Origin of the sequence: Rhizobium fabae, assembly GCF_003985135.1 — a bacterium.
GTDB lineage: Bacteria > Pseudomonadota > Alphaproteobacteria > Rhizobiales > Rhizobiaceae > Rhizobium > Rhizobium pisi.
Window position 1 is genome coordinate 113,377 of sequence record NZ_ML133655.1, and the last position, 54,939, is coordinate 168,315.

Sequence of the window (54,939 nt, forward strand, 5' to 3'; positions counted from 1 at the left end):
CGGCAAGACGGCACAGATCCGCGTTCCGACGTCGATCACCTGCGACGTCTGTTCGGGCTCGGGCGCCAAGCCCGGCACGCAGCCGAAGAACTGCGGAACCTGCCAGGGAACGGGGCGCGTGCGCGCCGCACAGGGCTTCTTCTCGATCGAGCGGACCTGCCCGACCTGCCACGGCCGCGGCCAGATCATTCCCGATCCTTGTCCGAAGTGTCACGGCCAGGGCCGGGTGACGGAAGAGCGTTCGCTCTCGGTCAATATTCCCTCGGGCATCGAAGACGGCACGCGCATCCGCCTGCAGGGCGAAGGTGAAGCCGGCACCCGCGGCGGGCCGGCCGGCGACCTCTATATCTTCCTGTCGGTGAAGCCGCACGAATTCTACCAGCGCGACGGAGCCGACCTCTATTGCGCCGTTCCGATCTCGATGACGACGGCCGCTCTCGGCGGGACCTTCGACGTGGCGACGCTCGACGGCACGAAGTCGCGCGTGAGCGTGCCTGAGGGCACGCAGGCGGGCAAACAGTTCCGCCTCAAGAGCAAGGGCATGCCAGTGCTGCGTTCGGCGCAGACGGGCGATCTCTACATCCAGATCCAGATCGAGACGCCGCAGAAACTCACCAAGCGCCAGCGCGAGCTGCTGCAGGAGTTCGAGCAGCTTTCCTCCAAGGAGAACAATCCGGAATCGACGGGCTTCTTTGCCCGGATGAAGGAATTCTTCGAAGGCTGAGCCGCCGGTCGACATATCAATCCGGAAAGCCGGGGACGGAAACGTCTCCGGTTTTTTTGTCCCACGAATCCTGATTTGGGACACTTGCCGCCCGCGCTGGGCGATCTGTCTCAGATCGATACGGCGAAGAGACGGAAGACGACTTGCGTTAACGCAGCCACATGATGCCGCTTGCAAGTTTTCCAAATGAATTCAGTCTCTGCCGTCAGCGCAGAACCCCTCGATAACAGGGGTTCTGCGCCAATTCAAAGTGATAGAGCGCCCTTGGCGCGTCCCATAGGACGCGCGGCGCTCCGGCAGGGACAACCAAAACAAGGGTATCTACAAATGGCGCCAGCTTTCTCCTCTCAGTCCGAAGACGTCGACGTTCTTGCCGGCGCCATCTACACATGGTGTGCCGAGCGCAACATCAAGCTTCGCAGCCAGCAGGGCCTTTCCATCGCCAGTATCGCGATCGACCTCTATCATGCCGGCCACCAGACGCAGGACGATTTGCTGACGGCGCTGCACGAGAGCGAGATTCACTAAAACGACGCATCGAACCTGACGCGACATGCGTCGGCAGCTCCCCCATCCTCGATTCCGAGAATGCTTCCACCTTTGCGGATATGCAGACCTTCACGGTCCGGACATCGTCCATCCCTTGAAGACGCTGAGCTTTTGCGGAAATAAGCTTGTTCGCTCCGGTGGATTCAGGCGGCGCTTTCGACCGCTTCGCCACTCATGAGAGTAAGAATGGTCTTGACCGCTTCCTTGCCCGCGGTCGAGTTCAGCTTGTCGTAGCTCAGCGCAAGCGCATAGGCGTCGGGGCTGAGTTCGATACGGCTGCCGAATTGCGATATGCCGGTGCCCTCGAAGAGAGCCGAAATCTCAACATCGAGAAAAACCGCGATCTGATGCAGCTTGCTGGCGGAAACGCGGTTCGTTCCCTTTTCGTATTTCTGGATCTGCTGGAAAGTCAGTCCGAGTGCTTCACCGAGCTCAAGTTGGGAAACACGACGAAGGGCGCGAAGATGTCTTACATTGCGACCAACGATAATATCAACCGGATCTGGCACTTCACTACTCTCTCATACATAAACACTTGGTTTACCATATCGTTTTCAGCGAATAACTCAACCCTGAAGTTGCAAAATTCAACCGACTTTTTTTGGACTTTACGTTACGTCAGCAATCTCAACCGAATGCGCCAAAGCCCATGAAATCAGGGCTCGCGGCCGGTGAGCCCTGATGTTGGCAATATCGGCTTGGCAACGTCGAGCAATTGCCTCTGAGGTTGTATTTTTTGCAGGGATTGGGACCGCGGCGGCATTGCCCCACGACCGATTTCCGGCATCACCGGCGGTAGGCGATCCACCACCGTGCTGCAGCGCGCTTGCCATCAAGACTGCTTCGGCTTAGCTGTCACGCTTCACGATTCCGGACATCCGATGCCGCACAAGGTTTCCCTTTCCCGCCTGAAGCTGACCGACTTCCGCAACTATGCGGCGGCGGCGCTTGCCCTTGACGGCCGGCACGTCGTGCTGACGGGAGATAACGGCGCCGGCAAGACCAATCTCATGGAGGCGGTCTCGCTGCTTTCGCCCGGCCGCGGCCTGCGCCGCGCAGCCTATGGCGATATTACCCGCGTCGGCGCGCCAGGCGGCTTTTCAATCTTCGCGGTGCTCGACGGCATGGAGGGTGAAGTCGAGATCGGCACCGGCATCGAAACGGGCGAAGAGACAACCACCCGCAGGCTGCGTATCAACGGCACGCCGGCCAAAACAGCCGACGAACTGACGGATCACCTGCGTCTTCTCTGGCTGACGCCGGCGATGGACGGTCTGTTTACCGGCGCCTCTTCCGACCGGCGCCGCTTTCTCGACCGGCTGGTGCTGTCGCTCGACCCCGCCCATGGCCGCCGTGCCAGTGATTTCGAGCGCGCCATGCGCAGCCGTAACAAGCTGCTCGACGAAGGCCGCTTCGACCCCTCCTGGCTTGCGGGCATCGAGGAGCAGATGGCAAGCCTCGGCATCGCCATGGCGCTCGCCCGCCAGGAGATGCTCGGGCTCTTGACCCGGCTGATCGAGGAAACACGGGAGAGTTCGCCCTTCCCCTCGGCATCGCTGCAGCTCTCGGGCTTCATGGACGGCCAGTTCTCGCGCCCCTCGGTCGATCTCGAGGACGAGTACGCAGCAATGCTGGCGGAAAGCCGTTACCGCGATGCCGGCGCGGGACGTACGCTCGAGGGGCCGCACCGAGCCGATCTCATCGTGCATCACCGCGAAAAGGCGATGGAGGCGGAGCGTTGTTCGACGGGCGAGCAGAAAGCGCTGCTCGTCGGCCTGGTGCTTGCGCATGCGCGGCTCGTCGGCAATCTCACCGGCCATGCGCCGATCCTGCTGCTCGACGAAATCGCGGCACATCTCGACGAGAACAGACGCGCGGCGCTGTTCGACCTTATCGACGGGCTCGGCGGCCAGGCCTTCATGACGGGAACGGACCGCGCCATGTTTTCAGCACTCGGCGACAGGGCACAGGTCTTCACGGTGACTGACGGAAAGGTGTTCGAATGACCGGAGCAGCTTTTCCCAGCGCCGGGCGCCATGATAAGGTCGCCGCCATGGAACCGCTCAGCCCTGATGAAATCGCGCGCTATCAGCGCCACATCCTGCTCCCTGAGATCGGCGGCGCAGGCCAGCAGAAGCTGAAGGCTGCCCGCGTGCTGGTGATCGGTGCCGGCGGCCTCGGTGCGCCGATCCTGCAGTATCTGGCCGCAGCCGGCGTCGGCACGCTTGGCATTGTCGATGATGACCGGGTATCGCTCTCGAACCTGCAGCGCCAGGTCATCCACGACTCCGGCACGATCGGGGAGTTGAAGACGGAGAGCGCCGCCATCGCCATCGCGAGACTCAACCCACATGTCCGGCTCATCCGTTTCGAGGAACGCTTTTCTCAGGAGACCGCGCGACGGCAATTGTCCGGCTTCGATCTTCTGATCGACGGCTCCGACAATTTCGACGCGCGTTATGCCGCCGCCGATGCGGCAGAAGAGGCGCGCATCCCGCTCGTCACCGGCGCCGTCGGACGTTTCGACGGTTCGCTGACAGTTCTGAAACCCTATGAGACGGCCGAGGACGGGACGCCCAACCCCAGATATCGCGACCTGTTTCCGGAAGCGCCACCGGCGGGGCTGATCCCCTCCTGCGCCGAGGCCGGCATCATCGGCGCGCTTACCGGCGTCATCGGCACGATGATGGCGATGGAGGCGATCAAGCTCGTCACCGGCAGCGGCGAGCCGCTGATCGGACGGCTGCTGCTTTACGATGCGCTGTCGGCCCGGTTCGAAACGATCCGCTACAAACGCCGCCGCGCAAGGCAGGCGGGATGACGATCATCCGCCTCGACCGAAGCTTCACGCGCTGGGACGAGCTGCTTGCCCTGATCCTTGCCGCCTTCGCCTCGATGAACGGCAGGATCGATCCACCATCTTCGGCGCTCCGCCTGACGGCGCAAGCGCTGGCTGAAAAGGCCGAAGCCGAGATCGGTCACGTTGCGATCGAGCAGGGAAAGCTGACCGGCTGCCTGTTCCTGCGGCCGGAGACCGATTGCCTCTATGTCGGCAAGCTCGCCGTTCTCCCGTCTGTGCAGGGCAAGGGCCTCGGCAGACGGCTGCTGGCAATTGCCGAGGAAACGTCCGCAGCGCTTGGCCTTCCCGCCCTGCGGTTGGAAACGCGCATCGAACTCACGGACAATCACGCTGTCTTCGCCGCCTGGGGATTTTCCAGAACCGCTGAGAAGGCGCATCCCGGTTTTGCCAGGACGACTTTCATCGAGATGCGCAAGGACCTCAAGCGCTGACGCGCAAAGTCGCTTAACGACCCGGCAGCACCCGGTTCGGCGGCCTGTGGCCGTCGATGAAGGTGCGGATATTGATGATGACCTTGTCGCCCATGTCGATCCGGCCCTCGATCGTCGCCGAACTCATGTGCGGCAGCAGCACGACCTTGCCCTCATTGGCGAGCTTGACGAGCCTCGGGTTGACGGCCGGCTCATTTTCGAAGACGTCGAGGCCGGCGCCGGCGATCTTGCCCTCCCTCAGGCATTTGATCAGCGCGGTTTCGTCGACCACGTCGCCGCGCGCAGTGTTGACGATGTAGGCCGTGGGCTGCAGCAACGCCAGGCGGCGCGCCGAAATCAGGTGGAAGGTCGCAGGCGTCGACGGGCAATTGATCGAGACGATGTCGACGCGGGCGAGCATCTGGTCGAGGCTTTCCCAATAGGTCGCCTCCAGCTCGTCCTCGACGGCCGGGTTGACGCGCTTGCGGTTGTGGTAGTGGATCGAGAGACCGAAAGCCTTGGCGCGGCGCGCCACCGCCGTGCCGATGCGGCCCATGCCAACGATGCCGATGCGCTTGCCGTGAATGCGCCGGCCAAGCATCCAGGTGGGAGACCAACCGGCCCATTCGCCCGGCTTGTCGGTCAGCACGCGCGCACCTTCGCCGAGCCTTCTCGGCACGGCGAGAATCAGCGCCATCGTCATGTCGGCGGTATCCTCGGTCAGGACATTCGGCGTGTTGGTGACGGTGATCCCCTTGCGCGCTGCCGCCTCGACGTCGATATGGTCGGTGCCGTTGGAGAAGCTCGCAATCAGCTTCATCTGCGGCCCTGCCTCTTCGATCAACGCCGCGTCAATGCGATCGGTGACGGTCGGCACCAGCACGTCGGCGGTCCTCACGGCGGCGATCAATTCAGGAACGGAGCGCGGCGTATCGTCGATGTTGAGCTCGGCGTCGAAGAGCTCGCGCATGCGGGTTTCGACGGCATCCGGCAGTTTCCGGGTGATGTAGACCTTCGGCTTTTTCTTCGCTGTCATGGCTGCCTGTGGTGCCTTGTTCAGAGGTCTTTAACCAAGAGGGGTGATAATTTTCCCATTCCGGGCATTTTCTACCAGACCCGCACGCGAAGACAAACAAAACTCGTGGTGCAGCGGAAGGATGTCAATGCCCGGACAGCGAGCAGGCCGGGCCTGCCCGCCGATTCGAGCAAACGGAAGCTTCCATGCGCAGCAAAGTCCTGAAGTCCTGCCTCGCCGTCGCGATCGCTCTGGCCGCATCGCTCGGAGCCGTCGAATTTGCCCACGCGCAGGCTGCCAAGGGGCCGAGCGGACTGCCGTTGCCGCGTTTTGTCACCCTGAAGTCCAAGCGCGTCAACCTGCGCATCGGTCCCGGGACGGATTACGCCGTCTCATGGATGTACCTGAAATCCGGTCTGCCGGTGGAGATCATCCAGGAATACGACAACTGGCGCCGCATCCGCGATGCCGACGGCACCGAGGGCTGGGTCAACCAGTCGCTGCTGTCAGGCCAGCGCGCGGCGATCGCCGCCCCATGGATGAAGACCAAGGGCAAGGGTATCTACGTCAATCTGCGCCGCGAGGCGCAGCCCTCCGCCTCAATCGTCGCCAAGCTGGAACCTGGCGTGATGCTGACGATCGGCGAATGCAACGGCGACTGGTGCCGCGCCGGAGCCGACGGCGCCTCGGGATGGGTGGCGCAGTCGGAGATTTGGGGAGCCTATCCCGGCGAAGCCTTCAAATAAGCCCTGCTTCTCTGGCCGCCTCGGAAAGCGAGGTCATCGGGCGCGGACCGATCTGCTGGATGACGATGCCGGCAGCGAGGCAACCGAGCTTGCCGCAATCTTCCAGCGACCGCCCCTGCGTGTAGCCATAAAGGAAGCCGGAGGCGAAGAGGTCGCCGGCACCCGTCGTGTCCACAACTTCCCTGATCTTGATCGCATCGACGTAGTAGCGCTCCCGCCCCTTCAGGATGACGGCGCCGTTTTCGCTCATCGTCACGGCGGCGATCTTGCAATCTGCGGCGATTTTGTTCAGCGCCTCTTCGAAATCGTCGGTTTCGTACAGCGACAGCGCTTCCTGGCGATTGGCGAAGACGATATCGACCTTGCCGGACCGCATCAGATCGAGGAATTCACCGCGGTAGCGACCGACGCAGAAGCTGTCGGACAGCGTCATCGACATTTCGCGGCCGTTTTCATGGGCAATGCGGGCGCAATCGAGAATCGCTTCCTTGGCGCGCGGCGGATCCCAGAGATAGCCTTCGAAATAGGTAATCTTGGCATCGGCCACGACATCGGCCTCGACATCCTCGGGGCCGAGCTCAACGCAGGCGCCGAGATAGGTGTTCATCGAGCGTTCGCCGTCCTCGGTCACGAAGATCATCGAACGCGCCGTCGGCGGGAAAGTGCCCTTGGGCCGCGTCTGGTAGTGAACACCCTGGGCGCGGATATCGTGCGTGAAGATATCGCCAAGCTGATCTGCGGCGACATTGCCGAAATAGGCCGCCTTGCCGCCGAGGTTGGCAACGCCCGCTGCCGTATTGCCGGCGCTGCCGCCGGAGGCTTCGAGCGCCGGTCCCATGCGCGAATACAGGAGTTCGGCGCGTTCGGCATCGATGAGGTTCATCGCCGCCTTGGTGATCTGGTTGTCAATGAGGAACTGGTCGTCGCAACGGGCAATGATATCCACGATTGCGTTGCCGACAGTCAGAACGTCGAATCTTGTCATGAAATGGGGGGTCCCGGATTTGTGATAGCCGGGGTTTGGTCTTAGCGAAATTTCCGCGGTTTGGAAGGTTAAATGGTGAATGGCGCAGCTATTTCTTCGCAAAAGTGCCGCTTATTCGTCATGCCTCTGTCATCTTCAAAATCTAGATATGCTCGCAACAAGGCCGGTATGAGCAGCTTTCAGTTGCAGCCGGGTGCGCGAGGGATGATCCCTTCGATCTTGCCGGCGCGATGCTGACCACGGATGAACTGGCAGCGTCGTGATCCGGATATCCGGCGGAGCCGGAGCGGAAAAGCGGGCCGTGCCCGCTTTTTTTTGCTTTGCGGTTGCCAGCGCTGCCGGATCGGGTGCCGTTTGCCTTTTCAATCCAGGCGGTTTGCTGCTAGAGATCGGACACTCCCCCGAGCAAAGCAGCCTCCCCCATGTCAGCCATCATTCTCGACGTCCTTCCCATCTTCATCCTGATTCTTATCGGTTGGGTGATCGTCCGCAGCGGCTTGATGACGTCGGATGTCGGCGACGGGCTCAGCGAATTCGTCTTCAAGATCGCCGTGCCGCTTCTGCTTTTCCGCACCATAGCCGAGGCGGATTTCCACGGCGCGTCGCCTTTCCGGCTCTGGATCGTCTATTTCTCCGGCGTCGCCATCACCTGGGCGGCCGGTCATCTCGCCGCCACACGCCTCTTCGGCCGCGACGAACGGATCGGAGTGCTGGCCGGCGTTTCCTCCGCCTTCGCCAACAATGTCTTCATCGGACTGCCGCTCGTCCAGCGCACCGTCGGCGAGGAGGGGCTGGTGGCCTTGTCGATCCTGCTCGCCGTGCATCTGCCCGTGATGATGGTCGCCGGCACGGTGCTGATGGAGCATGCGGAGCGGAAGATCGCCGGCAAAAGTGACCGCAGCATGGTGTTCGTGCTTCGCCAGATCGCCATCAATCTCATACGCAATCCGCTGGTGATCGGCCTTGCGGCCGGCATGGCCATGCATCTTTCCGGCCTCACTATGCCGACGGCACTGGCAACGGTCGTCGGGCAGATCGCCGGTATTGCCGGCCCGGCGGCGCTGATCTCGCTCGGCATGGCGCTGGAGAGATACGGCGTCTCCGGCAATCTTGGCATCGCCAGCGTTACCTCGAGCCTCAAGCTGCTGCTGCTGCCCGGCTGCGTCTGGACGGCGAGCCACCTCTTCGGCCTCAACAGCGAATGGACGGCGGCGATCGTGCTGACCTCCTCGGTGCCGACGGGCGTCAACGCCTGGCTGATCGCCAATCGCTTCGGCGTCGGCCACAGCCTTGCCGCGTCGACGATCTCGGTGACGACGGCGCTCGGCGCCATCACCGTCTCGCTCTGGGCCTATTTCCTCGGCGCGTGAACCTTCGCCATCAACAACGAAAGCCCGGCTTGCGGCCGGGCTTCCATGTCATGCAGACTGAGTGGCGCTTTTACTGCGTCGCCGTCTTCGGATCCGGCAGCGGCACCGGCGAATCGGAGAGCGTGTGCAGGTAGAGGATGACGTTGGCGCGATCCTGATCCTTCGGCAGGCCTGCAAAGCCCATCGCCGTGCCGGGAACATCCTTCTTCGGCGCAGTCAGGAACTTGTTGAGGTTCTCGAAGGTCCACTTTTCAGAGCTGCCCTTGGAGAAATCCTTTATGGCAGCGGAATAGGCGAAGCCTTCATGCGAGGCGATCGGACGATCTACGACACCAAAGAGGTTGGGACCGACCTTGTTCGGTCCCCCTTTGGTGCCGTCATGACAGGCCTGACACTTCTTGAAAACCGTTTCACCGGCCTTGGCATCTGCAGAAGCGAGCAATTGCGCGATCGGAACGGCAGCAGCGGCAGGCGCAGCTTCACCGCCAGTGGCGGGCGCCTCTTCGGCAACGATCGCGAAACCTTCCTTCTCCGGCGCTTCGGAATGGAAGATCCCCTCGGACGCGATAGAGACCGACATCAGAACGAAAACCGTTCCGAGCAGTGCCCCCACGGCCGTATTGACGTATGAATTCATCTGCAATGCTCCCCTTGCAGCCGGCAGACCATAAACCGGACCATCTTGAAATCGCGCGGAACCTATGTCTTTTGGCTGATCGTTGCAACTGTCTAAATGGTCTTGTGCGTGAGACTTTTTGACACTTTTCAGCCCGGAATAGAAGGCCCGAACAATGAGTGATTCAAATTTAGATGGCGTGCTCGTATTGATCCCGGCGCGGATGGCCTCTACCCGGCTTCCGGGCAAGCCGCTCGCCGATATATGCGGTCTGCCGATGATCGTGCAGGTGGCGATGCGCGCCAGGGAGGCGGCCATCGGCCGCGTGGTCGTCGCCGTCGACGACGCCCGTGTGTTTGACACCGTCGCAGCCGCCGGCTTCGAAGTCGTCATGACCAGCAAGGATCACCAATCGGGATCCGACCGGATTTTCGAAGCCTTGACGAAGGTCGACCCCGATGGAAAGGCGAAGTTCATCGTCAACGTCCAGGGCGATCTGCCGACAATCGATCCGGAGACCGTGCGGGCAGCCCTGCGCCCCCTTGAAAACGAGGCCGTCGATATCGGCACGCTGACGACCGAGATCGACAATGACGAAGACAAGACCGCGCCGCACATCGTCAAGATTGTCGGCTCGCCCGTCTCCGACACCCGCCTGCACGCACTCTACTTCACGCGCGCGACAGCACCCTACGGCCAGGGGCCGCTCTATCATCATATCGGCCTTTATGCCTATCGGCGCGCAGCGCTGGAACGGTTCGTCTCGCTCGGCCCTTCGACGCTCGAACGGCGCGAATCGCTGGAGCAGCTGCGGGCGCTGGAAGCCGGCATGCGCATCGATGCCGAGATCGTTGACACGGTTCCGCTCGGTGTCGATACTCCCGCCGACCTCGAAAAGGCGCGGCGCATCCTCTCCGCAAAGTCGAACTGACGGAATCATTATGAACATCAAGACCAACAGGATCGCCTTCCAGGGCGAATTCGGCGCCAATTCCGACATGGCCTGCCGCGACATGTTCCCGACCATGGAGCCGCTGCCCTGCCAGACCTTCGAGGATGCATTCACGGCGGTCGACAATGGCGACGCCGACATCGGCATGATCCCCATCGAGAACACGATTGCCGGGCGCGTCGCCGATATCCACCATCTGCTGCCGGAATCACGGCTGCATATCATCGGCGAATATTTCATGCCGATCCGCTTCCAGCTGATGGTGCTGCCGGGTGTCACCAAGGACGAGATCCGCACGGTGCACAGCCATATCCACGCGCTCGGCCAATGCCGTAAGATCGTGCGCGCCAATGGCTGGAAGCCGGTGATCGCCGGTGATACGGCGGGAGCGGCAAAGCTCGTGAAGGAAACCGGCGACCGCTCGATGGCCGCCCTCGCCCCGCGCCTTGCCGCCGATCTCTACGGGCTTGAGATCGTTGCCGAAAATGTCGAGGATACGGAAAACAACGTCACCCGTTTCGTCATCCTGTCCCGCGACGAGGAATGGGCGCAACGGACTTCGGCGGAAGAAAAGGTCGTCACCACCTTCGTCTTCAACGTCCGCAACATTCCGGCCGCGCTCTACAAGGCGCTCGGCGGGTTCGCCACCAACAATATCAACATGACGAAGCTCGAAAGCTACCAGCTCGGCGGAAAATTCGTGGCGACGCAATTCTACGCCGATATCGAAGGCCATCCGAACGATCCGAACGTTCGCCGGGCCTTGGAGGAATTGCGATTCTTCTCCGAGAAAGTCCGCATCCTCGGCGTCTACAAGGGACATGCGATGCGAGGCCTGCTTTAAGCAGGCTTCGTCATTCAGCTATTATTTATCCGGCTCACAGACGCGCAGTCGATGCCCATCCGGGTCGAGCACGACGAAGGTCGGGCCGAAATCGAGCTCGGTCAGTTCCTGCGCGATCGGCAGGCCGCGCCGGCGCCAATCCTCGTAATGGTTGGCGACGGCATTTTCCCCCGCGACCATGAAGGCCACCTCGCCTCGATTGCCGATGGCGGAGGGCTGCGGCTCGACCTTGCTGCGCCGCCAGAGGCCGAGCGTGAAGCCGCCATCGAGCGGGAAGGCGACGAAATTCGGCGCCTCCACGACCGGTTCGCGATTCAGCAGGTTCCGGTAGAAGCCGGTGCTTTCGGCCGGATCCTTGACGTAGAGAATTATCATATTGGGGCTGGTCATTTCGGTTTTCCCGTTGGCTGGTGAATAAGCCACGACGAGGAATGGTCTGCTGCCAAGTTATGGCAGCAGACAGCAGGGGGACGCTGCCAAAGCAACGCCCTGTTCTCGCCGGGCAGAATACTGATGATGAGTTGCGGCTAAAGCGGGAGCCGATCCTCGTGATGAGGGTTGCGTCCATCCATGAAGCCGAGATCTCGCTTCAGGTAATCGGGTGTCGCTTCAACATCGAGTTTCGAGCGGCTTTCGCCGGAGATCCGGAAAAAGCTGATGGCCAGGCGCAGCAGGCCGGAGCGTGCCGACTGCCGGACGTCGGCGAAAGTTTCGGCCGAAATGATGTCGGCAAAGCTATCGGTGACAAAACGATCGCCGGCCTGCTGAATGACGGGGGGCGTTACCATGATCAGTACTCCTTCCCTAGCGCATCAGCACGATGCGCGGAACCTGGATGCTACAGCGTCCTTTGCGCGTCCGAAGACGCGCGGCGCTGTAGTGGATTGAGATTGATAATAACCCCGGCTGCTGACAGTTTATGGCAGCAGCATTCAGTTCTCGACCGGTACGTCCTGTGTCTTTCTCCACTCCTCTAGGAGCACCGCGCGGCGGCGCGGATAACGCACGTCATGCAGCGCCATGTCGATGATGCGGTCGGTGCGGAAATGGCGGAAATCCTGGCGCAGCTCGCACCAGGCCATGATGATGCGCACATGCTCGAAATAGCCGAGCGCGAAGGGCCAGACGCGGCGGCGGGAGATGCGGCCCTGCTCGTCGCCGTAATGCAGCTCGAGGATACGCTCCAAGCGGATCGCCTTGCGGATGGCCGAGACATCGGCCTTGTCCTCGTCCCTGCGTTTGGGGCCAACGAAGAGGGCTGCCGAATCGATCATTTCGCGCATGTCGGACGGCAGCACGGCGGCAATCTTGGCGAGCGCATCGGCGCCGGCGCCGGCAAGGCGCGGCTCGGCGGCGCGGGCCACCCAGCGGGAGCCCAGCACCAATGCCTCCAGCTCTTCTTCGGAAAACATCATCGGCGGCAGCATGAAACCCGGCTTCAGCACATAACCGATGCCCGCTTCGCCTTCGATCATCGCGCCCTGGGCCTGAAGGCTCGCAATATCGCGATAGAGCGTGCGCAGGCTGACGCCGGTCTCCTCAGCCAGCACCGTGCCGGTCACCGGCCGCCGATAACGCCGAAGCGTCTGGAGCAGCGTCAGCAGCCGTTCGGAGCGTGCGACGGGCATGGCACTAGCGCTTCCACTCCACCCAGTCGCGCATCAGGCGATGGGCGATCGCCCCTTTCGGCGGCGGGGCCTTGCCGGTCGCGCCGGGGCGCTCCAGCATCTCGAGCGTCTCCTCTCGGGTGAACCAGCGGCAATCTTCAAGCTCGGTTTCGTCGCGGCTGATTTCGGTGGATTTCGCCTCGGCATAACAGCCGATCATCAGCGAGTGCGGCATCGGCCAGGGCTGCGAGGCGTGATAGCGGATGCGACCGGTGCGGATGCCCGATTCCTCGAGCGTTTCGCGGCGCACGGCATTCTCGATGGTCTCGCCGGGTTCGAGGAAGCCGGCAAGACAGGAATACATGCCGGGCGCGAAATGCGGACTGCGGCCAAGCAGGCACAGGTCGCGCTCCTCATCGATCGTCAGCATGATGACGACGGGGTCGGTGCGGGGAAAGATCATATGTTCGCAGGCAGTGCAGACGCGCTTGTAGCCGCCGATATGGATCTCCATCGCCGAGCCGCAGCGGCCGCAGAAGCGGTTGTCGCCATTCCAGCGGATGAGGCTCGCGGCCTGGGCGAACTCGCCGAGCAACACCTCGTCGATCAGCATCTCGCGAAACAGGGTGCGGCCGTCGGCGGGCTTATATTGGCTGGCGAGGTCGTCGACATCGATGCCGACAGGAACGGCAAGGCGCGGCTCGCCTGATTTGCGGTAGCCGAGAAGCACCGTCTCGTCCCAGTCCGGCTGCAATTCCTTGAGCTCGTAGCGGGCAAAGAGCGGATCGAGCACCTGGCCGTCATGCTTCAGCACCAGCTTATCCCTGGCGAAGGCAAAAATATGCGTGCCTTCCTTGGCCAGCGCCTTTTCGACGGATTGCTCGTCGCGATGCTCGGAATCGCGATTGAGATCATTTGCTGCAAAGGCAGTGAGATTGCTGGGTTCCGGATGCGGCACATCCGAATCGAAAAGCGAATGACTCATGATGAAAGGGCTTCCCGCAGCTTCGCTATGAATTCGTCTCTCTTTCCGTCTTCGTAGGGTTCCGCGCGGCCGAAGCCCCAGACAGGACCCGGCCAGTTGGCGTCGCCTTCGAAGCGGGCAATGACATGAACATGAAGCTGGCGGACGATATTGCCAAGAGCTCCGATATTGATTTTTGTCGCGCCGGTGATCTTCTTGAGCGCGCTGGCGACTACCTCCGTCTCGAAGGCGAGCAGCACCTGGTCGAGCGGCGTCAGCTCGAAGATTTCGGTAATTCCTGCCCTGCGCGGCACGAGAATGAGCCAGGGCCAGCGGGCATCCTGCGACAATCTCAGATCACAGAGGCCTGTGACCATGATGCTGATGCTGTCATTTTCCAGCCTGGGGTCGAGCGCAAAGCCGTTCAAAGGGCAATCTCCTCATGTTTTCCAACGACTAGCAGTTTTTTGTCATGTTGGCTTGCTTTTGATGACGATATTGCCGATATGTGCATCCGGGAGGTTGGTGGTGGACGAGCCACTCGCCAACCGGGTCAGGTCCGGAAGGAAGCAGCCCTAACGAGCCCGGCACGGGTCATCGTGCCAGCCTCCCACCTTCTCTCCACGAAGTGCCCGACAGTCCGGGCGACAAGCAGGGCGATGAGCGACACCGAGCGACAATCAAAAGATGCCGCCTCGACAGGCACCGGATACCGGGTGCTGGCCCGCAAATACCGCCCCAAGGATTTCACGGACCTGATGGTCGGCCAGGAGCCGATGGTCCGCACGCTCACCAACGCCTTCGAGACCGGCCGTATCGCACAGGCCTATATGCTGACCGGCGTGCGCGGCGTCGGCAAGACGACGACGGCACGCATCCTGGCGCGGGCGCTGAACTACAAGACCGCAGAGATCGACAAGCCGACGATCGACCTCCGTGTGCCAGGCGAGCACTGCCAGGCGATCATGGAAGGCCGCCACGTCGACGTGATCGAGATGGATGCCGCCTCCCATACCGGCATCGACGATATTCGCGAGATCATCGAGCAGGTGCGCTACCGCCCGGTTTCGGCGCGCTACAAAGTCTACATTATCGACGAAGTGCACATGCTGTCGACGCAGGCCTTCAACGGCCTGTTGAAGACGCTCGAAGAGCCGCCGGAACATGTGAAATTCATCTTCGCCACCACCGAAATCCGCAAGGTGCCGATCACGGTTCTCTCGCGCTGCCAGCGCTTCGACCTGCGCCGCATCAGCGCCTCCGATCTCGTCGGGCTGTTTTCGACCATCGCAGCCAAGGAAGGCATCGAGGCGGAACCGGACGCGCTGGCGATGATCGCGCGTGCGGCCGAAGGCTCTGCCCGCGACGGCCTGTCGCTGCTCGACCAGGCGATCGCCCATGGCGCAGGCGCCGTACAGGCCGAGGCCGTGCGCGGCATGCTCGGCCTTGCCGATCGCGCCCGGATCGTCGATCTCTTCCAGCATATCGTCAAAGGCGATGTGGCCGCAGCACTCGGCGAATTCCAGAGCCAATACGAGGCCGGCGCCAATCCGGTGGTCGTGCTCACCGATCTTGCCGATTTCACCCATCTGGTGACGCGGCTGAAATATGTGCCGGACGCGGCAAACGATCCTTCGCTCAGCGAGGTCGAACGCACCAAGGCGGCGGAATTTGCTAAGGGTGTCGCGGTGACGACGCTGTCGCGCATCTGGCAGATGCTGCTGAAGGGCATTCCGGAAACGGAAGGCTCGTCAAGGACGGCGGGTGCTGCCGAGATGGTATTGATCCGGCTGGCGCATGCCGCGCATCTGCCGGCGCCCGAGGACGCGGCGCGGCGGCTTGCCGAATTTTCCGGCGACAATGCCGGCCAGCGGCCCTCCCCTTCGCCTTCCGGCAGCAGCAACGGCACGCGGGTTCCCTATCAGAGCAGTGTCGCCGCTCGCGCGCCCGAGCCGACACCACGACCGCTACCCTCAGGGCCGACTGCGATGCTGCGCGCCGTGCCCAATCCCGAGCCGCAGAATGTCGGCCGTATCGAGGCAAAGCCTGCAGAGGCTCCGAAGCCGCTCGTGCGCATCAACTCCATCGGCGATATCGTCGACCTCGCGGGCGAGAAGCGCGATGTCAAATTGAAGGCACTGGTGCGCAACTTCGTGCGTCCGGTCCGTCTTGAGCCCGGCCGGCTGGACGTGAACCTCACCGAAGGTGCGCCGAACACGCTGCTTAACGAACTCGCCGTCAAGCTCAAGGAATGGACTGGAATCCACTGGATCGTCAGCACCAGCCGCGAAGAGGGCGGGCCGACGCTTGTCGAGGCAGAGGCCAGAACCCGGGAACAGCAGGTCATCGATGCGCGGCAGGACCCTGACGTCGCGGCGATCCTGGCGCATTTCCCGGGCGCGAAAATCATCGATGTGCGCGTGCGGGCGCCCGAACCGGACGAGGAAGGCACAGTGACGCCGCCGGCCGCAGCCGAATCCGAGGAAGGCGACATCCTGCCGGGCGACGACATAGAATTCTAAGGTTTCAAGAAGGAGCAAGACGATGCGCGACATCATGGGCATGATGGGCAAAGTCAAGGAAATGCAGGCCAAGATGGAGCAGATGCAGGCGGAGATCGCCGAGCTCACGGCCGAAGGCAAGGCGGGCGGCGGCCTCGTCACCGTCGTCATCTCGGGCAAGGGCGAACTGAAGAGCCTGAAGATCGACCCGTCGCTGTTCAAGGAAGACGATGTCGAGATCCTCGAGGACCTGATCGTCGCCGCCCACAAGGACGCCAAGGACAAGGCCGAGGCGCTCGCCGCCGAAAAGACCAAGGCGCTGACCGCAGGCCTGCCGATCCCGCCCGGCTTCAAGCTGCCGTTCTGATAGCAGGCAATTCGGTCTCAAAGGCATTTCCGCTTTCTTCGAATTGCGGAGATATTCCAAAGCGTGTCGCATCAAATTTGATTCATGCGATGCGCTTTTTTTGTTTTGACCAGGTCGTTGTCGCGAAGCCTCTGCAAACTTCCAGGCGACATGCATTATCTCTTTGTTTTTAAGAAATTCCTGACGCAAAGCCCCGCCATAGTTTTGCTGGAATTGCTCTCATATTTTCAGCAAGTAATTTCATATATCTCATAAGGTTTTTCATGAAGATCTCTAGCGTTTTTCGCCTTTTCCTTGCAGCCGCCCTAGCCATGCCGACGGTTGTCAATGCGGGTCAGTGTGATCGCAACAAGCGCGTTTATGTCTTTGATCAGTCTAAGCCGGGAGACGACACTAAAATATTCTACAAGGTGCGCGCTGGAGAACATCCATTCTATGCGGAACCAGTAAGATTTGAAACTTGGCGAAAATCCAAACTGGTTTGGTCTGTCGATGGCGTTGTAATATGCAGCGATGTTATACCGCTGTGCAGCTTAGACTTGGATTCTGCCAAGGAAAATAGTGATAAATCCGTGGCTTACGAATGCTTTAAGGAAATAAACGATCCGGCGACACCCAATGAACCAGTAGTACCGTTCCCGATCCCCGTCACTGAAATTTTCGCTGGCGATCAAAAGCCGTACATCGCCTTCGGCAATTTGACCGCTTTGTCTATTGTCTGCAGCAAGCATATGGCCGTCCACATTAAACGGAAGGAATTGCTAACCGAGGACGAACAGAAAAATGGATTCATGTTGCCTCCTTTTGTTCGGCTAGATTCATGCCAGAAGTAAATCGCCGTCCGCCAGTGCCGATGCGGTCGTCATTGTCGCTGCCACCGCCCTTATATTTCGGCTTCCAGCATCGCCCGTAGCTTGTAGTGAATTGGAGCAGCGAGATATCGCGCCCGGTCCGTCTCCGAAAGCCGCCGGCCGAAAGTTGCCATCAGCTCCGGCATCATGACCTTCTCTCCGGAAAAGAGTTGATGCTCCACCGGCATTCCGGCCTTGACTACGCCGCCGTGGATAACGCGGCAATAGATGCCAGGGCGGGCGGCATTGGTGTAGCGCTTAACGAATTTCGGATCGGCCATTCTGGCGGCGAAGGTGGCGCAGGGAATGCGGCACGCGGTGACTTCGAGGACGAGGTTATCTGTGACGAAGCGGTCGCCGACGGCGACGTCGCGATTGTCGAGATCTGAGATCACCATGTTTTCGCCGAAGGTGCCGGGTTCGTATGGCCTGCCGAGTTCCCCGCTCCACCAGTCGAGCGCCAGCGATCCCTCGATATAGACCGCCTGATCGATACCGCCATGGTGTTTTCGGTTGCAGATCGCATCGCCGACCAGACCTTCGGCATCGATCATCACGGCGCCGTTGACGGGGTGCTTGAAGATGCCGGTCTTGTAGCTTTTGCCGGGCAGCCTTTCCGGATTTCCGGTGCAGAGGGCAAGGATTTTCATGGGATGGCCAATCCTTCCGCGATTCCGTTTTCGTTCCATATCAGCTAAGAACGGCGCATGGCAAAACGAGTCACCGGCCCCGAAATCGAAAAACTCATCCAGCTTCTGGCGAAGGTGCCGGGCCTCGGGCCGCGCTCGGCGCGCCGGGCGGCACTGCATCTGATCAAGAAGAAGGACCAACTGCTCGGCCCACTGTCGAATGCGATGGGCGAAGCCTATGACAAGGTGAAGATCTGCTCGCGTTGCGGCAATGTCGATACGGTCGATCCCTGCACCGTTTGCACTGATACGCAGCGCGATCAATCCGTCATCATCGTCGTCGAGGACGTTTCCGACCTCTGGGCGCTGGAGCGGGCCGGCGCGCTGAACGCCGCCTATCACGTGCTCGGCGGCACGCTGTCGCCGCTCGACGGGATCGGGCCGGACGATCTCAACATTCGCGGGTTGATCGACCGGATCGGCGAAGGCGGCATCCGGGAATTGATCATCGCGGTCAATGCGACGGTCGAGGGACAGACGACGGCGCATTACATCACCGACCAATTGCAGGGGCTCGAGGTGAAGATCACGCGGCTGGCGCATGGCGTGCCCGTCGGCGGTGAGCTCGACTATCTCGACGAGGGCACGCTTGCCGCGGCCCTTCGGGCGCGGACGGTTATATGAAAGGCTTGCGTATGCTGCAGCATACCCCCCTCTGCCCTGCCGGGCATCTCCCCCCCAGGGGGGGAGATCGGCTGGGAGCGCCTCCTTGCCCTATTCAAAGATTGCAACTGGCCGAAACCGCTTCGCTCACGACCAAGATTTTGGGAGACGGGCGCCTCTTGCTGATCTCCCCCCTTGTGGGGGAGACGTCCGGCAGGGCAGAGGGGGGTCTTCCACGGTGGCTGCGGATACTCGCATTCGCTGCAATGACTGCCCTATTCCCTCTCCCTTCCTACGCAGTCCCTTCCAAGGCCGATGTCGAGGCGCAGTTCGAAAAATGGGTGCAGAGCGACCTCTGGCCAGAGGCGAAGGCGGGCGGTATTTCGGAGAAGACCTTTCAGGCCGCTTTCTCAGGCGTCACGCTGAACTGGAACCTGCCGGATCTCGCGCCGCCCGGCTTCCCGCTGCCTAAGGAGCAAAAACAGACGCAGGCCGAATTTTCCTCGCCTGGTCCCTACTTCAACGAAGACCGGCTGAAGAAGCTTGCCGCGACCGGGCGTGGCTTTGCCGCGCAATACGCCTCTACGCTGAAGCGGATCGAGAAGACTTATGGCGTGCCGGGCTCGATCGTGCTTGCCATCTGGGGCCGGGAGACGGGCTTCGGCGTGGCGAAGATCCCGAATTCGGCGATCGAGGTGCTGGCGACGAAGGCCTTCATGTCGACGCGCAAGGACATGTTCCGTACCGAGCTGGTGGCGGCACTCCATATTCTCGACGGCGGCGACGTCACACCTGCCGATTTCAAGGGTTCGTGGGCGGGCGCGCTCGGCCAGCCGCAGTTCATGCCGACGAGCTACCTGAAATATGCCGTCGATTTCGACGGCGACGGACATCGCAACATCTGGACCTCAGTGCCGGATACGCTCGCCTCGATCGCCAATTTCCTGGTCAAGAAGGGCTGGCAGCGCGATCGCGACTGGGGTTTCGAGGTATCGATACCGGAGGCTGTCTCCTGCGCGCAGGAGGGGCCTGACCTGGCGAAGCCGCTTTCGCACTGGGCCTCACTCGGCATCGAGCGCATATCAGGCAAAGGTTTCCCTTCAGGCGAGATGAAGGCTGACGGGATGATGCTGGTGCCGGCCGGCCGCGACGGGCCGGAATTCATCGTCACGCCGAATTTCTACATCATCAAGGAATACAACAACTCCGATCTCTACGCCCTCTATATCGGCAACCTTGCCGACCGGATCGCCTCCAATGGCGGCGCCTTCGAGGGGCGATGGGGCGATGTCGGCAAGATGCTGCGCTCGGATGTCGCCGCCATGCAGAAGGCGCTGGAACGGCAGGGCTATGACGTCGGCGGCTCCGACGGTCTGCCGGGCTACAAGACGCGGCGTTCGATCGGCCAGTGGCAGGCGAAGAACGGCATGAAACCGACCTGTTTTCCCGAGGCCACGATGAAGGGCAAGCTAAAGTAACGGCTTCAGAGAGTGCGCTTCAGCCCTTCGTGGCTCGCGACGAAGCCGAGCTTTTCGTAGAAGCGGATCGAATCCGCCCGCGTCTTGTCTGACGTCAGCTGCACGAGGCCGCAGCCGCGCTCGACGCACCGGGCGATCGCCCATTCGATGAATTGCCCGCCGAGGCCCGAACCGCGAAGATCGCGGGCGATACGCACGCTTTCGATCTGACCGCGCCACATGCCGGTCCGGGAAAGACCGGGAAGAAAGCTCAGCTGCAGGCAGCCAGCGACCTCGTCGGCCGCATCGACGGCGACAGCCAGCAACTGATTGGCATCCGCCTCGATCGCGGCGAAGGCCGAGATATAACGCGGATCGACGGGATCGGAAACGATCTCCCTGGCAGCTCCGAGATCGTCGTCGGAGAGAAGCCGGACGATTGCGGCAAGGTCGGATTGGCGGGCGAGCCTGAAACTGTGCATGCCTATCCTCAATGATGGAGATCAATCGGCGCCTTATGGAAGACGTCATTATCCGGCGGAATGGCCTGGCGCTCGATCATGCGGTGAACATGGGGCAGACCTTCGCCGCGGTGGAGCGCGCGAAGCCTGTCGATGTTTTCGGCATCGGCCTGCGTGCGCCGCTGGTTATGTCTGATATATTCGACCCAGGTCGGCGTATGGTAGGTTTCCGTCCAGAGCCCGGGATTTTCAAGATCGCGCATCAGCGCCCAATGCCGGGCACCATCGCGGATGCGGATGCGGCGGCGCTCGCTCATGAGTTCCATGAATTCGGCAAGGTCGGCATCGGCAATCTCGTAGTCGACCTGAATGACGATCGGGCCGCTGCGCGGCGTGATGTCGAGGCTCAGAGCCGGCGCGGTGAAGCGGTTCAGCGGATCGAGATTGAGCGAGGCGAAAGCCGGCATGGAAAAACGCAGGCCGATCGCAATGCCAAGCAGCATCACGACAACAGACATCAGCAGCGCGTCGGAGACGCCATAACGGTCGGCGGCAACACCCCAGAGCCAGCTGCCACCGGCGATGCCGCCGAAAGTGACGGTCTGGTAGAGCGACAGGGCCCGACCCACCACCCAGCGCGGCGTCGAAAGCTGGACGATCGTATTGAAGAGCGAGAGCGCCGAGACCCAACAGGCGCCGGAGATGAGCAACCCAGCAGAGGTGAGGAGCGCGCTCGGGCTGAAGGCGGCGATGACGGCGCTCAGCGCGAAACCGGCAAAGGCCAGGCGAATGATCGTCTCGCTGGACAGCATCTGGCGAAGCCTTGCATTCAGCACCGCGCCACCGATCGCGCCGATGCCGAAGGCGCCGAGCATGAAGCCGTAGGTCAGCGGACCGCCCGCAACCAGATCGAGGGCGACGATCGGCAGCAGGGCCAGGATTGAGCTGGCGCCGATGCCGAAGATGAGGCCCCTGACGAGAACCTTCTCCAGATTGGGCGACATCGAGATATAGCGCAGGCCGGCGAAGATGGCGCTGCCGAGCGCCTCCCGCGGCAGGGTCGAGGCGGGCAGGCTCGGCCGCCAGCGCAGCAGGGCATAGATGAGGGCGAGATAACTCAGCGTGTTCACCGCAAAGGCAGCAGCCGCGCCGGCGGCGGCCACGATGACGCCGCCGATCGCCGGACCGACGCTGCGGGTGATGTTGAAGCCCATGCTGTTCAGCGTGACGGCGCCCGGCAGATCGGCGCGGGGCACCATATCGCCGACCGAGGCCTGCCAGGAGGGATTGTTGAGCGCGGTGCCGCAGCCGATCAGGAAGGTGAAGAAAAGCAGCAGCCAGGGCGTGATCCAGCCGAGAAAGGCGCAAGCCGTCAGCAGTGCTGACACCGTCAGCATCAGACACTGCGCCGTCAGCATGACGCGGCGGCGATCATAATTATCGGCAAGCGCGCCGGATATCAGGGAAAACAGCATGATCGGCAGCGCCGTCGAGGTCTGCACCAGCGCCACCATGTCCTCGGAGGCGGTGATCGTCGTCATCATCCAGGCAGCGCCGACCGCCTGGATCAAGCCGCCGAAGTTCGAGGAGAGGCTCGCAAACCAGATGGCACGATAGGTATCGTGCCGCAAAGGCGCCAATGTCGACGAAGTATACGCCACGATCCCTCCCGCTTTTGTTCTTGTGTCCTCGGCAATATATGCGCAAGACCCGCACAGGCCATAGGCACGTTCATCCCACAGGAAGCGAAATGGCGGAATCGGTCTCAGACCTTGCAATTTGGGAAAAAGCCGACTATATCGCACTCAAATTCTTGATCGCTTGATGAAGAGTGGGCCGCAAGGACCCGCTCTTTTTTATTAGCGCGATCGCCCGAACAGCATGAAATTGCGAGGAGCGCACCGCTTGTCGGACCTGACAAACGCAGACAATGAACATGAGCCGCGGCTGATTACGGAGACCGGCGTCGACCAGCGTCTTGCCGATATCATCGAACCCGTTCTCATCGGCTTGGGCTTCAAGCTTATCCGTGTCCGCATGCTGAACCAGAACGGCGCAACGATGCAGGTCATGGCCGAACGCAATGACGGCACGATGACGGTTCAGGACTGCGAAGAGGTCTCGATGGCGATTTCTCCGGTCCTCGATGTGGAAGATCCCATCGATAAAGAGTATCATCTCGAGGTGTCTTCGCCCGGCATCGACCGTCCGATGGTGCGGAAATCCGATTTCGTCCGCTGGCAGGGCCACCTTGTGAAATGCGAGACGTCGATCATGGTCGGCAATCGCAAGCGCTTCCGTGGCAAGATCCTCGAAGCAGACGCAGATGGTTTCACGCTTGAGCGCGACCAGGTTGCCTATGGGGAAGAACTGAAGGTCATCATTCCCTTCACGGCGCTCAGCGAGGCGAAGCTCATTCTGACCGACGACCTGATCCGCGACGCGTTGCGCGCCGACAAGCTGGCGAAAGCGCAGGCCGCCAACCAGAACGAAGCGGACGACCAGGAATAACCGATCAACAGACCGCTCCAGGGACGGGAACCCCGGAGTAAAGACGGAGAAACAAGACAATGGCAGTCAGTGCGAACCGGCTCGAACTTCTGCAGATCGCAGATGCAGTGGCGCGCGAAAAGGTCATCGACCGTGAGATCGTGCTTGCCGCAATGGCCGATGCCATCCAGAAGGCGGCACGCTCGCGTTACGGCACCGAGTCCAACATCCGCGCCGACATCAATCCGAAGACCGGCGAAATCCGGCTGCAGCGCCTGCTCGAAGTCGTCGACAAGGCCGAGGATTATTCGACGCAGATCCCGCTGGAGCTTGCTCGCGATCGCAACCCGGACGCCGCACTCGGCGACTTCATCGCCGATCCGCTGCCGCCGATGGATTTCGGCCGCATCGCCGCACAGTCCGCCAAGCAGGTGATCGTGCAGAAGGTGCGTGAGGCCGAGCGTGACCGCCAGTTCGACGAATTCAAGGATCGCACCGGCGAAATCGTCAACGGCACGGTCAAGCGTGTCGAATACGGCAACGTCATCGTCGACCTCGGCCGTGGCGAAGGCATCATCCGCCGCGACGAAATGATCCCGCGCGAAAACGTCCGCTATGGCGATCGCGTCCGTGCCTATGTCTATGATGTCCGTCGCGAGCAGCGCGGCCCGCAGATCTTCCTGTCGCGCACGCACCCGCAGTTCATGGTGAAGCTCTTCACCATGGAAGTGCCTGAAATCTACGACGGCATCATCCAGGTGAAGTCGGTCGCCCGCGATCCGGGTTCGCGCGCCAAGATCGCCGTGATCTCGAACGATAGCTCGATCGATCCCGTCGGCGCCTGCGTCGGTATGCGCGGTTCGCGCGTTCAGGCCGTCGTCGGCGAACTTCAGGGCGAGAAGATCGACATCATTCCCTGGTCGCAGGACCCGGCGACCTTCGTCGTCAACGCCCTGCAGCCGGCCGAAGTCGCCAAGGTCGTTCTCGACGAGGATGCCGAGCGTATCGAAGTCGTCGTTCCCGACGAGCAGCTGTCGCTTGCGATCGGCCGCCGCGGCCAGAACGTCCGCCTCGCCTCGCAGCTGACCGGCTGGGATATCGACATCATGACGGAGGCCGAGGAATCGGAACGCCGTCAGAAGGAATTCAACGAGCGCACCAACCTCTTCATGGATTCGCTTGACGTCGACGAGATGGTCGGCCAGGTGCTCGCCTCGGAAGGCTTTGCCGCCGTCGAGGAACTGGCCTATGTCGATCTCGACGAAATCTCCTCGATTGACGGCTTCGACGAAGATACGGCACAGGAAATCCAGACCCGCGCCCGCGAATTCCTCGAGCGTCTCGAAGCCGAGATGGACGAGAAGCGCAAGGCGCTCGGCGTCCAGGACGAGCTGCGCGAGATCGACGGCATGACCGCCCAGATGATGGTCGCGCTCGGCGAAGACGGCATCAAGACGATCGAGGACTTCGCCGGCTGCGCCGCTGACGACCTCGTCGGCTGGACGGAGCGCAAGAACGGCGAAACCAAGAAGTTCGAAGGCCTGTTCTCGAAATTCGACGTTTCGCGCGTCGAGGCTGAACAGATGATCGTCCAGGCCCGCCTCTCGGCTGGCTGGATCACGCAAGAGGACCTGGCGAAGGGGACCGAGGAAGAGGTCACCGAAGCCGAACAGGAAGCATGATGACCGCGCATGAGCCGGACGCTCTCCCTGATGAGGACGACGATCTTGCAGGTTATGACGTGAACGGACGCATGTGCATCGTGACGCGCGAAAGCGGATCGCCGGAAGAGCTGATCCGCTTCGTTGCCGCTCCCGATGGAACAGTTGTCGCCGACTTGAAGCGCGAGCTTCCGGGACGCGGATGCTGGGTGAAGATCGACCGGTCGCTGGTCGACAGGGCGGTGGCGAAGAAGCTCTTCGCCCGAGCGCTGAAAATGGATGTGAAGGCGGCGGACGATCTCGGCGCGAGCGTCGATCGGCTGCTCGTGGCGCAATTGATGCAGATGATGAACATGGCTCGGAAAGCCGGCCAGTTCGTCAGCGGGTCCGCGAAAGTGGATGCTGCGGTGAGAAGCGGAGCAGCCCTTGCGGTGTTCCATTCGACTGGTGCAGCGGACGATGGTGTCCGGAAAATCGACCAGGCCCGCAAGGCCTGGCACCTCGGAATGGAGACCGAGGAGGAGATACCTTCCTTCCGTCTCTTCTCGGAGAGCGAAATGGAAGGCCTGATGGGCCAGAATGCTTTTATCCATGCCGCAGTGCTTGCAGGGCAGGCGGGTGAGGGTGTAGTGAAGCGCGCAAAGATGCTCGAACAGTACCGTATTGGCGGTCAGTCCCGGGCAGCGGGCGGCGCTGGCCGGCAAAAACAATGAGGCGGTCACCGGCATCGGCCGGTCCCATACTCATTGATCGACAGTATTGAACGACAGGGTCTGATCTAGTCATCGCTCCCTGTCCGAAGGAACGGGAACGAATGACCGATAGTAACGACGACAAGACAATCAGCGTAGCGGGCAAAAAGACACTCACCCTGAAACCATCGGGGATGAGCCAGGGCACCGTTCGCCAGGATATGGGTCGAGGTCGCACCAAGGCGGTCGTCGTCGAGACCCGTAAGCGGCGCCCGATGCGCCCGGAAGACGAAAAGCCGATCACACCCGTCGCTCCGGCGGCCCCCGTCCGCGCAGCCGAACCGGCGCCCGCACCGGTGCAGGCGCGTCCGCAGCAGCCGACGCCGGCTCCGCGGGTTCAGCAGGGCAACAACAATACCAACCAGCGTCCGCAGCAGCCCTATCAGCCGCCGCGCCAGAACGATCGTCCGCGCCCTGTGGTGCTGAACCATCTGTCGCCGGAAGAGATGGATGCCCGCCGCCGCGCGTTGGCCGAATCCCAGGCGCGTGACGCCCAGGATGCGATCCGCCGTGCCGAGGAAGAAAAGCGCCGTGCCGCCGAAGAGGCTGTCCGCAAGGCAGCCGAGGCGGAAGAAGCCGCTCGCAGGGCCGCCGAAGAGGCTGCCAGGCAGGCTGAGGCACCCGCTGTCGCTGAACCGGCAGCCGCCGAGGCAGCACCGGCTCCCGTCGTAGCTGAAGCTCGTTCGGAGGCTCCGCGGCCTGCGGCTGCGCGCCGGCCCGATGCAGCAGCACCCGCTGCCGCCCGCCCGGCGCCCGGCGCCACCGCGCCGGCCGGTGCCCGTGGTCGTCGCCCTGAAACGGAAGACGAAGATCGCGGCCCAGCACGCGGCGCTCCGGCCCGTGGCCGCGTCGTTCGCCCGGAACCCGCAAAGCCGGTGACGACGCGTCCGAAAACGGAAGAAGAGCGTCGTCGCGGCAAGCTGACGATCTCCACTGCCAACGTAGACGGCGACGACAATGCCCGCGGGCGTTCGCTCTCGGCGATGCGCCGCCGGCAGGAGAAGTTCCGCCGCGGCCAGATGCAGGAAACCCGCGAGAAGATCTCCCGCGAGGTCGTTCTGCCTGAGACCATCACCATTCAGGAACTGTCGCAGCGCATGTCCGAACGCGCCGTCGACGTCATCAAGTATCTGATGAAGGAAGGCCAGATGATGAAGCCGGGCGACGTCATCGACGCCGACCTTGCCGAACTCATCGCCGGCGAATTCGGCCATACGGTCAGGCGCGTGTCTGAATCCGACGTCGAACTCGGCATCTTCAACGTGTCCGACGAGGATGGCGAACTGGTTTCGCGCCCGCCCGTCGTCACCATCATGGGCCATGTCGACCACGGCAAGACCTCGCTGCTCGACGCCATCCGGCATGCCAACGTGGTTTCCGGCGAAGCCGGTGGCATCACGCAGCATATCGGCGCCTATCAGGTGGAGCAGAACGGCCAGAAGATCACCTTCATCGACACCCCCGGCCACGCCGCCTTTACAGCGATGCGTGCCCGCGGCGCTCAAGCGACGGATATTGCGATCCTCGTGGTCGCCGCCGACGACAGCGTGATGCCGCAGACGATCGAATCGATCAACCATGCCAAGGCGGCCGGTGTTCCGATCATCGTTGCGATCAACAAGATCGACAAGCACGAGGCCGACCCGCAGAAGGTTCGCAACCAGCTGCTCCAGCACGAAGTCTTCGTGGAAACCATGGGCGGCGAAGTGCTCGACGTCGAGGTTTCGGCCAAAACAGGCAAGAACCTCGACAAACTGCTCGAGGCGATCCTGCTGCAGTCGGAAATTCTCGACCTCAAGGCCAATCCGAGCCGGACTGCGGAAGGTACAGTTATCGAAGCCCAGCTCGACCGCGGTCGCGGTTCGGTCGCGACCGTGCTTGTCCAGAAGGGTACGCTGCGTCCGGGCCAGATCATCGTCGCCGGCGACGTCTGGGGCCGCGTGCGCGCCCTCGTCACCGACAAGGGCGACCATGTGAAGGAAGCAGGTCCCGCGACCCCGGTCGAGGTTCTCGGCCTTTCCGGCACGCCGCAGGCGGGCGACAAGTTCGCCGTCGTCGAAAACGAAAGCCGCGCCCGCGAAATCTCGGAATACCGTCAGCGTCTTGCCCGCGACAAGGCGGCTGCCCGCCAGTCCAGTCAGCGTGGTTCGCTGGAACAGATGATGATCCAGCACAAGAGCGCCGGCATCAAGGAGTTTCCGCTTGTTATCAAGGGCGACGTGCAGGGCTCGATCGAGGCGATTGCCGGCGCACTGGAAAAGCTCGGCACCGACGAGGTCCGCGCTCGCATCGTCCATTCGGGCGCCGGCGGCATCACCGAGTCGGATATCTCGCTCGCCGAAGCCTCGAACGCGGCCATCATCGGCTTCAACGTTCGCGCGAATACGCAGGCACGCCAGTTCGCAGAGCGTGAAGGCATCGAAATCCGCTACTACAACATCATCTACGACCTCGTGGATGACGTGAAGGCGGCAATGTCGGGCCTCCTGTCTCCGGAACGGCGCGAGACCTTCATCGGCAATGCCGAGATCCTCGAGGTGTTCAACATCACCAAGGTCGGCAAGGTCGCAGGCTGCCGCGTCGTCGAAGGCAAGGTCGAACGCGGTGCGGGCGTCCGCCTCATCCGCAACGACGTCGTCGTTCACGAAGGCAAGCTCAAGACGCTCAAGCGCTTCAAGGACGAAGTGTCCGAAGTGCCGATGGGTCAGGAATGCGGCATGGCCTTCGAAAACTACGAAGACATGCGCGTCGGCGACGTCATCGAATGCTTCCGCGTCGAACATATCACGCGCACGCTCTAAACTGCTGCGCCTGAGCACGACATTTCCGAAAGCCATCCACCAGCCGGTGGGTGGCTTTTGGTACCTGCCGACTTGACCTTTTTGACCAAAAGAGTCATGGACGCTCTCCTTTGACGGGTTCGATTCCCAGCCGCATCGGCAAATAGAGATAACAATGACCAGAGCAACTTCTTCCGCGCCTTCGCAGCGCATGCTGCGCGTTGGCGAACAGGTTCGCGCCGCTCTCACCCAAGTGCTGCAGCGCGGCGAAGTGCGCGACGACATCATCGAAGCGACCGTGATCTCGATCTCGGAAGTGCGCATGTCGCCGGACCTCAAGATCGCCACCGCCTATGTAACGCCGCTCGGCGTTTCCGACCACAGCCTCGTCATCGAGGCGCTGAACCGTCATGCGCGGTTTATCCGCGGCCGGCTCGGGCAGCAGCTTCGGCAGATGAAATACATGCCGGAGGTGCGCTTCCGCGACGATACCAGCTTCGACAACTACAAGAAGATCGACGAGCTGCTGCGTTCGCCCGAAGTGAGCCGCGACCTCGACGGCGATAATGACGAACAATAAACAGAAGAGACTGATGTCCAAACCACGCAAACCCAAGGGCCGGCCGATTTCCGGCTGGCTGATCCTCGACAAGCCGGTGGATTTCGGCTCAACGGAAGCCGTTTCCAAGATCAAGTGGCTCTACAAGGCGCAGAAGGCCGGTCACGCGGGCACGCTCGATCCGCTCGCCTCCGGCATGCTGCCGATCGCACTCGGCGATGCAACGAAGACCGTTCCCTATGTGATGGATGGCCGCAAGATCTATGAGTTCACGGTGAGCTGGGGCGAGGAGCGCGCAACGGACGACCTCGAAGGCGAGGTCACGCAAAGCTCGGACAAGCGTCCAAGCGAACAGCAAATCCGCGATATCCTGCCCCGGTACATCGGCACCATCAATCAGGTGCCGCCGCAGTTTTCCGCGATCAAGATATCGGGCGAACGCGCCTATGATCTGGCGCGCGAAGGCGAAGCCGTCGAAATCCCCTCGCGCGAAGTCGAGATCTTCCGGCTGACGCTGCTCGCCTGCCCGGATGCCGATACCGCGCATTTCGAAGTGGAATGCGGCAAGGGCACCTATGTCAGGGCGCTCGCCCGCGATTTCGGCCGCGAGCTCGGCTGCTATGGCCATGTTTCCGGGTTGCGGCGCACATTCGTCGCCCCCTTCGCGGAAGAGGCCATGGTGCCGCTTGCAGACCTCGTGGCACTCGAAGCGATCGAGGACATGGACGAGCGGCTTGCCGCCCTCGACGCGCTCCTGATCGACACCTGCGAAGCGCTTTCCACCCTGCCCCACCTCGTCATCAATGACGACCAGGCGCACCGTCTGAAGATGGGCAATCCGATCCTCGTGCGCGGCCGCGATGCGCCGATCGCCGAAAGCGAAGCCTATGCGACGGCCCGCGGCAAACTGATTGCGATCGGGGAAATCGGCCAGGGCGAATTTCGCCCGAAACGGGTTTTTGCCTGAACCTGCCCGTTTTATGACGGCAAGGGCGATTGCCAGCCGGTAGCGATGCAATATCTTTCCCCTTGGGCCATGGCGGCCCGAGGGGAAAACCATGCGCAGAATTGCGGAAATACTGACGTTCTTTTCGTTGTTCCTGATCGTTGCCGGCGCCCAAGCCACCGAACGTTGGGCCGAGCTTCCCGCCTTTCCTTCAATGCCCGCGCCGAAGACGAGCGGCATGGCCGATGTGAACGACATCAAGATGTACTACGCCGAATATGGTGAAGGCGATCCGATCCTCTTCATCCATGGCGGTCTTGGAAATGCCGACGTCTGGGGCCATCAGGTGGCGGAGTTTGCCAGGGATCACCTGGTGATCGTCGCCGACAGCCGCGGCCACGGCCGGTCGACACGCAGCGGGCAGCCTTTCGGCTACGATCTGATGACTTCGGACTACGTTGCCCTTCTCGACTATCTGAAGATCGATAAGGTGACGCTGGTGGGATGGTCGGACGGCGGCATCATCGGCATCGACATGGCGATGAATCATCCGGAAAAGCTGACCCGCGTCATTGCCCAGGCGGCCAACGTCACGACGGAGGGCGTCAAGGAAGACGCCCTGAGCAACAAGACCTTCAAGCATTACATCAAGGTCGCCGGCGACCAGTACAGGAAGCTTTCGCCGACGCCGACCGAATACAAAGCCTTCTTCAGGCAGATCTCTAAGATGTGGGCGACCCAGCCGGCCTGGACAGCCGCCGATCTTGCGAAGATCTCGGTTCCGGTCACGCTTGCGATCGGCGATCACGATGAAGCCGTCAAGCTCGACCATACGGAAATGATGGCAAAGGAGATTCCGGGCTCTAAACTCGTGATCCTGAAGAATGCGAGCCATTTCGCCATGCTGCAGGATCCCGAAGGTTATGACGGGATGATCCGGGATGCCATGGCGGGCCGTTGAAAGCCGCCGGGAACACTCCCTCTTTCCATCGGTGCTTATTTGGTTTATAGGCAGCGCCAGCGTCAGGTCCGCCTGCTCGCATTCGCGGCCAAAGCTGGACGGCATCCCGGCTTTTGGCGACTTCAATCTCCTCTCATAGAAAGGATCATCCGATGTCGATCACTGCTGAGCGCAAGGCTGCGCTGATCAAGGAATACGCAACCGCCGAAGGTGACACCGGTTCTCCTGAGGTTCAGGTCGCGATCCTGACCGAACGCATCAACAACCTGACCGACCACTTCAAGGACCACAAGAAGGATAACCATTCCCGCCGTGGCCTGCTTACGATGGTTTCGAGCCGCCGCTCGCTTCTTGACTATCTCAAGAAGAAGGATGAAGGCCGCTATTCCAAGCTGATCACCAGCCTGGGTATCCGCCGCTAAGATTGTCCGGCGGGCGCTTTCGAGCGTCCGCCGGATCTTGTTTCGGGACGACGTTCCCGATGAAATGTTCCAGCCGCGCTCTATCTCATGCGGTGGAACGACCGGCGGACCCGGATGGGCCGGTTCTGCCAAACCAACCGCTGACCTGTCATGGGGCAGGATTGCCGGATGCTTTCGGCCAGGGCCTTTCGAGGTTTTGGCCTGGTTTTCAAGGGAACTTCAGTTTTCCGAGAAAGCCGAGGATGAAAAGCCTCCCGTTGTCTTGCCCGTGATGCGTCACATTGATTGCGGTCGACTGTGCGCTGCGCCTTGATATCGGCGACGGCGCGTGCTCCCGCATTGAAGGACAAGACATGTTTGATACACACACCGTGGAAATCGAGTGGGCCGGCCGCCCGCTGAAGCTCGAAACCGGCAAGATCGCCCGTCAGGCTGACGGCGCCGTTCTCGCCACCTACGGCGAGACCGTCGTTCTCGCCACCGTCGTCTCGGCCAAGGCGCCGAAGCCCGGCCAGGACTTCTTTCCGCTCACCGTCAACTACCAGGAAAAGACCTACGCAGCCGGCAAGATCCCCGGCGGCTATTTCAAGCGCGAGGGACGTCCGAGCGAGAACGAGACCCTCGTTTCCCGCCTGATCGACCGCCCGATCCGCCCGCTCTTCCCGGAAGGCTACAAGAACGACACCCAGGTCGTCGTCACCGTCATCCAGCACGATCTTGAAAACAACCCCGATGTCCTGTCGATGGTTGCGACCTCGGCTGCGCTGACGCTGTCAGGCGTTCCCTTCATGGGCCCGGTCGGCGGCGCACGTGTCGGCTACATCAACGGCGAATACGTTCTCAACCCGCATCTCGACGAGATGGACGAGTCGAGCCTCGACCTCGTCGTCGCCGGCACCTACGACGCCGTGCTGATGGTTGAATCCGAAGCCAAGGAACTCAACGAAGACGTCATGCTCGGCGCCGTCATGTTCGGCCACAAGGGCTTCCAACCGGTTCTCGACGCGATCATCAAGCTCGCCGAAGTGGCCGCCAAGGAGCCACGTGACTTCCAGCCGGAAGACTACTCCGCTCTCGAATCCGAAATGCTCGGCCTTGCCGAAGGTGAACTTCGCGAAGCCTACAAGATCACCCAGAAGGCCGATCGCTACGCCGCCGTCGATGCCGTCAAGGCGAAGGTGAAGGCACACTTCCTCCCCGAAGAAGGCGAAGCCAAGTACACGGCCGAAGAAGTCGGCGCGATCTTCAAGCACCTGCAGGCCAAGATCGTCCGCTGGAACATTCTCGACACCAAGAGCCGCATCGATGGCCGCGACCTCGAAACCGTTCGTCCGATCGTTTCGGAAGTCGGTCTCCTGCCACGCACGCATGGTTCGGCGCTCTTCACCCGCGGTGAAACGCAGGCGATCGTGGTTGCCACCCTCGGCACCGGCGAAGACGAGCAGTATGTCGACAGCCTGACGGGCATGTACAAGGAGCGCTTCCTGCTCCATTACAACTTCCCTCCCTACTCGGTTGGCGAAACCGGCCGTATGGGCTCCCCGGGCCGTCGTGAAATCGGCCATGGCAAGCTCGCTTGGCGCGCGATCCGTCCGATGCTGCCGTCCGCTGAGCAGTTCCCCTACACGCTGCGCGTCGTTTCCGAGATCACCGAGTCGAATGGCTCGTCCTCGATGGCGACCGTCTGCGGCACTTCGCTCGCTCTGATGGACGCAGGCGTTCCGCTTGCCAAGCCGGTTGCCGGTATCGCCATGGGCCTGATCCTGGAAGGCGAGCGCTTCGCCGTCCTCTCCGACATTCTCGGTGACGAAGATCACCTCGGCGACATGGACTTCAAGGTCGCAGGTACCGCCGACGGCATCACCTCGCTGCAGATGGACATCAAGATCGCCGGTATCACCGAAGAGATCATGAAGGTCGCTCTTGGCCAGGCCCAGGGCGGTCGCGCCCACATTCTCGGCGAAATGGCCAAGGCCATCACCGAAAGCCGTGGCCAGCTCGGCGAATTCGCTCCGCGCATCGAAGTCATGAACATTCCGGTCGACAAGATCCGCGAAGTCATCGGCTCCGGCGGCAAGGTCATCCGCGAAATCGTCGAAAAGACCGGCGCGAAGATCAACATCGAGGATGACGGCACCGTCAAGATCGCCTCCTCCTCGGGCAAGGAGATCGAAGCGGCCCGCAAGTGGATCCACTCGATCGTTGCCGAGCCTGAGATCGGCCAGATCTACGAAGGCACTGTTGTCAAGACCGCCGACTTCGGCGCCTTCGTCAACTTCTTCGGCGCCCGTGACGGCCTCGTTCACATCTCGCAGCTCGCTTCCGAGCGCGTCGCGAAGACCCAGGACGTCGTCAAGGAAGGCGACAAGGTCTGGGTCAAGCTGCTCGGCTTCGACGAGCGCGGCAAGGTTCGCCTGTCGATGAAGGTTGTCGACCAGGCCACCGGCCAGGAGATCCCGAACGAGAAGAAGAAGGAAGAAGCGGCCGAATAAGCCGCCCTTCCAGATTTAAGTCGGGGCGCGGGAATGCTTCCGCGCCCTTTTTGTATCCCAAGCGTGGCGTGATCTTTCAGATTCGCTCGCCACACTTGAGTCTTTGGTTTTGCGCATGTCGTGGCCGCAAAACCGCTGAATATTTTTGCGCGACATGTTTTAAGACGAGACGAGATCATGAGCCGCGAGACGCTGAAGACCCTCTTCCATCCCTTTGCCAGCGGCACAGTCCAGGCGCCCGGCGAGGGCGAGCGCGTGCTCTTCCTCGGCGCCGAGGCGGGCTTTGCGCTGCCGGAAGGCTTTGCCGCCTCGCTCAGCGCCGTCCAGGGCTTCCGTCCGCTCTATCGGCAGCTGCTGGCCCAGCGGATCGAGGCGACGCCTGAGATCGACGGTGAGGACTATGACGCGGCGCTGGTGCTCTGCACCAAGCACAAGGGCGAGAACGAGGCCAATCTCGCCGCCGCGATCACCCGCACGCGGGCCGGTGGCCTGATCGTCGTTGCCGGCGCCAAGGAAGACGGTATCCAGCCGCTACGCAAGCGCCTGGAAGGTTTCGGCCTCGCCATCGACCATATGCCGAAATATCACGGCGTCGCCTTCTGGTTCGGCCGGCCGGCAGAGGCCGGCGATATCGTCTCCAAGCTGGCGAAGGCGCCGGTGCGCGTCGACGACCGCTTCCATGCGAGCGCCGGCATGTTCTCGCACGACCGGATCGATGCCGGATCGGAACTGCTCGCCTCGCGCCTGCCGCAGGATTTCACCGGCGACGTTGCGGACTTCGGCGCGGGGTGGGGCTATCTCTCCGTCGAGATGGCACAGAGATCGCGGGGACTTCAACGCCTCGACCTCTACGAGGCCAACCACGCGGCCCTGGAGGCCGCCCGCGATAATCTGGCGGAGAACTGCCCGAACGCGCCTGTGCGCTTCTTCTGGCACGATCTGGCGGGCGAGCCGATCAAGGACAAATACGACCTCGTCATCATGAACCCGCCCTTCCACGAGGGCCATGCGGCCGAGCCGTCGCTCGGCCAGGCGATGATCAAGACCGCCGCATCCGCCCTTCGCGGCGGCGGCCGCCTGATGCTCGTCGCCAATCGCGGCCTGCCTTACGAGCCGGTTCTGGCAGCAAATTTCAAGGAAAGCGGCGAAACCTGCCGCAATGCCCGCTTCAAGGTGCTGTGGGCGAAGAAATAAGGCCCAGGCGGCCTCGAACCGATTTTCATCGATGGAAACAAAAAGGCCGTGCGCATCAGCTGCGCACGGCCTTTGAGTCTCAAGCAGGCGGCGTTTATTCCACGTCTGCTTTGCGCAGCGTTTCCAACGTCGGCATTGATGTGACGTTATAGCCAGCATCGACGAAGTGGATCTCGCCTGTCACACCGGCGGAAAGGTCTGAGAGCAGGTAGAGCGCCGAGCTGCCGACCTGGTCGATGGTGACGGTTTTGCGCAGCGGCGCATTTCGCTGGTTCCAGGAGAGGATCGCGCGGGCATCGGAGATGCCGGCGCCGGCAAGCGTGCGGATCGGGCCTGCGGAAATGGCGTTGACGCGAATGCCGCGCGGGCCGTAGTCGGCGGCGAGATAGCGCACCGAAGCCTCGAGCGCCGCCTTGGCGACGCCCATGACGTTGTAATTCGGGATGACGCGCGTCGAACCATTATAGGTCAGCGTCAGCATGGCGCCGCCGTCTGCCATCAACGGAGCACAGCGCTTGGCGATCTCCGTGAAAGAGAAACAGGAAATGACCATGGTGCGGCTGAAATTTTCGCGCGTCGTATCGGCGTAGAGGCCCTTCAACTCGTTCTTGTCGGAAAAGCCGATGGCATGGACGATAAAGTCGAGCTTGCCCCAGCGCTCACCGATCGCGTCGACCACGGTATCGACCGAGGCGACATCCTCGACATCGCAGGGCAGGACGAAATCGGAACTGACCTCGGCAGCGAGCGGCTTGACGCGCTTGCCGAGCGCATCGCCCTGATAGGTGAAGGCGAGTTCGGCGCCCTGTGCGGCGAGAGCTTTTGAAATTCCCCAGGCGATCGAGTGGTTGTTTGCGACGCCCATGATGAGCCCGCGCTTACCCTGCATGATTCCCGTCATGTTATTATCCGTTATGGCGCTGGAAGACGAGCGTAGCGTTCGTCCCGCCGAAGCCGAAGGAGTTGGAGAGGGCGATATCGATCTTCGCATTGTCGATACGCTTGCGCACGATCGGTACGCCTTCGAATTCGGGATCGAGTTCGGTGATATGGGCGCTTTCGCCGATGAAGCCTTGCTGCATCATCAGCAGGGAATAAATCGATTCCTGGACGCCTGCGGCACCCAGCGAATGGCCGGTGAGCGACTTGGTCGACTGGATATGCGGGATCTTCGATCCGAATACTTCCCGGATGGCGCCGATTTCCTTGCTGTCGCCGACCGGCGTCGAGGTGCCGTGGGTATTGACGTAGTCGACGTCGCCTTTGACCGTGGCAAGCGCCTGGCGCATGCAGCGGATGGCGCCCTCGCCCGAGGGAGCGACCATGTCGTAACCGTCGGAAGTTGCGCCATAGCCGACGATTTCGGCATAGATCTTGGCGCCCCGCGCCTTGGCGCGCTCCAGTTCCTCGAGCACCAGCACGCCGGCGCCGCCGGCGATGACGAAACCGTCGCGGTTGACATCATAGGCGCGCGAGGCGCTGTCGGGCGAGTCGTTGTATTTGGAGGACATGGCGCCCATGGCGTCAAAGAGGTTGGACATCGTCCAGTCGAGATCCTCGTGGCCGCCTGCGAACATCACGTCCTGCTTGCCCCACTGGATCATCTCGGCGGCGTTGCCGATACAATGCGCCGATGTCGAGCAGGCAGACGAGATCGAGTAATTGACGCCGTGGATCTTGAACCAGGTGGCGAGCGTGGCGGATGCGGTCGAGGACATCGCCTTCGGCACGGCGAAGGGGCCGATACGCTTCGGGCTGTTGTTCTTCAGGGTGATTTCGGCGGCCTCGATGAGGGTACGGGTGGATGGGCCGCCGGAGCCCATGATGATGCCGACGCGTTCGTTCTGACCGTAGTCCTTCTCTTCCAGGCCGGAATCGGCGAGCGCCTGCTTCATGGCCACATGGTTCCAGGCCCCGCCCTGCGACAGGAAGCGCATGGCGCGGCGATCGACCAGCTCGGCCAGTTCTGCGGCGCCGAGCTTGGGGCTGCCCCAAACCTGGCACTTGAAGCCGTGTTCAGCGAAATCGCTGGAGAAGGAAATACCCGACTTTGCCTGCCGCAAGGATTCGGTGACTTCGGCCGCGTCGTTTCCGATCGAGGACACGATACCCAGACCCGTTACAACTACCCGTCTCATCTGATCAAACCTTTGTTGTTTTCGTCAGCCGCTTAAAATGCGGTTCAGGCCGTCTTGTCTTTCGATAGACCGACGCGAAGGTCGGCCGCCTGATAAATTGTTTCACCATCCGCCTTCAGCCAGCCGTCGGCGGTGCCAAGCACCAGGCGGCCGCGCATGACACGCTTGAAGTCGATGCCGTATTCGATCAACTTCGTGTGCGGGCGCACCATGCCCTTGAACTTCACTTCGCCCGTTGAAAGCGCCATGCCGCGGCCTTCCTCGCCGAGCCAGCCGAGGAAGAAGCCGGTCAGCTGCCACATGCCGTCAAGGCCGAGGCAACCCGGCATGATCGGGTTGCCTTCGAAATGGCAGGGAAAATACCAGTCGTCGGGACGTACGTCGTATGCGGCGCGCAGATAACCCTTGTCGAAGGCTCCGCCCGTTTCGGAAATCTCCGTGATGCGGTGAACCATTAGCATGGGCGGCAGGGGCAGCTGCGCATTGCCGGGTCCGAACAGCTCGCCATGCGCGCAGGCGATGAGTTCTTCGTACGAGAAGCTGGACTGTCTGGTGGTCATAAAGTTTCTTTTTCCCCCCGCGTGAAGCCGATGGATGTGAACGTGTAGTCCAAGTTCTCCAGAAAATGAAGCATGAGCAAGGCAGCTTCATTCATGGCTCCGGACCAGGCTTTCGCCTATATTTGGTGGTCGCATACAGGAAGGCTAGGGCCGCGACCAGAGCTATTTGCGTCAGAAGCCCGTTTTTGCCGCGTTTATCAGGCTCTTGTCCCCATTGAACTATTGAAAGGCTCCGGTGCAAAAGTTATACCGCTTGAAGAAACATGATTGCTTTATGCAGGAATAATCGGAGTTGGTCTTGATGACGGGTGCATCCCCGATCGCAATAGAGGTAAGGCTGCGCGGCGCGGGCCTGCGCCCCACCCGCCAGCGCGTCGCGCTCGGCGACCTCCTGTTTGCCAAGGGCGACCGGCATTTGACCGTCGAGGAACTGCACGAGGAGGCGGTTGCCGCCGGCGTGCCGGTTTCGCTGGCGACCGTCTACAATACGCTGCACCAGTTCACGGAAGCCGGCCTGATCCGCGTTCTCGCCGTTGAGAGCGCCAAGACCTATTTCGACACCAATGTTTCTGACCACCACCATTTCTTCGTCGAAGGTGAAAACGAGGTGCTCGACATTCCCGTCAGCAACCTGACGATCGGCAATCTGCCGGAACCGCCCGAGGGCATGGAGATCGCCCATGTCGACGTGGTGATCCGCCTGCGCGCGAAGCAGAGCTGACGTTAAAGCCGCCTTACATGACATCGTCGGGATGCCGGCCGGGCTTATGCTTATAGGTCGGGAAGGTCCAGCCGAACCAGAGGGCTCCACCGCGCACGGCAAAGGCCGCCGCGACGCCGCAGGCGGAAGCCAGATAGAGCTGCATTCCCAACCCATTGGCAGCCGTGAAGACGCCGGCGCCGACGAGGGCCGCGGTCACGTAGATTTCCGGCCGCAACAGCACAGAGGGCTCGTTTGCCATCAGATCGCGCAGGATGCCGCCGAAGGTCGCCGTCAGCGTGCCGGTGACGATCGCGATGGTCGGAGAGCCGGTGGCGGCAAGCCCCTTGGCCGCGCCAAGCACGCAATAGGCGGCAAGACCGATCGCATCCAGCCAGATCAGCAGGCGATAGCGCGATTCCAGGAGATGGGCGGTGAAAAAAACGATGACGCCCATGATGCAGCAGATGAGGATATAGGCAGGGTTCAGCACCCAGAAGACCGGCACGCGACCGAGCACGATATCGCGCACGGTGCCACCGCCCGTTCCCGTCACCATGGCGAAAAACAGAAAACCGATCAGGTCCAGCTGCTTGCGCGAAGCGGCGAGCGCTCCAGTTGCGGCAAACAGCGCAATGCCGGCATAATCGAGATAGACGAGCAGAGACATGCGAGCCCCGGAACCGGCAGAAGGTCAGAGCATGATGCCGAAAAGTGTGAGCGGTTTTCTCATGACATCATGCTCTAACTATTGAATTGAGAACAGGATTCAGATTTTAGGCCAATTAGGCCTAAAATCATCCTGTTCTCGAGAAAGAACCACGGCGGCAAGGGCGGCGCAAGGCGGCGCGGCCATAAAGCCAAAGTCTTTATTTGACGCATGTCGCCCAAAACCGCTGCACATTTTGGGGCGACGTGCCTAGGAGCCTTTATCCAAAAGAGGAAAGCCGTGAAAACGCTGCTGCTCGCCGTTCTGAACATCGTCCTGCTGCTTGTCATGCCGGCTGTCGCCTTCGGCCAGCAATCGCTGATCTCCGATCCCGAGATCTACGAGAAGAAGCATTTCCAGGCACAGTGCAAGGTTGCCGAATTCGCCGACGGCTTCATCATCCGGCAGGACATCAACAATGACGGGCTGATCGACGCCGTGGTCAATGAGGGCCAGCTGACCTGCGACGGGCAGAAGGGGCCGCAATGCAACGATGACGGCTGCACCTATAATTTCTATCTGCAGGTTGCCGAAGGCGGTTATTTTATGATCGCGACAGCGCAGATCTACGGCTACGACTTCGTCCAGCGCTTCGGCAACATGGTGCTGGCGATGAAGATGCATCCGCGCTTCTGCGACCGTACCGAGGGCGACCCCTGCATCGTGACGGCCCGCGTCCGCGGCACGAAATTCGTCACCATCTCGAAGAAGTAAGCACCTAACCCCGAAAGATTTTCGGGGTTAGGTGCAAATTCATGTGATAGGCGTCTTTGGCGCATCCCATCGGACGCCCAGGCGCTCTATCGCGGATAGAGTTCCGACGTCCGGCCGGCGAGATAGTAGCCGACCAGGCCGTACCATTCGCGGATCGCCGTCGCCATGTTCTGCGCATTCAGGTTCGGTTGAGTGAAATCCAGTCCGGGCTTCACCTTGCCGTCGGTGCGATAATCGGTCGGCCAAGGCACGATGCCGATGCCGAGCTTGCGGAAGATGCCGACGGAGCGCGGCATGTGAAAGCCCGAAGTGATCAGCAGGCAATTGGAAAGACCCTGGCTCGCCAGGAATTCCTTGGTGTTGACGGCATTTTCGAAGGTCGTGCGCGACGACTTCTCCTCGATCAGGCGATCCCTGCCGACACCGAAGAGCGGGAAGAATCGCGCGGATGCCGCCGCATCGCCTTCATAGATGCCCGAGATGGAGCCGTCGCCGCCCGACACAAGAATACGCGACTGCGGAAATTTCTGCGCAAGCCGCAGTGCCTCGATGAAGCGGTCGGCGGCGCTGCTGAATTCTATGCCGTGACGCGCCGTATTCACTTCGCTTTCGAAGGCGCCGCCGAGGACGATCATGCATTGCAGATTGTCGGGATCGGCTGAGGGCTTTGCGAACCGCTCCTCCAGATCCTGCATGAGGAGGTTGCCGGCCGTGGTGTAGAGCGTGACGAAGAGGATGATGACCGAGCCCATCGCGCCAAGGATGCTGAGCGTACGCCAGCGCAAAAGGCCGGCGACGAGGGCGAAGAAGACAAGAAAGAATGCCAGCGACAGCGGCTGGCCAAAAATCCAGACGAGCTTCGAAATGAAGAACAAGACCTACTCCTTGAAGATGGGCGGCGGTCCTTCCTATCCGATTCGACGGTGACAGGAATGCGACGGTTCTACTTCGCGCGGACAATGGCCGATTGGTTCGATGCGACCTTCTGATTGAAGCGCCGCTGGAGCGGCCGCGGGATCAGCATGGCGGCAAGCGCAAGCACCATGGCGAAGAGGGAGACCAGCCACAGCGCATGCGCGCCCGCCAGCCGCGTCAGGACGGCGCCGGCGATCGCGCCGAGCACCATGCCGCCCCAGGGCACGATCTGGATCGTCCATTCGACACGGCGGTCACCGATGATCCAGCGGCCGATGCCGCGGCCGAACCGCGACAGGGCGCCGGTCACATAAGTCAGGCCGATCGGCAGGCCTTCGATGTGCTCGACGGCGGCATTCACCATGCCCATGGCGAAAACGATCAAGTAAAACCGCGCCAGCAGCAGGTTCTGCATGGTCAACATCGAGGCAAGCGCCAGAACCAGGCCGACGCAGCCGAGCACCACGAAGATACGACGCTGCGAGACATGGGCAATGACGATGCCCGCCGCATTGCCGAGCACGAAAACGAGGATGGCCGAGATCAGGACCGCCGCGTGATCGAGATTGCCCTCGCTCAGGGCCAAGGCGGCCCGCGTCGTGTTGCCGGTCATGAAGGACACGAAATCGCCGGTCAGCAGAAGACCGGTCGCATCCGTCATGCCGGCAAGAAACGAGATCGCGCCGACAAGGGCGACGCCGATCACGGTTCGTCGGGTACGGATGATGCGGCGGCGTCTTGCTCTGGTCATTGGCTAAGGGTCCTGAAGCCGAATCGCTGGGATTCCGGCAACAAGGATAAATCTTCTCATTGAGGAATTGGCAAAGGCAATGGAATGGGCAGGAAAGATTCTAAAGCTTGTCGCGATCTTTCACATTCGCTCGCCGTGCGTTAGATCTTGGCTTTCCGAATGCCGTGATCGCAACCGCTGCACGCTTTTGCATGACAAGCTCCAGCGAACCGCTGGAATGACCCTTCCGACGTTCGCCATCTTGGCTTCGGTCCCGCGATCTGGCAGACGGAGCTTGTGAGCCGCCATCGCCGTATCGCTGGGGAACGTATGGAAGATCAGAATTTTCCCATTCCAACCGGAGCCTTGATCCGACAGGGCGGGCGGGCCTGTTTCCGTCATCTCGTCAATACAAGCCCCTTGTTGATACGGGTGCAATCGGGAACGAAGATCGTCACGGCAATTGATAAGCCTTTACGGTTTGATGCCGGCGCATATGGTCTGCTGCCCGATTATCAACCGCTGACGATGGAAAACATTCCAAAGGCTCCGCAGCAGTATCAAACCGTTGCGCTCCCCGTTCCCAGACAATTGTTCGAGGACGCCTATGCCCGCATGGGCTCGATCGCCATCCCATCGACGCCCCTTCCCGCGCGGTCTTCCAACATGCCTGATGAAGCGGCTGTATTGTTCGAATATTGCTGCCAGCCCGGCAATCTCGCCAGGCTTCCCGTTGCCATCGCCAGGGCTCGCCTGATGGAACTCATCACCTGGTTTGCGCTGTGCGGGGCGGTGTTGGGTCAAAGCCGGAGCCCCCGGCTCGAAGACCGGCTGAGGCAAATGGTTGAAATCGATCCGGCCTTCGGCTGGACGCTGCGGCACGCGGCGCGCTCGTTCAACATGAGCGAGGCGACGCTCAGGCGCAGGCTCGCAGCCGAGAATACCGGCTTCAGCGAGATCCTGAGCGATACCCGGATGAACCGGGCCTTGGGCCTCGTTCAGACGACGACCCTTTCCATGGCGCAGATTGCACTCGAAGTCGGCTACGACTCGCCTTCTCAATTCGCGGCGCGCTTCAAGGAGCGATTCGGCACCAGTCCCCGCCATGTGCGCAACGGATCCGAGCCGGTTGAGCGGATCGGGACAGAAGTTGAGCGTAGCGGGGCAGACGTGCTTTCCGGCTGACGATAGCTCTGCGGCATCATCAACCGCAGGAAAGCAACATGCGTTTCACAACAGCACTTCTCGCAACGTCCCTTATCGGCGCCACGGCCGCACATGCGGAAATGAAGCTCACCTCGACGGATCTGACCGCGGGCAAGCCCATGGCCGACGAGCAGGTCTTCAACGGCTTCGGCTGCTCGGGCAAGAACATCTCGCCCGAACTGGCGTGGTCCGGTGCTCCCGAGGGCACCAAGAGCTTCGCCGTCATGGCCTACGATCCGGATGCTCCAACCGGCTCGGGCTGGTGGCACTGGTCCGTGTTCAACATTCCGGCGAATGTCTCGAAGATTGCCACCGGCGCAAGCGGCGACAAAAAGCTTCCCGACGGCGTCGTGGAAGGCCGCACCGACTTCGGCGTATCAGGATATGGCGGCGCATGCCCGCCGGCCGGCGATAGGCCGCACCATTACCAATTCACCGTCTACGCCCTGTCGGTCGACAAGCTTCCCCTACTGGATACGGCGCCTGCGGCCATGGTCGGCTTCTATGTCAGGGCCAATACGCTCGGCAAAGCTTCCGTCGAGGTCACCTACGGCCGCTGAGGCCTATTTTGGATCGTGGTTACGATCCACTTGAATGTCGTTAAGACCTGAAATCGCCGGTGAGCAGAAGACCGATCGCATCCGCCATGCGCTAAAAACGAGATCGAGCCCCATCACGGTTCGCCCGGTGCGGATGATACGGCGGCGTCCTGCTCTGCTCATCGGTAAGTTCCTGAGGCCGAATTGCCGAGATTCCGACAACAAGCTCGTTGTGGCTGGAGCATGCGGACTTGAACGGCAACATATTTTCGGCCATAAAACGGCGTCGCTTCAGATCGAAGCTCCGTAAGCGTTTACGTCAATCAACGCGCAACCGCCGGTCGGCGCTGCGCAATTGTTCTGATCGGCATCTTACGGAGATCAAAATGCCCAAAGGCAAACTCCCCAAGCGCTATAATACAATCATCATGCCGCTCATCCTCTCGCTGCTGATGACATGCGTCGTCTCGGCGATCAACATCCTGAGAGCACAAGGCCTGACCGCGCCTGCCCTTGCCATGTGGCCCTCCGCATGGGCGCTATCTTGGGCTATCGCCTTTCCCGTTCTGCTCTTGGTGCTGCCGGTGGTAAAGCGGCTGACGGCTATTATCGTCGAGATGTGAGGCGTAAGGCGCCGGCGGGCTGCGGGAGCGGCCTGCCGGGCATGATCCGGGCGGCTACAATCTTTTCTTTGCGAATGCCCTGCCTGAAGCCGACTTCAGATATTTTTCGAAAGCAAAGGCCTGGGCTTCATCGGAGAAAGCGAGGTAGGTCTTGAGAGACCAAGGAACATATTTCGAGGTATGTGAGACTTCCCCGGCATTGTGTTTTGCCAGGCGCGACTTCAGGTCACCCGTCACGCCGACGTAATAGCGGTCCGGAAATTCGACGCTGCAGAGAATGTACACGTCTTTCATGGAAAGATCATAGCCCGCCTACGTTGCTTCGCAACTTCAGCGCGGCAGCCTTCGCTTTCCTTCTCGCCCTCGTCACGTCAAGCCTTCCGGCTTGCCGAGCCGAAGCTCGAAGAGCGTAGGCTGGTGGAGCTAAGCGGGAGACAACCTTGTCCGAATAATTTCTCTTCCGTGTCAAATCCTTATTGAAATTCAGCCACCTGCGGGACTAGATATGGGTACTTTCTTGGGTACTTGGAGGCTTTAGTGGCCCTCTCTTCTGATCGCATGTTTTTAGAACGCCACGGCAATCAGTATCGCGTTGTCGTCAACGTGCCGAAAGAGCTTCATGGCAAACTTGGGACGAAGCTTAAAAGATCGTTGGGGACTGACAGCCTTAAGGAGGCAAACCGCCTCAAATGGGATGTCATAGCGGACCTCAAAGCGACCATTGCTCACGCGGAAAATCCATCTCTATCGTTGGAGACCGCCCGATATATAAGCCTAGAGCAGGCAATGCAGCAGGCCGTTCGATTTGCTGAGCAGCGCAAGGGTGCGTTCGATCCGGAGCGGCGAGACGAGATTGATGAGGAGATCGACTGGCAGGCGGAATCCCTCGCAGGCCAGCCCATTGCCACCGACGAGGAGGGCCATGAAGTTTTCGACCCCGAGCGCTTACGCCTTGCTAAGGATTTCTCCCAGTTAGCGCGCGGAGACAGAACGCCGATCGACCTTCACCATGAAAAGTTTCTAGCGGCTTCGCACGTTAAGGCCCGCACATTGGCGGACGATAAGCGAGCAATAAAACTCTTGAAGGATTGGTGCAGCAAAGCAGGTGTGCCGCCCTATCTTCAGGCGATGACCAAGAAGGAGGCCGTTCGGTTCTGTGATGAGCTTCCAAGCCTCACCGCCAATCTTACTCCTGTCACCCTCAACAAATACGTTAGCCGCCTCTCGGTCTACTGGACTTGGCTGGAGAACCGACACGAGGTCGAGTCTAACATCTGGCAAGGACGGCGCTTGCGTGAGCCCCAGCAGACCACAGACCAGAAGGAACGCCCCTTTACCGACGATGAAGTGAAGACACTGCTCACAGGCCCCGCGGAGCCCCAGATGCACGACCTAATGAGGATAGCCGCCCTTTCCGGAGCCCGCCTGGACGCCATTGTGTGCCTCAAGGTGAAGGACTGCCGAAATGATGGGGTGTTCGTGTTCAAGCCCCAAAAGAAAGAGCCGGGGCCACGTCTCTGCCCAATCCACCCTAACCTAATCGAGATCGTTGAGCGCAGGAAAAAGGGCAAGGAACCCGAAGATGATATCTTCCCCGAATGGCCTGGGGTGAAGAAATCCACGTCACTGCGCGAGCGCTCCTTCAAAACCTCCAATGAATTTACTGCGTATCGTCGCAGTGTTGGCGTAGAGGATAGGCGCGAGGGCAAGCGCAGAGGTCTCGTAAACTTTCACAGCTTCCGCCGCTGGTTCATCACCAAAGCTGAGCAGGCGGGACAGCTGGAAAGTACCATCGCCGTTGTGGTCGGCCACAAGCGGCAAGGGATGACCTTTGGGGTCTACTCAGGGGGACCGCTGCTTGAGCAAGCGCGCCAGTGCGTTGAAGCGGTGGAGTTACCGAAACTGGCATAGAGGACATTGGGCGAAGTTGCGTAGGCGATGAGCATCAAAGACCGCTCAACTACTTCCCATTTATCGACGGTCATACTCCGGGAGCCACCCACGTGTCATGCCCTTGCTCAGCTCCGGGGCCCATGGGGGCAGAGGTGTTTCGCTCCTTCTGTCATACCTTCAAGCGCATGGCGAGATGCTGGTGTATCTGAAGAGCTTCATGATGCTCTGACGGGCCATGCGGGAGGCGGCGGGGTCGGGAGTGAGGCTATGGCTAAGATCGGCGTGCCAGGTCCGATCAGAGAGTTGGCTCCGTGGCAAACCGATCATCGTGCCGCCCAACACTAAGTCAGTCAGGTTGGAGTCGAAGAGCGAGGGATGGGCATATGGCAGTTGCCTGCTTGCCTCGCGCTTAACGATCATTCCAATTGGCTAGTACACCCACCTTGTGAAATGCGTGCCAATGTCCCACTATAACTGCGGGCAGTTGGGGTCTTGCGTGCTATGCCGAGTTTGTGTTGGGTGAAATACAAAGGCGCCGCGTGGGTCGCAGTGCTTGGCTTGTTGACGCTAAGCGCTAATACCGCGTTGGCGGCACTATCTTACACGGCCCAGGTGACCGACAACGGCCTCCGCTACCTCGTTGTGAACGGTGAATTTGAGACCACGGATGACCTTTCCAAGTTCGTCGCCTCGATCCAAATCAGCAACACGCAGGCCGTAACGTTCAACTCTCCCGGCGGAAGCGTGGTGAAAGCGATGGAGCTTGGCCGGCTCATTCGATCTTTGCGCCTCGACACCATACAGATACGCAACATGGAATGCGCGTCAGCCTGTTCGCTTGCCTTTATGGGGGGCATATTGCGTTTGGCTCAGCCGGGTTCCATCGGCGTGCATAAATCCTCGTTTTCTGAGGACCCCACACTTAATGTTGCCGATGCGGTTTCGGCCATCCAACAAATGACAGCTAATGTGATAGCCTACATGACGGAGATGGGCGTCGATCCAGCTCTACTTCAGCTTGCTCTTACGTATAACAGCGATGACATTCGATACCTTTCCGGTAGCGAGATGGAGAAATACCATCTGACTATGACGGGTACGCAGCCTAGTGCAGACCAAGACCCCCAAAGGGCTTCCATGCCCCCTCCGAACATATCACCACCAGTTCTGCCCCCAACCGCGCCTCAGTATCCAGGTGCGCAAGCAAACTTGCCGCCACCCACTGTAGAGCCGCCGTCGTTCGCTATCCCCACCGCCAAGAGCGGTCGCGTCCAGAATTACAACGGACAGGCTCCCCTCAAGGCCGCCCCCTCCTCGGCGTCGCGAACCGTTGTGACTTTTATGAACGGCAGCGCACTGACCATTCTTGACGACACTGGTAAATGGTTCCACGTCAAGGTCGGCAATAGGGTCGGCTACATGTTCCACTCTTGGGTTTGGGTCGCGGAATACGGCGCTGGCCCGTACGGCACGCAGTTCGTACAGGTGAAGAGCTTCGACAACTACGCGCAAACCGAGCAATATGTTCGCGGCTCGCCGTTACCGCTCACGGCCTTCCTTGCAAGCAACGGCTGGTTTGCTATCACGTTAGACCGAACGCTCGATCCCGATGGAGCAGAAGCGCTGTTGACCAAACTAAAGGCCAGCGGATCAATTCCAGATGATGCCATTGCTACCTGGGGCAACGCTTTCGTTCGGAAGGTGTGTTGCACGGGACGATGACGAGTTAGCGCTGAGGGGCCGGGCCGCTGTTGCTGTGCAAAATACAGACCGCGCGCATGCATATTATCGAGCTGCGTGCCCTCATCAGTCAATCATGTCTGGACGCCTGATAGCCGCTGCAAATCGCGTACCAGCAAGCTTCCTTGTCGTCGCTCTCCTGCTATCCCGGTGCGCAAAGGACCGCGCGACGGAACTTGGCGTTACACAGGCCGTGATTGGCGAGTAGGCGGGGATCGTCCATGAACCATGGCCTGAGGTCTTTGCTTCGGGTCCACTTAGGGACGGCCTTCCAGTCGGCATTGCCCCCGGTTTCGCTCAAAGGCCCCACCGCGCATGACTTCCAGTTGGAAAAGACGATGTGTTGATCGCAGGCGTACAGTACGGGCAATCTTCGGCGGTCGCGAATGGGAATGAATGACGGCTCAGTTTGCGAGCTGGTGGTCCTTCAGCTCACGCAATCAACAGTGTGAGACTCGTCGCAGAGGGTGAAACCAAAAGCACAATCCCAACCGGCTTCCGGCTGTGATCGGTGAGTGACCAAGTTACGGTTCTTAATCTTTATAAAGTTTAAGATATGTATAAGGATTGACATTCGTATCTGGCTGAGGCATCTTCCTTGCATTGAAACAAAGGAGGATTGCCAATGTCGCACAATATTATCATCTCCGACGAACTGTTTAGCCGCCTTCAAGCCCGCGCGGTGCCGCTCGTGGATACCATCGAGAGTGTCATCGCACGGATCTTAGACGGCGATATAGGCCATAAGATCGATAGCACGCCTGAGGGCTATCGGCTGTTTGATGCGGCTTCCCCGCCCAATCTCGGCCATACGTCGGTCTTGTCAGCAACCGTCGATGGTCAGCTGCTCAAGTCTGCCGATACGTTCTGGAACAACATCATTGTCGCCATGATCAAGGTGTTGGCAGCAAGGGGAATGTCAGCGAAGGATATTGACGCGACACTGCCCAGCAACAGCGTAGTGGGCCAGAAGTCAGGCAACGGCTACAAGTTCATTAAGGAGGCCGGGATTTCGATTCAGGGCCTCGATGCGAACAATGCTTGGCGAACCATCTTTCTGCTCTCCACGGTGGCCAATATTTCGGTCGACGTGAAGTTTAAATGGCAGAACAAAGAGGGGGTCGAAATGCCTGGGGTAATTGGCGCATTCATCGTACCGCCAGAGCAACGCAAAGCCGCTTGAAACCAGCGTACGGGCTCTTTTTACATGCCCGCTGCCGTTCCAATCCGTACGCCATCACCCGGCACATGAATCGATGAAGCCAAAGCTAATAGCAGTTTCTTGCGAACCATAGACCCCATCACTCCCTCTCTGGCAGCCGCTTACTTAACTTTAGGCCTCCTACTGACCGACACAAGGGGCCTCTGGGGACGCTGCATTGGAAGTGTACTAGCCATCGATCATCTTACCCTCCAAGGCAGTCCCACCAGGCGCATAAGGCTGCTGCAAGTCGGTCGCTTTGAGATACGCCCGCTAGGTTGCTCTGAGCAGGCTTCCAGCCTTCCTTTAGGCAAGGGTGATGATGGGGTCTAATTATAAGGTCTATCCCTCTGAGCCAGCCCCCCAGAGCTCCATAGGGGGGAGTTATTTGGCGGTGGCCTATGGATCGGCTTTTCGACCACCGGCAGCGACCGGCCCACCTTGGCGGCGCTGACATTCAGCATTGTCGCGATGGCCAATTCTTTCTGGCTGGCCGCCACCATGGATACCATCGTGTATTGGCAAGGCGGCGATGCCCTTTGAGCCAAGGTCAAGAACTATGCCGATGAGGATCTCACTTTCCAGCGCCATCAACTCAAAGCCAACGTTGGTATCGAAGAGGTGAGCGATGGCGGGATGAAGAGCCACCGCAGCCGCCTTGAACCGCTCCATGCTCCAGCCTGAAGGGAGCGCCTCCTTGCTGCCGGCGGGCAACCGCCGTGCTTCGGCGTTTCGGAAGAACAAAGAGACCATCAGCGATTTGACAGCCTTGCGGTGCTCCTCCAGCCCAGGAATTGCATAAAGATCACCGCTGGGTGGCTGAAGGCCTCGGCGGCAATATGCGAGCTGGATGAACATGGAGGCGAAATCGAGGTCTACCACCGGCTCACCATCAATCGTCAGCAAATGGCGTTGTTCCTTCGGCAGATCTTCCCAAAAGCCACCGTAGAGTCTTCCATGGCGATCGAACCTAGCTTCGTCTCCATGCTGGTCTACACGGAACTTTCGCACGAGGTGGACGGGGCCTGTTTGCTGACCATCGAGGAGGATATCGGCATTGTTGAGGACCCCGTTGATCTCCGCCATCTGGGCTCGCATGGTGTCTGCCTCCCGGCAGTCCACATAGTCAACGGGTGTCTTGTGTCCGCTCCTTCTGCTGCCTGCCCACAGCTCGATTGTCTCACGGCCTTCCAGGTGATGAATATCGGCAAGGGTTACCCCATGGGCGGCGACAAGCTGCCGGAACCGCGACGTTGGGGCGACGACTGTCCGACGCTCCTTGAAGACAGCCTCTTCGACTGAAACCAGACCTGCTTTCTCGACCTCCTCAATCACCAGCCTCAGGGCATCGGCGTTGAAATCTTTCCGGTCATAGCGGGTGAGCTTTCCGTTCCTCAATGGCACGGCCAAGCCGGCATATTGAACGGGGCTCAAAGTTGTCACTATGAGGTTGGCCACAAGCGTCGCAGAGCAAAGCTTCCTGCGCTTTTCGGCGTCGGCTCTGTGCTTCCTTCCGGGCGTGATGGTCGGAGGCGCGAGCATTTTGAAGACGCATTCGGCTAATGCGAGGAGCGGTCCGCCACCAGCGGCCAACCATGCGTCATAGTGCAGGACATACGGCAACGCCTTCTCGGCTGCCAATTTCTGGGGAAGCAAGATAAGCTCCAACATGTGCGTCCCCACCCCCGCCAGTAGATCAGACGAAGGTGAGGACTTATTTTATTGATTAGGACGCTTTCGCCACTTGTGGATGAGACGGATGGAGTCCGTAGCGCTTTGTCCGCAGAGCAATGACTTCGGGCACGACCTCACGAGCTAGTTCCGCGCAGGCCTTTTCCAATGCTTCCCCAATCTCCCTGAGGACGAGCCCGGAAGAGCGGGGATAGGCGTGGATCTGGTAGAGCCGCGTGCCGCCTGTGAGGGGGTCCCAGAATTCCCACTTGCCGTGGGTGCCGCTGGCGAGCCGATGGACAGCCTTGGCGGCCTGCACGATGCGGAACTCTCGGACGTTGTGACTTTTCCAATCATCCTCGATGAGAGCCGAGACCGCTAGATAGATCGCGATGAGCCTTCTTGCGGAGATTTCCGCTGCCCGGAGGCGTGCGAAGGCGACCCGAGCGCGATACTTGGCCGATTGCCCCCGCAAGTTCATTGCCTTCTCAACGTGCCCAGAGCCTGCAAGCAGATACTCTAGCTCCCAATAGGCTCCTCGATAGGTTGGGTCCTGCCTGTGCTCCTTTATCCAGTGCTCAGCGCTTCTAACGTAGGGAAGCAGTTCAGACGCTTTGTATGTTGCGTGCCAATGGGAGCCGTGGCGAGCTTTGTGCTGGACGTGGTAGCGGCAATGAAACTGAGAGAGACCCGTGCCTGCTGACAGCTCGGCTTGTCGGGTGCACCCTGGAATCTTGCAGCGCTGGCTGTTGACTTCGCAGGTGTAACCGCCAGGAACTTTCTTGGGCAGCTGTCTCACCCGATCAGCTCCACGTCTTTTCGCCAAGAATTTGTGATTCCCGCAGCATCACGCGGCACTCTGCCAATCGCCTCTTTTGCGACTGCCTTCCGTTCCTCAGTCACCCGGTTGAGCGTTTCCCTTTCCAAAGGAGATACGGGTTTCCGAGGTGCTGGTAGTCCGAAGATTGCGGCTAAGGTTGCCAGCGCCTTCCAACAGTCGTGTTGATCAAGTGCCTTAGCGCGGTTGGGATTTGACGTTTCAGCTTGGCAAGTTTGTACAACACGCTTCCAGAATCCTGGCCCCGAGCAAATTATCTCAATATCTGGCAGCTCGACGCTTTCTAGGTTGATAGGAAAGATGTCTGCCAGCGCCGCCACAATGCCTTCAGCGAGCGCCGCGTTCATGTCTAAGAGATGCCCTTCCCCGTAGAAGCGCGCCTCGGTTTTGCCGTCCGTTCTAACGGCCACGTATGCGCATGGACGATGGTCGCCCGTCAGCTTAGCAGACTCATCTGCACCAGCGCTTATGAAGATTTTCAGTTCACTCATTTCACTCTCGTTGCGTTGTCGAAGTGGCCTACGCCACAACCCCGACTTGGGATGAAAATAAAGCAAAATCAAGATCAGTTATGTATTTCTTCGTTTTTGTTGAATAAATTTTTACTATCAATTTGCCATCCGTGATCCTACCTTAGGGAGAATGGGGTGGGATGCCCTGTATATATGTGGGGTCATAGTGCTGGTACTATCTGTAGTACCTCTCCTATTGACCTGTGTGGCATCCAGGTGACCCTTGCGGTGCGCCCAATACCTGATTGGTATGAGTATATCCCCTTATGGGTTCCTTGTCCTGGAGTGCGTTGTCCTGGGGTGCCTACCCTTGGGGCTATCTGCCATGGGATGCGTTGTCCGGGGTTCCTTGTCCTGGGGTTCCTTGTCCTGGGGTGCCTTGTCCTGAGGTGCCCACCCTTGGGGCTATCTGCCCTTGGGGGCCTTACCCTGGGGTGTCTTGCCCTGGGGTGCTCGCCCTTGGGGCTATCTGCCCTGGGGTGCTCGCCCTTGGGGCTATCTGCCCTGAGGTCCAGCGACGTGCTTCCCTTGGAGCCAAACCCGCAGAGACTTTACGCTTCCCAAAACTCCCGCTGGGCAATGAGCTTCGTAATATCCGTAGCAGCGCGCAATGGGGCGAGTTGCCGTGGGACAACTGGAACGTTTTCTCAAGATTTTTCAACTAGTGATCGCGATGAAGGCTTGGAGATATGAATGTTTGCCATCGCGAACACAGACTTAGAATGGTTCGACCGCCTGAGGGCGCATCCTGTTCCGCAGGTTATCAATTTCTGGACCCCAACCCCTTGGGGGCTTCAAGGACTAAGCCCGGACGACCGGTTCTATTTTATGCTGAAGGCCCCGGTTCGAAAGATCGGAGGGTATGGGCTGTTTGTAAGTTATACTGAAAGCACCGCATCCGCCGCATGGGACCTCTATGGAACTGCCAACGGTGTAGACAGCAGAGAACGGCTAATTGCCAGGATCAAGAACTTCGCTTCTAAGCGCTCTACGGCGGCCATTGCCTCTGATCCGGTAATTGGCTGCATATCGCTTCGGGCGGCGGTATTCTTACAAGAAAACGAGTTCGTAAGCCCGTATTCTGTTGGGCACTCCTTTCCTAAGGAGGTTGTAAAATATAAGTACTTCAGTGCCCCCGATATGTTGGCTCCAGCGCTTGGAGTGTCCCCAGCATCCACTTCACCTTTCGCGCTTGTCACGGGGGTCGGAAAGCGACAAATCGTTTCACGAAAGGAGCGAAAAGGGCAATCGCAATTCAGGCAAATGGTTCTGGCGAATTATGGCTATCGCTGCTCCATTACCTCCGAGGCAATTCCTGAAGTGCTCGAAGCATCACACATCCAGCCGTACATTGATGCGCGCAGCGATCATCCTCAAAACGGCCTCTGCTTACGCGCAGACCTCCATCACCTATTTGACGGTGGAATGATTACGATTGGCGCGGATATGAGGCTGCAGGTCAGCTCCCGGCTGGTTGGGAGTTCCTACGAGGGCTTAGGCGGCCAGCGTGTCCGTTTGCCGAGTGCCCCAGCCGATCACCCTTCACCAACTGCGCTCCATTTTCACCGCACCGACGTATATCGGTAAGGTCGGCTGTGATGGCTAATTGGATGACGACCGCAGAGACGAGCGTCAGGCCAAATCTTTCACTATCCGGAAGTAACTTGCTCGGCTGATGCCCAATGTGGCCTGTATCTCTGCGGGTGTCTTTCCTTCTGTCTTCAGGGCCAGCACCTTGTCTGCCTTGCTGCGGGCCGTAGGTGCCCTGCCTTTGTATTTGCCATCTGCCTTCGCCTTGGCGATGCCTTCGCGCTGTCTCTCCAACATCAGCTCCCGCTCAAACTCCGCAATAGACCCCAAGAGATTGAGCATGAGCTTTCCGGTAGGCGTGGCCGTATCAAGGTTCATTGTGATGATGCGAAGCTCTACGCCCTTCTCCTTCAGAGCCGCCGTGATGGCCACGAGGTCCGCCACTGAGCGGGCTAGGCGGTCCAACTTGGTGACCACCAGCACGTCGCCCTCCCGCACGAACTCAAGCGCACGCTCAAGCTCAGGCCGGTTGCTGGCCACCGAAGAAAGCTGCTCTTTGAAAATCTTTGTGCAGCCCGCTGCCTGGAGGTCTCGGAGCTGGGCGTCTAGTCCTGCCTTCTGGTCGGTGGTGGATGTGCGGGCATAGCCTATCATCACTTTGGTCATGGTGGTGTCCCTTATAGTCTCACAACAGTCTATGACTAAGAGATACCACGAGTCTCAAAATGTCAATGTAATTTGTGTGAGACTCAAAGGTAGGCACTTGGAGAGACTCACAAGGGCTTGGCCTATTGAGACAGTCGAGGAGGTGGACTAGCTGCCTATCTTGCTTGCAAGGACTCAGATATCGATCGCCTAACTAAGGGTGGATTTCGATGATCTTAGGTTTTGAAGAGTTAGCGCTACGTTGCTCGGGTAGCTCCGCGAAGCAGTACGTGTTAGAGGCGATGAAATCTTATGAGGCGAGCGCATACAGAGCGGCGATTGTGTCAGCTTACGTCGCCATATGTTTCGACCTTATCGAGAAACTTCGGCTCTTGTCGGCAGCAGGAGATGCCGCCGCTACGAAAGAAGTTGAGCATCTTACAAATCTCCAACGCCAGCACGAAGGAAATGATCCTCAAGCAATTCCAGGCCTTTTGGCTTTCGAACGCAATCTCTTAGAGTTGTTCAGAGACAAGTTTGAGTTCTTCGGCGTCGACGAATTTGAGCAACTTTCGAGGCTGAGATTCGACCGCAACCGTTGCGCTCACCCCAGTTTTACCAGATCTGAAGAGCCATTCTCGCCATCTGCGGAACTGGCCCGGATGCACATTCGCAATTCGGTAGAGTACGTCCTCTCACAGCCGCCTCGGCAGGGCAAAGCTGCTCTTGCGGGATTGGAAGCAACTGTCCTTAGTCAGTATTTCCCTACCGAGCCATCCGAAATTGCAATTCGAATGAAAGCTTCAGGTCTAGACAACTCCCGCCCATCGTTGATGCGGGCCTTCATTGACGAGCTGACATTTGGATACGCAAAACCCGGCCATGGTTACCACAAAAAGAGCTTCATTCCATTTGTCGTGAAAGCCGCTATTGAAATTGATAGACCGATTGCTCTCCCCCGCGCGGTTAAGAACGCCCAAAAACTTCTAGCTAGCACTGACGCCGATGCTATTCGAATTGGCGCTGGCCTCATATTGACGTTGGCAGAAGTTGCTGATGGTGTGGACCAAGCCACACGCGTCACAATGACTAGATGGCTGGGCACTAATCAGGAATCTACTATCGTTACCATTGTTCGAAGGGCTCTCCGCATCGCCTGGCTACGGCCCGAAGCTGAAAAGGTAATCCAAAACCTCACGCGCGAACAAATCGGCAGAGCTTCAGGCAAGATACCCGCTGAAGTGCTG

At 60.3% G+C, this 54,939-nt stretch carries 57 protein-coding genes and 1 other RNA gene (2 of these 58 cut by a window edge); 35 read left to right on the forward strand and 23 right to left on the reverse strand.

The features are described 5' to 3' along the window. Positions 1-724 carry the 3' portion of a molecular chaperone DnaJ gene (gene dnaJ / locus EFB14_RS22480; protein WP_126828934.1) on the forward strand. Its footprint begins 404 nt before the window's first position, so the window shows 724 of its 1,128 coding nt (coding positions 405-1,128); its start codon lies beyond the left edge, outside the window; it ends in the stop codon at positions 722-724. A gap of 327 nt (positions 725-1,051) precedes the next feature. Beyond that, positions 1,052-1,252 (forward strand): hypothetical protein, encoded by a 201-nt coding sequence (locus EFB14_RS22485; protein ID WP_125846691.1) that lies wholly within the window; start codon positions 1,052-1,054, stop codon positions 1,250-1,252. A 164-nt stretch (positions 1,253-1,416) separates the two neighbouring features. On the opposite strand, the gene EFB14_RS22490 is transcribed toward EFB14_RS22485, so the two are convergent. Next, positions 1,417-1,782 (reverse strand): helix-turn-helix domain-containing protein, encoded by a 366-nt coding sequence (locus EFB14_RS22490; protein ID WP_125846692.1) that lies wholly within the window; start codon positions 1,780-1,782, stop codon positions 1,417-1,419. 372 nt (positions 1,783-2,154) lie between these two features. On the opposite strand from EFB14_RS22490, the gene recF reads away from it, so the two are divergent. Genes recF through EFB14_RS22505 form a run of 3 tightly spaced genes read left to right on the forward strand, consistent with a single transcriptional unit; the run spans position 2,155 to position 4,564 of the window. After that, positions 2,155-3,279: a DNA replication/repair protein RecF gene (gene recF, locus EFB14_RS22495; protein ID WP_126828935.1), complete on the forward strand. Its 1,125-nt coding sequence runs from the start codon at positions 2,155-2,157 to the stop codon at positions 3,277-3,279. Continuing rightward, the gene (locus tag EFB14_RS22500; RefSeq protein ID WP_126828936.1) at positions 3,276-4,094 is read left to right on the forward strand and encodes a molybdopterin-synthase adenylyltransferase MoeB; all 819 of its coding nucleotides are present in this window, start codon (positions 3,276-3,278) and stop codon (positions 4,092-4,094) included. The genes recF and EFB14_RS22500 overlap by 4 nt, the downstream gene beginning before the upstream one ends. Beyond that, positions 4,091-4,564: a GNAT family N-acetyltransferase gene (locus EFB14_RS22505; RefSeq protein WP_126828937.1), complete on the forward strand. Its 474-nt coding sequence runs from the start codon at positions 4,091-4,093 to the stop codon at positions 4,562-4,564. Before EFB14_RS22500 ends, EFB14_RS22505 begins: the two co-directional genes overlap by 4 nt. Positions 4,565-4,577: 13 nt before the next feature. Here EFB14_RS22505 and EFB14_RS22510 read toward each other — a convergent pair whose 3' ends face one another. Next, a complete protein-coding gene (locus tag EFB14_RS22510; protein WP_125846696.1) occupies positions 4,578-5,579 on the reverse strand; it encodes a 2-hydroxyacid dehydrogenase in 1,002 nt (333 codons plus the stop codon). A gap of 185 nt (positions 5,580-5,764) precedes the next feature. Between EFB14_RS22510 and EFB14_RS22515 the strand changes: the two genes are divergently transcribed. Then, positions 5,765-6,304, forward strand: a complete 540-nt coding sequence (locus tag EFB14_RS22515) for an SH3 domain-containing protein (RefSeq protein WP_125846697.1) — start codon at positions 5,765-5,767, stop codon at positions 6,302-6,304. Here EFB14_RS22515 and EFB14_RS22520 read toward each other — a convergent pair. After that, entirely contained in the window at positions 6,297-7,289 is a 993-nt protein-coding gene (locus tag EFB14_RS22520; protein WP_126828938.1) for an adenosine kinase, read from the reverse strand. The two genes, EFB14_RS22515 and EFB14_RS22520, sit on opposite strands and share 8 nt — an antisense overlap. 422 nt (positions 7,290-7,711) lie before the next feature. Between EFB14_RS22520 and EFB14_RS22525 the strand changes: the two genes are divergently transcribed. Further along, positions 7,712-8,659 (forward strand): AEC family transporter, encoded by a 948-nt coding sequence (locus EFB14_RS22525; protein ID WP_126828939.1) that lies wholly within the window; start codon positions 7,712-7,714, stop codon positions 8,657-8,659. Between the two features lie 70 nt (positions 8,660-8,729). On the opposite strand, the gene EFB14_RS22530 is transcribed toward EFB14_RS22525, so the two are convergent. Beyond that, on the reverse strand, positions 8,730-9,296 hold the full coding sequence (locus tag EFB14_RS22530) for a c-type cytochrome (protein ID WP_126828940.1): 567 nt from the start codon (positions 9,294-9,296) through the stop codon (positions 8,730-8,732). A 154-nt stretch (positions 9,297-9,450) separates the two neighbouring features. Between EFB14_RS22530 and EFB14_RS22535 the strand changes: the two genes are divergently transcribed. Then, positions 9,451-10,206, forward strand: a complete 756-nt coding sequence (locus EFB14_RS22535) for a 3-deoxy-manno-octulosonate cytidylyltransferase (RefSeq protein WP_126828941.1) — start codon at positions 9,451-9,453, stop codon at positions 10,204-10,206. Between the two features lie 10 nt (positions 10,207-10,216). Beyond that, on the forward strand, positions 10,217-11,071 hold the full coding sequence (locus EFB14_RS22540) for a prephenate dehydratase (protein ID WP_126828942.1): 855 nt from the start codon (positions 10,217-10,219) through the stop codon (positions 11,069-11,071). Positions 11,072-11,092: 21 nt separating this feature from the next. Here EFB14_RS22540 and EFB14_RS22545 read toward each other — a convergent pair whose 3' ends face one another. The 5 genes from EFB14_RS22545 to EFB14_RS22565 all read right to left on the reverse strand — a co-directional run bounded on the left by EFB14_RS22545 (position 11,093) and on the right by EFB14_RS22565 (position 14,070). Then, positions 11,093-11,461 carry a VOC family protein gene (locus EFB14_RS22545; RefSeq protein ID WP_126828943.1) on the reverse strand — a complete coding sequence of 123 codons (369 nt, stop codon included), beginning with the start codon at positions 11,459-11,461 and terminating at the stop codon, positions 11,093-11,095. 137 nt (positions 11,462-11,598) lie between these two features. Beyond that, on the reverse strand, positions 11,599-11,859 hold the full coding sequence (locus EFB14_RS22550) for a hypothetical protein (RefSeq protein WP_125846704.1): 261 nt from the start codon (positions 11,857-11,859) through the stop codon (positions 11,599-11,601). Between the two features lie 144 nt (positions 11,860-12,003). Further along, positions 12,004-12,699 carry a helix-turn-helix transcriptional regulator gene (locus EFB14_RS22555; RefSeq protein ID WP_126828944.1) on the reverse strand — a complete coding sequence of 232 codons (696 nt, stop codon included), beginning with the start codon at positions 12,697-12,699 and terminating at the stop codon, positions 12,004-12,006. A gap of 4 nt (positions 12,700-12,703) precedes the next feature. Further along, a complete protein-coding gene (gene nudC, locus EFB14_RS22560) occupies positions 12,704-13,663 on the reverse strand; it encodes an NAD(+) diphosphatase (RefSeq protein ID WP_126828945.1) in 960 nt (319 codons plus the stop codon). Further along, positions 13,660-14,070: an HIT domain-containing protein gene (locus tag EFB14_RS22565; protein WP_125846707.1), complete on the reverse strand. Its 411-nt coding sequence runs from the start codon at positions 14,068-14,070 to the stop codon at positions 13,660-13,662. The genes nudC and EFB14_RS22565 overlap by 4 nt, the downstream gene beginning before the upstream one ends. An 89-nt stretch (positions 14,071-14,159) precedes the next feature. On the opposite strand from EFB14_RS22565, the gene ffs reads away from it, so the two are divergent. The 4 genes from ffs to EFB14_RS22585 all read left to right on the forward strand — a co-directional run bounded on the left by ffs (position 14,160) and on the right by EFB14_RS22585 (position 17,343). Then, positions 14,160-14,256: signal recognition particle sRNA small type (gene ffs / locus EFB14_RS22570), an RNA gene on the forward strand. A 45-nt stretch (positions 14,257-14,301) separates the two neighbouring features. Continuing rightward, entirely contained in the window at positions 14,302-16,164 is a 1,863-nt protein-coding gene (locus tag EFB14_RS22575) for a DNA polymerase III subunit gamma/tau (protein ID WP_126828946.1), read from the forward strand. Between the two features lie 22 nt (positions 16,165-16,186). Then, on the forward strand, positions 16,187-16,510 hold the full coding sequence (locus EFB14_RS22580; RefSeq protein WP_004676719.1) for a YbaB/EbfC family nucleoid-associated protein: 324 nt from the start codon (positions 16,187-16,189) through the stop codon (positions 16,508-16,510). 263 nt (positions 16,511-16,773) lie between these two features. Then, positions 16,774-17,343 (forward strand): hypothetical protein, encoded by a 570-nt coding sequence (locus EFB14_RS22585; RefSeq protein ID WP_126828947.1) that lies wholly within the window; start codon positions 16,774-16,776, stop codon positions 17,341-17,343. A gap of 50 nt (positions 17,344-17,393) precedes the next feature. Here the strand turns inward: EFB14_RS22585 and EFB14_RS22590 are convergent, their stop codons facing one another. Next, complete coding sequence (locus EFB14_RS22590) at positions 17,394-18,011, reverse strand: MOSC domain-containing protein (protein ID WP_183604898.1); 618 nt, start codon at positions 18,009-18,011, stop codon at positions 17,394-17,396. 57 nt (positions 18,012-18,068) lie between these two features. Between EFB14_RS22590 and recR the strand changes: the two genes are divergently transcribed. Further along, a complete protein-coding gene (gene recR, locus EFB14_RS22595) occupies positions 18,069-18,674 on the forward strand; it encodes a recombination mediator RecR (RefSeq protein WP_126828949.1) in 606 nt (201 codons plus the stop codon). Between the two features lie 245 nt (positions 18,675-18,919). Then, complete coding sequence (locus EFB14_RS22605; RefSeq protein ID WP_126828950.1) at positions 18,920-20,131, forward strand: lytic murein transglycosylase; 1,212 nt, start codon at positions 18,920-18,922, stop codon at positions 20,129-20,131. A 5-nt stretch (positions 20,132-20,136) separates the two neighbouring features. On the opposite strand, the gene EFB14_RS22610 is transcribed toward EFB14_RS22605, so the two are convergent. Continuing rightward, complete coding sequence (locus EFB14_RS22610) at positions 20,137-20,592, reverse strand: GNAT family N-acetyltransferase (RefSeq protein ID WP_126828951.1); 456 nt, start codon at positions 20,590-20,592, stop codon at positions 20,137-20,139. A gap of 8 nt (positions 20,593-20,600) precedes the next feature. Further along, positions 20,601-22,232 carry an MFS transporter gene (locus EFB14_RS22615; protein WP_126828952.1) on the reverse strand — a complete coding sequence of 544 codons (1,632 nt, stop codon included), beginning with the start codon at positions 22,230-22,232 and terminating at the stop codon, positions 20,601-20,603. A gap of 244 nt (positions 22,233-22,476) precedes the next feature. Here EFB14_RS22615 and rimP point away from each other — a divergent pair, with 244 nt between their 5' ends. The 10 genes from rimP to EFB14_RS22665 all read left to right on the forward strand — a co-directional run bounded on the left by rimP (position 22,477) and on the right by EFB14_RS22665 (position 34,828). Further along, positions 22,477-23,082 (forward strand): ribosome maturation factor RimP, encoded by a 606-nt coding sequence (gene rimP / locus EFB14_RS22620; protein ID WP_126828953.1) that lies wholly within the window; start codon positions 22,477-22,479, stop codon positions 23,080-23,082. Positions 23,083-23,141: 59 nt separating this feature from the next. After that, a complete protein-coding gene (gene nusA, locus EFB14_RS22625) occupies positions 23,142-24,743 on the forward strand; it encodes a transcription termination factor NusA (RefSeq protein ID WP_126828954.1) in 1,602 nt (533 codons plus the stop codon). Beyond that, on the forward strand, positions 24,740-25,435 hold the full coding sequence (locus EFB14_RS22630) for an RNA-binding protein (protein WP_183604899.1): 696 nt from the start codon (positions 24,740-24,742) through the stop codon (positions 25,433-25,435). The genes nusA and EFB14_RS22630 overlap by 4 nt, the downstream gene beginning before the upstream one ends. A 101-nt stretch (positions 25,436-25,536) precedes the next feature. After that, on the forward strand, positions 25,537-28,275 hold the full coding sequence (gene infB / locus EFB14_RS22635; protein WP_126828955.1) for a translation initiation factor IF-2: 2,739 nt from the start codon (positions 25,537-25,539) through the stop codon (positions 28,273-28,275). Positions 28,276-28,429: 154 nt separating this feature from the next. After that, on the forward strand, positions 28,430-28,834 hold the full coding sequence (gene rbfA, locus EFB14_RS22640; protein WP_126828956.1) for a 30S ribosome-binding factor RbfA: 405 nt from the start codon (positions 28,430-28,432) through the stop codon (positions 28,832-28,834). 13 nt (positions 28,835-28,847) lie between these two features. Continuing rightward, on the forward strand, positions 28,848-29,780 hold the full coding sequence (gene truB / locus EFB14_RS22645) for a tRNA pseudouridine(55) synthase TruB (protein WP_126828957.1): 933 nt from the start codon (positions 28,848-28,850) through the stop codon (positions 29,778-29,780). 91 nt (positions 29,781-29,871) lie between these two features. Further along, positions 29,872-30,720: an alpha/beta fold hydrolase gene (locus EFB14_RS22650; RefSeq protein WP_126828958.1), complete on the forward strand. Its 849-nt coding sequence runs from the start codon at positions 29,872-29,874 to the stop codon at positions 30,718-30,720. A 152-nt stretch (positions 30,721-30,872) separates the two neighbouring features. Further along, positions 30,873-31,142, forward strand: a complete 270-nt coding sequence (gene rpsO / locus EFB14_RS22655; protein ID WP_125846720.1) for a 30S ribosomal protein S15 — start codon at positions 30,873-30,875, stop codon at positions 31,140-31,142. Positions 31,143-31,495: 353 nt separating this feature from the next. Continuing rightward, positions 31,496-33,634 (forward strand): polyribonucleotide nucleotidyltransferase, encoded by a 2,139-nt coding sequence (gene pnp, locus EFB14_RS22660; RefSeq protein WP_008536147.1) that lies wholly within the window; start codon positions 31,496-31,498, stop codon positions 33,632-33,634. A gap of 177 nt (positions 33,635-33,811) precedes the next feature. Then, complete coding sequence (locus EFB14_RS22665; protein ID WP_126828959.1) at positions 33,812-34,828, forward strand: class I SAM-dependent methyltransferase; 1,017 nt, start codon at positions 33,812-33,814, stop codon at positions 34,826-34,828. Between the two features lie 94 nt (positions 34,829-34,922). Here EFB14_RS22665 and fabI read toward each other — a convergent pair whose 3' ends face one another. The 3 genes from fabI to fabA are packed head-to-tail and all read right to left on the reverse strand — an operon-like array spanning position 34,923 to position 37,526. After that, positions 34,923-35,729: an enoyl-ACP reductase FabI gene (fabI, locus tag EFB14_RS22670; protein ID WP_126828960.1), complete on the reverse strand. Its 807-nt coding sequence runs from the start codon at positions 35,727-35,729 to the stop codon at positions 34,923-34,925. Between the two features lie 4 nt (positions 35,730-35,733). After that, positions 35,734-36,966 carry a beta-ketoacyl-ACP synthase I gene (gene fabB / locus EFB14_RS22675; RefSeq protein ID WP_126828961.1) on the reverse strand — a complete coding sequence of 411 codons (1,233 nt, stop codon included), beginning with the start codon at positions 36,964-36,966 and terminating at the stop codon, positions 35,734-35,736. A 44-nt stretch (positions 36,967-37,010) separates the two neighbouring features. Next, positions 37,011-37,526: a 3-hydroxyacyl-[acyl-carrier-protein] dehydratase FabA gene (gene fabA, locus EFB14_RS22680; protein WP_008536155.1), complete on the reverse strand. Its 516-nt coding sequence runs from the start codon at positions 37,524-37,526 to the stop codon at positions 37,011-37,013. A gap of 301 nt (positions 37,527-37,827) precedes the next feature. Here fabA and irrA point away from each other — a divergent pair, with 301 nt between their 5' ends. Next, positions 37,828-38,247, forward strand: a complete 420-nt coding sequence (irrA, locus tag EFB14_RS22685) for an iron response transcriptional regulator IrrA (protein ID WP_126828962.1) — start codon at positions 37,828-37,830, stop codon at positions 38,245-38,247. Positions 38,248-38,260: 13 nt separating this feature from the next. On the opposite strand, the gene EFB14_RS22690 is transcribed toward irrA, so the two are convergent. Next, on the reverse strand, positions 38,261-38,896 hold the full coding sequence (locus tag EFB14_RS22690; RefSeq protein WP_126828963.1) for a trimeric intracellular cation channel family protein: 636 nt from the start codon (positions 38,894-38,896) through the stop codon (positions 38,261-38,263). A 279-nt stretch (positions 38,897-39,175) separates the two neighbouring features. Between EFB14_RS22690 and EFB14_RS22700 the strand changes: the two genes are divergently transcribed. Beyond that, complete coding sequence (locus tag EFB14_RS22700; RefSeq protein WP_126828964.1) at positions 39,176-39,649, forward strand: hypothetical protein; 474 nt, start codon at positions 39,176-39,178, stop codon at positions 39,647-39,649. 86 nt (positions 39,650-39,735) lie between these two features. On the opposite strand, the gene EFB14_RS22705 is transcribed toward EFB14_RS22700, so the two are convergent. Both EFB14_RS22705 and EFB14_RS22710 read right to left on the reverse strand, forming a co-directional pair. After that, positions 39,736-40,524 carry a YdcF family protein gene (locus EFB14_RS22705; protein ID WP_126828965.1) on the reverse strand — a complete coding sequence of 263 codons (789 nt, stop codon included), beginning with the start codon at positions 40,522-40,524 and terminating at the stop codon, positions 39,736-39,738. Between the two features lie 68 nt (positions 40,525-40,592). After that, entirely contained in the window at positions 40,593-41,315 is a 723-nt protein-coding gene (locus tag EFB14_RS22710) for a YoaK family protein (protein ID WP_126828966.1), read from the reverse strand. Between the two features lie 309 nt (positions 41,316-41,624). Here EFB14_RS22710 and EFB14_RS22715 point away from each other — a divergent pair, with 309 nt between their 5' ends. From EFB14_RS22715 to EFB14_RS22725, 3 genes are all read left to right on the forward strand, one after another. Then, positions 41,625-42,479, forward strand: a complete 855-nt coding sequence (locus EFB14_RS22715) for an AraC family transcriptional regulator (RefSeq protein ID WP_126828967.1) — start codon at positions 41,625-41,627, stop codon at positions 42,477-42,479. A 38-nt stretch (positions 42,480-42,517) separates the two neighbouring features. Then, on the forward strand, positions 42,518-43,060 hold the full coding sequence (locus EFB14_RS22720) for a YbhB/YbcL family Raf kinase inhibitor-like protein (RefSeq protein WP_126828968.1): 543 nt from the start codon (positions 42,518-42,520) through the stop codon (positions 43,058-43,060). A gap of 365 nt (positions 43,061-43,425) precedes the next feature. Then, positions 43,426-43,662 (forward strand): DUF2798 domain-containing protein, encoded by a 237-nt coding sequence (locus EFB14_RS22725; protein WP_126828969.1) that lies wholly within the window; start codon positions 43,426-43,428, stop codon positions 43,660-43,662. Between the two features lie 54 nt (positions 43,663-43,716). Here the strand turns inward: EFB14_RS22725 and EFB14_RS22730 are convergent, their stop codons facing one another. Further along, positions 43,717-43,956, reverse strand: a complete 240-nt coding sequence (locus EFB14_RS22730; protein ID WP_126828970.1) for a GIY-YIG nuclease family protein — start codon at positions 43,954-43,956, stop codon at positions 43,717-43,719. Positions 43,957-44,199: 243 nt separating this feature from the next. On the opposite strand from EFB14_RS22730, the gene EFB14_RS22735 reads away from it, so the two are divergent. The 3 genes from EFB14_RS22735 (at position 44,200) to EFB14_RS22750 (ending at position 48,478) form a co-directional block, all read left to right on the forward strand. Further along, a complete protein-coding gene (locus tag EFB14_RS22735) occupies positions 44,200-45,573 on the forward strand; it encodes a DUF6538 domain-containing protein (protein ID WP_245438281.1) in 1,374 nt (457 codons plus the stop codon). Positions 45,574-46,074: 501 nt separating this feature from the next. Beyond that, positions 46,075-47,277 (forward strand): SH3 domain-containing protein, encoded by a 1,203-nt coding sequence (locus EFB14_RS22740; protein ID WP_164737564.1) that lies wholly within the window; start codon positions 46,075-46,077, stop codon positions 47,275-47,277. Between the two features lie 643 nt (positions 47,278-47,920). Next, positions 47,921-48,478 carry a T4SS efffector SepA family protein gene (locus tag EFB14_RS22750; protein ID WP_126828972.1) on the forward strand — a complete coding sequence of 186 codons (558 nt, stop codon included), beginning with the start codon at positions 47,921-47,923 and terminating at the stop codon, positions 48,476-48,478. Between the two features lie 417 nt (positions 48,479-48,895). On the opposite strand, the gene EFB14_RS22755 is transcribed toward EFB14_RS22750, so the two are convergent. The 3 genes from EFB14_RS22755 to EFB14_RS22765 form a co-directional block, all read right to left on the reverse strand. Then, entirely contained in the window at positions 48,896-50,167 is a 1,272-nt protein-coding gene (locus EFB14_RS22755) for a hypothetical protein (RefSeq protein ID WP_245438282.1), read from the reverse strand. A gap of 55 nt (positions 50,168-50,222) precedes the next feature. Beyond that, positions 50,223-50,648 (reverse strand): hypothetical protein, encoded by a 426-nt coding sequence (locus EFB14_RS33525; RefSeq protein WP_245438283.1) that lies wholly within the window; start codon positions 50,646-50,648, stop codon positions 50,223-50,225. Positions 50,649-50,962: 314 nt separating this feature from the next. Then, positions 50,963-51,496: a hypothetical protein gene (locus tag EFB14_RS22765; RefSeq protein WP_126828973.1), complete on the reverse strand. Its 534-nt coding sequence runs from the start codon at positions 51,494-51,496 to the stop codon at positions 50,963-50,965. 714 nt (positions 51,497-52,210) lie between these two features. Between EFB14_RS22765 and EFB14_RS22770 the strand changes: the two genes are divergently transcribed. Then, complete coding sequence (locus tag EFB14_RS22770; protein WP_126828974.1) at positions 52,211-53,104, forward strand: HNH endonuclease; 894 nt, start codon at positions 52,211-52,213, stop codon at positions 53,102-53,104. A 45-nt stretch (positions 53,105-53,149) separates the two neighbouring features. Here the strand turns inward: EFB14_RS22770 and EFB14_RS22775 are convergent, their stop codons facing one another. Beyond that, positions 53,150-53,713 (reverse strand): recombinase family protein, encoded by a 564-nt coding sequence (locus EFB14_RS22775; RefSeq protein ID WP_126828975.1) that lies wholly within the window; start codon positions 53,711-53,713, stop codon positions 53,150-53,152. 209 nt (positions 53,714-53,922) lie between these two features. On the opposite strand from EFB14_RS22775, the gene EFB14_RS22780 reads away from it, so the two are divergent. Further along, positions 53,923-54,939, forward strand: the 5' portion of a protein-coding gene (locus EFB14_RS22780) for a hypothetical protein (RefSeq protein ID WP_126828976.1). It continues 267 nt past the right edge of the window; the window shows 1,017 of its 1,284 coding nt (coding positions 1-1,017); it begins with the start codon at positions 53,923-53,925; the stop codon falls past the right edge of the window.

Coding starts and splice junctions, on each gene's coding strand:
- EFB14_RS22485 (WP_125846691.1), top strand. CDS start 1,052: ATGGCGCCAGCTTTCTCCTCTCAGTCCGAAGACGTCGACGTTCTTGCC.
- EFB14_RS22505 (WP_126828937.1), top strand. CDS start 4,091: ATGACGATCATCCGCCTCGACCGAAGCTTCACGCGCTGGGACGAGCTG.
- EFB14_RS22770 (WP_126828974.1), top strand. CDS start 52,211: ATGTTTGCCATCGCGAACACAGACTTAGAATGGTTCGACCGCCTGAGG.
- EFB14_RS22765 (WP_126828973.1), bottom strand. CDS start 51,496: ATGAGTGAACTGAAAATCTTCATAAGCGCTGGTGCAGATGAGTCTGCT.
- EFB14_RS22715 (WP_126828967.1), top strand. CDS start 41,625: ATGGAAGATCAGAATTTTCCCATTCCAACCGGAGCCTTGATCCGACAG.
- EFB14_RS22630 (WP_183604899.1), top strand. CDS start 24,740: ATGATGACCGCGCATGAGCCGGACGCTCTCCCTGATGAGGACGACGAT.
- EFB14_RS22750 (WP_126828972.1), top strand. CDS start 47,921: ATGTCGCACAATATTATCATCTCCGACGAACTGTTTAGCCGCCTTCAA.
- EFB14_RS22755 (WP_245438282.1), bottom strand. CDS start 50,167: ATGTTGGAGCTTATCTTGCTTCCCCAGAAATTGGCAGCCGAGAAGGCG.
- EFB14_RS22665 (WP_126828959.1), top strand. CDS start 33,812: ATGAGCCGCGAGACGCTGAAGACCCTCTTCCATCCCTTTGCCAGCGGC.
- EFB14_RS22585 (WP_126828947.1), top strand. CDS start 16,774: ATGAAGATCTCTAGCGTTTTTCGCCTTTTCCTTGCAGCCGCCCTAGCC.
- EFB14_RS33525 (WP_245438283.1), bottom strand. CDS start 50,648: ATGAACTTGCGGGGGCAATCGGCCAAGTATCGCGCTCGGGTCGCCTTC.
- EFB14_RS22610 (WP_126828951.1), bottom strand. CDS start 20,592: ATGCACAGTTTCAGGCTCGCCCGCCAATCCGACCTTGCCGCAATCGTC.
- recF (WP_126828935.1), top strand. CDS start 2,155: ATGCCGCACAAGGTTTCCCTTTCCCGCCTGAAGCTGACCGACTTCCGC.
- EFB14_RS22530 (WP_126828940.1), bottom strand. CDS start 9,296: ATGAATTCATACGTCAATACGGCCGTGGGGGCACTGCTCGGAACGGTT.
- EFB14_RS22710 (WP_126828966.1), bottom strand. CDS start 41,315: ATGACCAGAGCAAGACGCCGCCGCATCATCCGTACCCGACGAACCGTG.
- EFB14_RS22730 (WP_126828970.1), bottom strand. CDS start 43,956: ATGAAAGACGTGTACATTCTCTGCAGCGTCGAATTTCCGGACCGCTAT.
- EFB14_RS22725 (WP_126828969.1), top strand. CDS start 43,426: ATGCCCAAAGGCAAACTCCCCAAGCGCTATAATACAATCATCATGCCG.
- EFB14_RS22550 (WP_125846704.1), bottom strand. CDS start 11,859: ATGGTAACGCCCCCCGTCATTCAGCAGGCCGGCGATCGTTTTGTCACC.
- EFB14_RS22775 (WP_126828975.1), bottom strand. CDS start 53,713: ATGACCAAAGTGATGATAGGCTATGCCCGCACATCCACCACCGACCAG.
- fabA (WP_008536155.1), bottom strand. CDS start 37,526: ATGACCACCAGACAGTCCAGCTTCTCGTACGAAGAACTCATCGCCTGC.
- infB (WP_126828955.1), top strand. CDS start 25,537: ATGACCGATAGTAACGACGACAAGACAATCAGCGTAGCGGGCAAAAAG.
- EFB14_RS22690 (WP_126828963.1), bottom strand. CDS start 38,896: ATGTCTCTGCTCGTCTATCTCGATTATGCCGGCATTGCGCTGTTTGCC.
- fabI (WP_126828960.1), bottom strand. CDS start 35,729: ATGACGGGAATCATGCAGGGTAAGCGCGGGCTCATCATGGGCGTCGCA.
- irrA (WP_126828962.1), top strand. CDS start 37,828: ATGACGGGTGCATCCCCGATCGCAATAGAGGTAAGGCTGCGCGGCGCG.
- EFB14_RS22510 (WP_125846696.1), bottom strand. CDS start 5,579: ATGACAGCGAAGAAAAAGCCGAAGGTCTACATCACCCGGAAACTGCCG.
- rbfA (WP_126828956.1), top strand. CDS start 28,430: ATGACCAGAGCAACTTCTTCCGCGCCTTCGCAGCGCATGCTGCGCGTT.
- EFB14_RS22590 (WP_183604898.1), bottom strand. CDS start 18,011: ATGAAAATCCTTGCCCTCTGCACCGGAAATCCGGAAAGGCTGCCCGGC.
- EFB14_RS22500 (WP_126828936.1), top strand. CDS start 3,276: ATGACCGGAGCAGCTTTTCCCAGCGCCGGGCGCCATGATAAGGTCGCC.
- EFB14_RS22720 (WP_126828968.1), top strand. CDS start 42,518: ATGCGTTTCACAACAGCACTTCTCGCAACGTCCCTTATCGGCGCCACG.
- recR (WP_126828949.1), top strand. CDS start 18,069: ATGGCAAAACGAGTCACCGGCCCCGAAATCGAAAAACTCATCCAGCTT.
- EFB14_RS22605 (WP_126828950.1), top strand. CDS start 18,920: ATGACTGCCCTATTCCCTCTCCCTTCCTACGCAGTCCCTTCCAAGGCC.
- EFB14_RS22555 (WP_126828944.1), bottom strand. CDS start 12,699: ATGCCCGTCGCACGCTCCGAACGGCTGCTGACGCTGCTCCAGACGCTT.
- nudC (WP_126828945.1), bottom strand. CDS start 13,663: ATGAGTCATTCGCTTTTCGATTCGGATGTGCCGCATCCGGAACCCAGC.
- EFB14_RS22520 (WP_126828938.1), bottom strand. CDS start 7,289: ATGACAAGATTCGACGTTCTGACTGTCGGCAACGCAATCGTGGATATC.
- fabB (WP_126828961.1), bottom strand. CDS start 36,966: ATGAGACGGGTAGTTGTAACGGGTCTGGGTATCGTGTCCTCGATCGGA.
- EFB14_RS22515 (WP_125846697.1), top strand. CDS start 5,765: ATGCGCAGCAAAGTCCTGAAGTCCTGCCTCGCCGTCGCGATCGCTCTG.
- EFB14_RS22545 (WP_126828943.1), bottom strand. CDS start 11,461: ATGACCAGCCCCAATATGATAATTCTCTACGTCAAGGATCCGGCCGAA.
- EFB14_RS22525 (WP_126828939.1), top strand. CDS start 7,712: ATGTCAGCCATCATTCTCGACGTCCTTCCCATCTTCATCCTGATTCTT.
- EFB14_RS22540 (WP_126828942.1), top strand. CDS start 10,217: ATGAACATCAAGACCAACAGGATCGCCTTCCAGGGCGAATTCGGCGCC.
- EFB14_RS22580 (WP_004676719.1), top strand. CDS start 16,187: ATGCGCGACATCATGGGCATGATGGGCAAAGTCAAGGAAATGCAGGCC.
- nusA (WP_126828954.1), top strand. CDS start 23,142: ATGGCAGTCAGTGCGAACCGGCTCGAACTTCTGCAGATCGCAGATGCA.
- pnp (WP_008536147.1), top strand. CDS start 31,496: ATGTTTGATACACACACCGTGGAAATCGAGTGGGCCGGCCGCCCGCTG.
- truB (WP_126828957.1), top strand. CDS start 28,848: ATGTCCAAACCACGCAAACCCAAGGGCCGGCCGATTTCCGGCTGGCTG.
- EFB14_RS22575 (WP_126828946.1), top strand. CDS start 14,302: ATGAGCGACACCGAGCGACAATCAAAAGATGCCGCCTCGACAGGCACC.
- EFB14_RS22650 (WP_126828958.1), top strand. CDS start 29,872: ATGCGCAGAATTGCGGAAATACTGACGTTCTTTTCGTTGTTCCTGATC.
- EFB14_RS22535 (WP_126828941.1), top strand. CDS start 9,451: ATGAGTGATTCAAATTTAGATGGCGTGCTCGTATTGATCCCGGCGCGG.
- rpsO (WP_125846720.1), top strand. CDS start 30,873: ATGTCGATCACTGCTGAGCGCAAGGCTGCGCTGATCAAGGAATACGCA.